The organism is Pseudomonas sp. O230 (assembly GCF_045447035.1).
In the GTDB taxonomy this organism is placed as follows: domain Bacteria; phylum Pseudomonadota; class Gammaproteobacteria; order Pseudomonadales; family Pseudomonadaceae; genus Aquipseudomonas.
This window is the reverse complement of sequence record NZ_JBJGXN010000013.1, coordinates 1-57,671: the sequence shown is the minus strand read 5'-3', so window position 1 is coordinate 57,671 and position 57,671 is coordinate 1. Positions and strand designations below refer to the sequence as shown.

Here is a 57,671-nt window from a genome sequence, read left to right as displayed (position 1 = left end):
GCGGCGCCAAACGACGTGCAACCAGCCTGTAACAACGTGCGTCACCGAAGTGCACACTGCTGGTGCGGTACTGCTACAACCCGCACCTTTTACAGGCTAGTCGCTGCGCCGAAAAGCGTCGCTTCCAGCAACATATTTCAACAATCAAATCACGATCCGCAGGCACTGGCCTGCGTGATACAGCGAAAACCCGGCCTCGTATAGACAACTGCGCAAGCCCACCCCCGCCAGTGGCTGCATGGGCGCAAAGGGAATCGGCAGCGCCTGAGGATTTCCGTTACACAAATAATCGGCAAACGCTTTGCCGACCACTGTACCGGTGGTCACGCCCCGCCCGTTGTAACCGGTGACCGCCACTAAACCGGGCGCCGGTTCGAACAGACGCATCAAATGATCGGGAGTAAAAGCGATGCAACCGGTCCAGGTGCACTCCCATTCCACCTGCTTGAGGTACGGAAAATAGTGCTGCTGAACCCGGTCGGCCCAAGCCTTGAGGAACCAGGTCGGTTTCTGATTGCCATTACCCAGGCTACCCAGCAACAGACGACCGTCCTTGTCGCGACGAATACTGCTCAGGACCTGCCGCGTGTCCCAGGAACCCTGGCCACCGGGGAGGATTTGCTGCGCGGCATCGTCAGTCAGCGGGACCGAGGCCACTTGATAGTAATAGCCAGGGAAGAAGTTGCGCCGCAGTTCCGTCCAGTCACCTTCGGTGTAAGCGTTGGAGGCAATCACGACTTGCTCGGCAAGCACCGAACCCTGCGCCGTTTGCACCGACCAGCGCGGCCCCTGGCGTTCGAGTCGAGTCACAGGAGAATGATCGAACAACCGACCGCCAAGGCCGATGGCCGCTTTGGCCAGCCCCGCGGTGTAAGCCATCGGATTGATCGTGCCGGCACGTCGATCGAGCAACGCGGCGGCGATTTTCTTGGTGCCTGTCGCTTGTTCGCAGGCTTGACCAGTCAGCAGTTCGACCGGTGCACCGCGACGCTTCCATTGTTCTTCGCGACTGCGCAGGTCCGCTTCACCACGGGCGTTATGCGCCATGTGCAACGTGCCTTCACGGCGTAACTGGCAATCGATGTTGTATTTGTCGACCAGGCTGAACACCAGGGATGGCGCGGCACCCAGCATGCGATTGAGCTGACTGCCCACCGCTTCACCGAACCCGGCTTCGATCTCGTCCGGTGGAATCCACATCCCGGCGTTGACCAGCCCGACGTTGCGCCCCGAACCGCCATGACCGGCGCGATGGGCTTCCAGCACACACACCGTTTTGCCTTGTTCCAGCAGATGCACCGCCGCCGACAGACCGGTGTACCCGGCGCCGATGACGCAGACATCGGCCGTTACTTCGCTCTTGAGCGCCGCATTGTCAGGTCGTTGCGGCGTCAGTTTTTCCCACAGACACTCTTCGCGTAACGGCATTGCCAGACTCCAATTAGAAACCTAACAAACAGAAAAAGCTTCGCTGGCCAGCCAGCTCCTACAGGTTATGCGCCACGACAGAGGCCGTGTAGGAGCTGGCTGGCCAGCGATGGGGCCCGATCAGTCGAACGTAATCCCCTGCGCCAACGGCAACTCCAGCGAATAGTTCACGGTGTTGGTCTGGCGGCGCATGTACCCGCGCCAGGCATCGGAGCCCGACTCACGACCACCACCGGTTTCTTTCTCGCCGCCAAACGCGCCGCCGATTTCTGCGCCGCTCGGGCCGATGTTGACGTTGGCGATGCCGCAGTCGCTGCCCACTGCCGACATGAACTGCTCGGCTTCACGCACGTCGGTGGTGAAGATGCACGACGACAGGCCTTGTGGCACGGCATTGTTCAGGCGCAGGGCTTCGTCGAAATCCTTGTAACCGACCACGTACAGAATCGGCGCGAAGGTTTCGTGGCAGACCACATCGCTCTGCTCCCGCATTTCAACAATGGCTGGCGCGACGTAGTAAGCATTAGGGAATTTGTCTTCCAGTTGACGCTTGCCGCCGAAGACCCGGCCGCCTTCGCTCAAGGCTTGTTCCAGTGCGTCCTGCATGTTGTCGAAGCTGTGTTTGTCGATCAGTGGACCAATCAGGTTGCCTTCCAGCGGGTTGCCGATACGCACTTTCGAGTAAGCGGCTTTCAGGCGGGTAACGATCTCTTCTTTCACCGATTCGTGAGCGATCAGGCGACGCAACGTGGTGCAACGCTGACCGGCGGTGCCGACGGCGCTGAACAGGATGGCGCGAACAGCCATGTCCAGATCGGCACTTGGGCCGAGGATCATCGCGTTGTTACCACCCAGTTCGAGAATACTGCGGGCGAAACGTTCAGCGATTTTCGGCGCCACTTCGCGGCCCATGCGGGTGCTGCCGGTGGCGCTGATCAACGCGACACGCGGGTCATCGACCAGTGCTTCGCCAGCATCGCGACCGCCAATGATCACCTGGCTCAGGTGCGGAGGTGCGTCGCTGAAGTTTTTCAGCACGCGATCGAACAGCGCCTGGCAGGCCAGTGCGGTCAACGGGGTTTTCTCTGAGGGTTTCCAGATCACCGGGTTGCCGCAGACCAGTGCCAGCGCAGTGTTCCAGGCCCAGACCGCGACCGGGAAGTTGAACGCACTGATCACGCCCACAACGCCCAGCGGGTGCCAGGTTTCGCGCATGTGGTGGCCAGGACGCTCGGAAGCGATGGTCAAACCGTACAACTGACGGGACAGACCGACGGCGAAATCGCAGATGTCGATCATTTCCTGAACTTCCCCCAGGCCTTCCTGAGTGATCTTGCCCGCTTCCCAGGACACCAGCTCGCCAAGGTCGGCCTTGTATTCGCGCAGGATGTCGCCCAGTTGACGCACCAGCTCGCCACGGCGCGGCGCCGGAACCTTGCGCCACAATTCGAACGCATGATCTGCGCGACTGATGTGCTGCTCGACTTCAGCGGCGCCTTCCCAGTTCACGGTGGCGATCTGGCTGCCATCGATCGGCGAATGCACGGGCACTTTGCCGTTCTGGTACAGGGCCGGGTTCACACCAAGACGATCAAGCAATGCGGCAACCATGGGTCACTCCTCAAGCAAAAAACAGAAAACGTGCAGCCGGAATATCACGACTGATCAGGCCTGTAGTTTTAGCTCGCCGGAGGTTACCCAACAAACGACCTTTAAGAGAGATATCATTCCGTTTATTCATGCTGCGAATTGCTGGTCAGTAAGAAACAAGAAAAAAGGACATCCCATGCTGAATAAACGCTACCTGCCGTCGATCACCGCGCTCCAGTGTTTCGAGGCCGTGACCCGGCATTTGAGCTTCACGCGGGCCGCCGAAGAGCTGAACCTGACCCAGAGCGCCGTCAGCAAACAGGTCGCGCAACTCGAAGAATTGTTGCAGCACCTGTTATTTCGTCGGGTGCGACGACGCCTGCAAATGACCCCGGCCGGTGATTTGTACCTGGTTGAAGTACGAAAAATTCTCACGCAAGTCGAGATGTCGACCCATTACCTGCGTTCCTACGGCGGGGAAACCGAAGTACTGCGCGTCTCGACGCCACCGACGTTCGGCGCCCGTTGGCTGGTGCCTCGCCTGAAAGGCTGGCGACTGCGTCATCCGTCGATTCATCTGGACCTGTGCAGCGAGCAGGAAGCCGATGACCTGCTGCAAGGTCGCAGCGATCTGGCGTTCTATTTCGGCCAGGGCTCACGGCCCCGTACCGAATGCCTGAAGCTGTTCGGCGAAGAGCTTGTTCCCGTGTGCGCACCGGGCAGCCTGCCGGCTACACCGTTCACCGATCCGACCCAGCTCACCGACCTGGTCCTGCTGCAAAACGCCTCCCGACCGCAGGCTTGGCACGACTGGTTCGACAGTCAGGGTTACCACACCGAACACAGCTACCACGGGCCGCGCTTCGAGACCTTCTACATGTGCATCCGCGCCGCGCAGGTCGGCTGCGGCGTGGCGCTGTTGCCGCGGTTTCTGGTGGAAGAGGAATTGGCCGACGGCAAGCTGGTCATACCCTGGCAACACGCGATGCCCAGTTCCGACGCCTATTACCTGGCGTACCCGGAGCATTCGGCGGAAGTGCCCAAGGTGCGGGATTTTGTGAAGTGGATGCTGGAGCAAATCGACAGTCCTGCAGTGCCTTGAGGACGCCATCGCCGGCAAGCCGGCTCCTACAGGTTTATGTCGCCGTTGCGTCGGGGGCTGACGCGAATCCTGTAGGAGCAAGGCTTGCCGGCGATGAGGCCATCAGCTCTAACAGAAATCTCCAGCGAATTCGTTCGCAAAAAACACTGGCAATACCCTGCGCTGATATGCGCCACTAGCCCCATTCATTGAAACAGCTGCAACGTCGCTGCCACAGGCGCGACCAGCCTGGAGAACCCCGTTATGAGCGAGAGTGTGTTTGCCGATCGCATCGTGCAGAACCTGCTCGACACCGACTTCTACAAACTGACGATGATGCAGGCGGTGCTGCACAACTACCCGAACGTAGAAGTCGAATGGGAGTTTCGTTGCCGTAACAGTGAGGACCTGCGCCCGTACCTGGCGGAAATCCGCTTTCAGATCGAGCGCCTCGCCGAGTTGAGCCTGACCGCCGACCAGCTGAGTTTCATGGAGCGCATCAGCTTCATGAAGCCGGATTTCCTGCGGTTCCTCGGGTTGTTCCGCTTCAACCTGCGCTACGTCCACACCGGCATCGAAAACGGCGAATTGTTCATCCGCCTGCGCGGTCCGTGGCTGCATGTGATCCTGTTCGAAGTGCCGCTGCTGTCCATCGTCAGCGAAGTGCGCAACCGCTATCGCTACCGGGAAATCGTACTGGAGCAGGCGCGTGAGCAGCTCTATCGCAAGTTCGACTGGCTGACCGCCAACGCCAGCAGCGATGAATTATCCGAATTGCAGGTAGCCGATTTCGGCACTCGCCGTCGCTTCTCTTACCGCGTGCAGGAAGAAGTGGTGAACGTGCTCAAGCACGATTTCCCCGGACGCTTCGTCGGCACCAGCAACGTGCATTTGTCCCGGGAACTGGACATGAAACCGCTGGGTACCATGGCCCACGAGTGGATCATGGCCCACCAGCAACTCGGCCCACGGTTGATCGACAGCCAGATCGCCGCCCTCGATTGCTGGGTCCGCGAATACCGAGGTTTGCTCGGGATCGCCTTGACTGACTGCATCACCATGGATGCCTTCCTCAACGACTTCGACCTGTACTTTGCCAAACTCTTTGACGGCCTGCGCCATGACTCCGGAGATCCGGTGATCTGGGCAGAAAAAGCCATCACCCACTATCAAAAGCTGGGCATCGACCCGATGAGCAAGACGCTGACGTTCTCCGACAGCCTGACGCTGCCCAAGGCGCTGGAAATATTTCGCGCATTGCGCGGTCGGATCAATGTCAGCTTCGGCATCGGCACCAACCTGACGTGTGATATTCCAGGTGTCGAACCGATGAGCATCGTGCTTAAAATGGCGGCCTGCAACGGCCAACCGGTGGCGAAGATCTCCGACGAGCCTGGCAAGACTCACTGCAAAGACCCGAATTTCGTCGCCTACTTGCGACACGTTTTCAAAGTTCCTGCCGCCCTTTCCAGCACATCAAGCAAGGAGTGAATTCATGCAAGCCGTACAGCGTGAGATTGCTGAGCAGCTCAAGGTTCAACCGCCATTCGCCGACCAGGCCGCCCTCGAGGCTGAAATCGTCCGGCGCATCCGCTTCATCCAGGATTGCCTGGTCAATTCCGGGCTCAAGACCCTGGTGCTCGGCATCAGCGGTGGCGTTGACTCCCTGACCGCCGGCCTGCTGGCCCAGCGCGCCATGTGTGAACTGCGCACCCGCACCGGTGATGACACCTACAAGTTCATCGCCGTGCGCCTGCCGTACGAAACCCAGTTCGATGAACATGACGCCCAGGCGTCGGTGGACTTCATCAAGCCTGATGAGCGTCACACCGTGAACATCGGCCCGGCGGTCAAATCCCTGGCCAATGAAGTCGCGGCTTTCGAAGGCAAACACGCGGTCTCGGTGGATTTCGTCCTCGGCAACACCAAGGCGCGGATGCGCATGGTCGCCCAGTACACCATCGCGGGTGCGGCCCAGGGCCTGGTGATCGGCACTGATCATGCGGCGGAAGCGGTGATGGGTTTCTTCACCAAATTCGGTGACGGCGCCTGCGACCTGGCCCCGTTGAGCGGCCTGGTGAAAAACCAGGTCCGAGCCATTGCCCGTAGTTTCGGCGCACCGGAATCGCTGGTGGAGAAAGTCCCGACCGCCGACCTGGAAGACCTGTCGCCGGGTAAACCGGACGAAGCGTCCCATGGCGTGACCTACGCCGAGATCGACGCGTTCCTGCACGGTGAGCCGGTGCGTGAGGAAGCGTTCAAGATCATTTGCGACACTTACAAAAAGACCCATCACAAGCGAGTGATGCCGTTTGCGCCATAAGTAAGGCGGCGTCTGAACGATGACGCGGTCAAACGTCAGGCACAAAAAAAGCGTCCCTCGCAGGACGCTTTTTTATGAGCCCGATTCGCTTATTTCAGCGTAACCGTGCCTTTCATCATCGAGATGTGGCCCGGGAACGAGCAGAAGAAGCCGTATTTTTCGGCGGCATCAAGCTTGGACACATCGAAAGTCACCGAGTCGGTTTCCTTGGCGCCGATGATTTTGGTGTGAGCGATGATGCGCGCATCACCTTCTTTCAGGTAGTTCTTCTCAATCCCGGCCGCCAGGCCATCGGTGGCGATCGGCTGCATGTCAGCCTCTTTGCTCAGCACCCAGTTATGACCCATGACGTTTTTCGGCAGGCTGCCGGAGTGGGTCAGTTCCACGGTGAAGGTCTTGCAGCTTTTGTCGATTTCAATGGCCTTGGTGTTGAAGGACATTTGATCAGTGGAGTCGATGGTCGTCTTGCACTCGGCAGCCATCAATTGACTGCTGGCCAGTGTCAGCAGGGATACCGCAACAAGTTTGGCAAACATGGTGAATCTCCAAGGCAGGGTTAACAAAAGTGCGAATGGACAGAAGACTGCCTGAAAACCTCGCAAGTTCCTATGACCTGAATCAAAAATTGTATACAACTTTAGAGCTATGACACCTATCGAAACAATCTACCAGCCAGACGTCTAGGGCGGCCCTATCATCAGGTCGTCATCACTTGTCCGGAGCGTCTGTCATGTCCATCAACAGTTTTTTGTGCAGTTTGCTCGCCGCTTACGCCTGTGGCGCCAGTGGCACCTGTGAAACGTACCCGCGCGAAGTTTAGCCCTTGGAGCGCCGCGCCCCTGCCTTTACTCTGTGGCCATCCTGACCATGGAGTAAGGCATGTCTTTAGCGTCCGTTTGTATATTTTGCGGTGCCAGTACCGGCACCAATCCGGCTTATCGTGAAGCGGCTGTAGCCCTCGGGCGCGCATTGGCCGAGCGCAAGCTGACTCTGGTCTATGGCGGCGGCGCCGTCGGGCTGATGGGGATCGTCGCCGACGCCGCACTGGCGGCCGGCGGTGAGGTGATCGGGATCATCCCGCAAAGCCTCAAGGACAAGGAAATCGGCCACAGCGGCCTCACGCGCCTGGAAGTGGTCGACGGCATGCATGCGCGCAAGGCGCGGATGGCCGAGCTCAGCGACGCCTTTATCGCGCTGCCCGGTGGCTTGGGCACCCTGGAAGAACTGTTCGAAGTCTGGACCTGGGGCCAGCTCGGCTACCACGGCAAACCGCTGGGACTGCTGGAAGTGAACGGTTTCTACAGCAAATTGACCGGTTTTCTTGATCATATCGTCGGCGAAGGCTTCGTTCGCGAAGCACACCGTGACATGCTGCAAGTGAGCGAATCGCCGCAAACCCTGCTCGATGCCCTCGACGCCTGGCAGCCGACAGTAGTGCCAAAGTGGACAGAGCAAAAACCCAGCTAACGGCTCGGCACCGATACAGGGCAGAATATGCGCCGCTCAACCTCACCTTCGACCCCAGAGGATCGCCCATGGCTAAACCTAATTATTCCTTCGCCAAACGTCAGAGAGACTTGGCCAAGGAGCAGAAGAAAGAGGAAAAGCTTCAGCGCAAGAAAGCTACAGCTGAAGAAGAAGCCGCCGCACTGAACCCGGAAGCAGACGGTGAAGTGGCCGCAGAAAGTGATGTTGAAGCACCGAAAGATCAGGCGCCCGACGCCTGAGACCCTCAGGGCCCGATGATCTGATCAGGCCCACCGGATCTGTGTCCAGGGTCAGCAGCGATGTTGCTGACCCTCACAGACCAGTCTGAAATACCTCCATCCCGAAAGAACTGCACATCCGCTTTTGCAGGAGCAAGCTTGCTCGCGATAGCAATCTCCCAGCGACATTAATGTTGGATCTACCGCCGTCATCGCGAGCAATCTGCGTTACTCCAGGGGCATCACGGTGACCCGGACTTCCGGATCGTGATTTCCGCCCCCCAGAATCACCCCACGCAACGGCGAAACATCCGAAAAATCCCGGCCCCAGGCCAAGGTGATGTGCTCCAGCGCCGGTTGTACATTGTTGGTCGGATCGAAATCCACCCAACCCAATACCGGGCAAAACACTGAAACCCAGGCGTGCGATGCATCGGCACCGATCAGCCGTGGCTGGCCCGGTGGTGGCTGAGTCAGCAGGTAGCCACTGATGTAACGGGCCGCCAACCCACGGGAACGTACGCAAGCGAGCATCAGGTGAGCGAAGTCCTGGCACACCCCACGCCGTCGCTCCAGCACTTCCACCAGTGGAGTTGCCACTTGAGTGGCTTCGGCATCGAAAGTGAATTCGCTAAAGATTTTTTCCATCAGCGCCTGGACGCCGAGCAACAACGGCCGGCCCGCCGGAAAACAACTCTCCGAGAACTCGACGAAGTTGCGCTTCAAATGCACATAGGGCGATTCGAACCGGTAACGGCACGCTTCGAGCAATTCGGGCGAAAGCGGCTGACTGCTATAGGTCAGTGCGTTGCGGGTTTCTTCCCAGGCCGGCGATTGATTGAAATCCAGCGTTGGCCGGGCCAACACTTCAACGGTAAGACTGGCGTTGACCAGCAACTCATCGTGGGGCCGCTCGAACGCCAGCCGGGTCAGCGGATTGCCGAAGACGTCCAGCTCATCGCGACGCGCCGTCGGGTCAGGACTGATCTGCAATTGTTGCTGGGTACAACGCTGCCAGGCGCAAGAGCGCGGCCACAGGTGCGCCAACTGCTGAGCGAGCGACACCGGGCTGTCGTAGTGATAATGGGTGTCGTGGAAAATCTGGTAATGGGCGCTCATCAGACGGACACCGTACGTTGGCTGACATCATCGACGTGGGCGAAATGGCGCAACGCCAAACGATCCGACACCTGCCCGCTCGCGTCGGCAATCTCTTGCAGCAGATCGGCCAGGCCATTGATGGCGGCGCGCACGCTGACTTCACCGAACAGCGAATTCTCCAGGCATCCCAGATCGAAACGCGCCAAGCGCTCCACCAGGTGCGGCAGACCCGCTTCGCGCGGCACGCCAAAATCATCGTTCAAACGTTTGAGGGTTCGGGTCACCAGCTTCAACTGAAACAGCACCGCGTGAGGGTTCTGTTCGTCGAGCAGCAACAGGTCCAGCACCGGGAGCAATTGCGCCACCGCCAGATACCGCGAGCGATAGGTGATGCTGCTGTTGCCCAGTTCCAGCAACCACTCCAGCCCGGCCTGATCAAAGGCACCGCTACCGCGCAGAAACGCCGCGAGGCTGCCGCTGAGAAAGTGCAGGCGTTCGATCCGCCGCCCGATCATCAGGAAGCGCCAGCCTTCGTCCCGCGTCATGTCGTCCAGCGCAAAACCCGACAGCGCCGCCAGCGACATCACCAGACGGTTGAGAAAATCCAGCAACTCGCCGAAATCCGGCTCTTCGGTTTCCAACTCGACGGCCTCGCGTTGCAACTCCACGAGTGCCTGCCAGTTTTCCCGCGAGAGCTTGCCGCGCACTTGCGACGCCGCCCACTGCAAGCGCTGCAGGTTGGAACGCAGGCTGAACGGCCAGTCGTCGCCGAGCAGCGCCGCCAACAACCGTTCAGGCAACTCGCCTTCATCGGGCAGCAACATCAGCCGCTCACCCAGATCAACCGCGGCCTCCAGCGCTTGCGGGTCATCGCCATCGACGTAGCGCGCCAGCATGATCCGCAGCAACCGCGCACTGTCATCGCAGCGCTCGCAGTAACGGCCGAACCAGAACAGGTTTTCCACCACCCGCGACGGCAAATACGGATCGCGTCGCACCAGATCGTGGACGCCGATGTTGCGCTGGGCTTTCCATTGTTCGCCGCTCGGTGGCCGATCCCCCAGCACCCAGGTGTCTTTGCTCGCGCCGCCGCGCTGCATCGACACCACTTCAGCATCGGCCTCGGCGGCCACCCGGGTCAAACCGCCAGGCAGCACCCGATACCCATCACGACTCGCCACCGCGTACACACGCATACCGATGGCCCGGGGTTGCAACTGACCGCCCTCGGCCTGCCAGATCGGCGCCTGGGACAATTGCGCAAGTTCTTGCGCCACATAGGCATAAGGTCGTGCCTGCATGCGCTCGGCGAGCGCCTGACGCTGTTTTTCACTCAAATCGCGACCAAACACCGGCGCGAAGCTCTGTGACGGAAACGCCGGTTTGATCAGTAATTCCGGCAGCTTCTCCAGCGCTTGGGCCAGGACCGGCGCTTCGCCACACCACCACGTGGCGATAGAGGGCAGGATCAGCTCTTCGCCGAACAGGAATTGATTGATCTTCGGCAGGAAGCCCAGCAACCCCGGCGATTCCAGAACGCCGCTGCCGAGTGCGTTGGCTACCAGCACTCTTCCCTGCCGAACGGCTTCGAGCAGGCCCGGCACACCGAGCGCCGAGTCGGTACGCAGTTCCAGCGGGTCGCAGAAGTCGTCGTCGAGCCGGCGCATGATCGCGTGGACCCGGCGCAGGCCGCTCAGAGTTTTGAGGTAGACCGTGGCATCGCGCACCGTAAGGTCGCCGCCCTCCACCAGCGGATAACCGAGTTGCCGTGCCAGATACAGGTGCTCGAAATAGCTTTCGTTGAAACGCCCCGGCGTCAGCAGCACCACCAGTGGCACTTCATCGTCGCTCGGCGCCTGACGGGCCAGGGTTTCCTGAAGCGTGCGGAAGAACCCGGCCAGGTGTTGCACCTTCAAATCACGGTACAACTCGGGAAACGCCCGGGACACGATCGTGCGGTTTTCCAGGGCGTAACCGGCGCCGGAGGGTGCCTGCGTCCGATCCGCCGTCACCCACCAGCGACCGTCGGGCGTGCGTGCCAGATCCACGGCATACAGATGCAGAAAGGCCCCGTCGGGCGGCGTGATGCCCTGACAGGGCCAGAGAAAGTTGTTGTGACCGAATACCAGCTCGGCAGGCAAAAGACCTTCGGCGATCAGCCGTTGCGGTCCGTACAGATCGGCCAGTACCGCGTTCAGCAGACGCGCCCGTTGAGCGATGCCCGCCGACAACTGCGCCCACTCATCAGCCGCGATCACGTGCGGCAGCAGGTCCAGCTCCCACGGCCGGTCAGCGCCCTTGGGGTCGGCGTAGACGTTGTAGGTCACGCCGTTTTCCTGGATCTGCCGGGTCAGCAGCGCCTGACGCTGCACCAACTGCGCTGGCGCGCTGCGTTGCAACTGGTCGAACAACCGACGCCAGTGCGGGCGAACGGCGCCACTGTCGTCGAGCAGTTCGTGATAAGTGCCCGCCGTCAGCGGGTAGCGGTCAAGCAGGTCAGGCATGGAAAGCTCGGCAGACAGCAAGGAACGGTCAGATTAACGCAGGCTCATGACGCCCGGATATACGAAAAATCCGAGCGTCGCGTACGGTTTAGAAACGTCGCAAATCGAGAGTCATCGGCAGCTCGTCGTTAATTTCCAGAATCGGTATAGGAAGTTTCCCTGGGCTGTGTCCGATGCGGAAGAAACGCGCCATCCTCCGACTCTCGGCTTCATTGGCGTTCACCGGCAAACTGTCATAGTTGCGCCCACCCGGATGGGCGACGTGATACTGACACCCCCCCAGCGAACGCTGCATCCAGGTGTCGAGCAAGTCGAACACCAGCGGCGCGTGGACGGGAATGGTCGGTTGCAGGCAATTGGCCGGCTGCCAGGCGCGGAAACGCACGCCAGCGACGAATTCGCCTACCCGTCCGGTGGGCTGCAAGGGCACCGGAACGCCGTTGCAGGTCAGCAAATAACGTTGCGGCGGCAGACCGCTGAGCTTGACCTGCAAGCGCTCCAGGGACGAATCCACATACCGAACCGTGCCGCCGACCGCGCCCTCTTCACCCAGCACATGCCACGGTTCGAGCGCCTGCCGCACTTCCAGCTCGATGCCGCTGACGGCGTAATCGCCAACCTTGGGAAAGCGGAACTCCAGATGTGCGGCAAACCACTCGGCCCGCACCGGGTAACCCGAGGCGTTGAGATCAACGATGACGTCGGCGAAATCCTGCTCGATAAAGTGCGGCAACAGGAACCGGTCGTGCAATTCAGTGCCCCAGCGCGCCAGTTTCGGCGGCGCATAAGGCTCACGCCAGAACCGCGCGACCAGCGCTCGCAACAACAACTGTTGCGCCAGGCTCATGCGCGCATGGGGCGGCATTTCAAAGGCGCGCAACTCGAGCAGTCCAAGGCGCCCCGTCGCGCCGTCGGGCGAATAGAGTTTGTCGATGCAGAACTCGGCGCGATGCGTGTTGCCGGTCACGTCGATCAGCAGGTTGCGCAGCAGCCGGTCGATCAGCCATGGCGCGCATTCCTCGCCGGGTTCAGGCATCTGCGCGAAGGCAATTTCCAGCTCGTACAACGCATCGTTGCGGGCTTCGTCGACGCGCGGCGCCTGGGACGTCGGGCCGATGAACAATCCGGAAAAAAGGTAGGACAAGGACGGGTGGTTATGCCAGTAACTGATCAGGCTGCGCAGCAAATCGGGACGGCGCAGAAACGGTGAGTCAGCCGGTGCCGCGCCGCCCAGTACGAAATGGTTACCGCCACCGGTGCCGGTGTGCCGGCCGTCGATCATGAATTTTTCCGTGGTCAGCCGAGTCTGGCGCGCTTCTTCGTAGAGAAATTCGGTGCGCTCGACCAACTCATCCCACGTTGCGGACGGCTGTACGTTGACCTCGATCACCCCCGGATCCGGGGTGATGCGGAAGTTGCTCAAGCGTGGATCGCTCGGCGGCTCATAGCCTTCCAGAAGCACCGGGCAATGCAATTCCTGAGCGGTGGCCTCGATTGCGGTGACCAGCTCCAGGTAATCCTCGACCCGCTCCAGCGGTGGCATGAACAAGTACAACCGTCCTTCCCGCGCCTCGGCGCAGAACGCGGTGCGCGTCAGCCAATCGGCGGACTCGTCGACTTCCAGATCGCGCTCGACCGCTTCGGCCGCGGCTGCGGGGCTGTTCAACTGCTGAGTGTCTGGAAGCGCCGGGAATTCCTGATTGGGGTCGTTGGGATAGATGAAGGGGTACTCGGCGGCTTTCACCCACGGCTGCGAACCCAGCGGCAAGCGATAACCCAGTGGCGAATCGCCCGGCACCAACCGACAGTGCTCGTCACGCAGATACCAGCGACCGCTTTGCCACTGATCGCCCTTGGCCGTGCGCGCCAGCGGCAGCACCTGGCCGATCACTTTATCCAGGCCCTGACTGAAGACTTTGCGCAATCGCGCACGCTCCAATGGTTCTTCCAGGCGCGAATCTTCGGCGCTGACGTTCTGCGGCAAAGTGCCTTCGCGCCAGAGGTAATAGAAATTGTCTTCGTAGGCAGGGAACACGAAGCGTGTCGGAATTTTCAGGCGTTCGGCGACACTCGCCAGAAAACGCCCGGCCAGTTCGCCATCGGCGCCGTAGTCCTCCTGCTCATCGGCAATCAGCGCGCTGTTGTGCCAGATCGGTACGCCATCGCGGCGCCAATAGCAGTTCAGCGACCAGCGCGGCAACTGCTCCCCGGGGTACCACTTGCCTTGACCGAAATGCACCAACCCTTTGGGCGCGTAACGTTTGCGCATGCGCTGGAACAGTTCGGCAGACAATCGCCGCTTGTCCGGCCCGAGCGCCGCAGTGTTCCACTCGGCGCCGTCCGGGTCGTCGATGGAGACGAAGGTCGGCTCGCCGCCCATGGTCAGGCGAACGTCGCCCTCCAGCAGGTCGGCATCGATCTGCCGGCCCAGGGCCTGGATCGCCAGCCATTGATCTTCGGTGTAGGGCTTGGTGACGCGGGGCGCCTCCCAAATCCGCTCCACGGACATTTCATGGGTGAATTCGCACTCGCACGGCTCCACCAAGCCACTGATCGGTGCCGCAGAGCCCGGATCGGGACTACACGCCAACGGAATGTGTCCTTCACCGGCGAACAGCCCTGACGTCGCGTCCAGGCCGATCCAGCCCGCACCGGGCAAATAAACCTCGCACCAGGCGTGCAGGTCGGTGAAGTCCACTTCAGTGCCCGAAGGGCCGTCGAGACTTTTGACATCGGCGGTGAGTTGAATCAGATAGCCGGAGACAAAACGCGCCGCCAGCCCCAGGTTGCGCAGCAGTTGCACCAGCAGCCATGCCGAGTCGCGGCAGGAACCAGAGGCGTGTTCGAGTGTGTGCTCGGGCGTCTGCACACCTGGTTCCATGCGAATCAGATAGCCGATGTCTTCGCTCAGGCGCTGATTTAGCGCGACGAGGAAGTCCACGCTGGGCAGCGGCGTGCGGTCGATGCCATCCAGATAGGCCTTGAATGTCGGCGTCAGGGGCAAGGTTTCCAGGTACGGCGCCAGTTCCTTGCGCTCGTCTGCGGCGTAGGTGAACGGGATTTTTTCCGCGTAGGGTTCGAGGAAGAAGTCGAACGGATTGAACACGGCCATTTCCGCCAGCAGATCGACCTCGATCCGCAGCTCATTGGTTTTCTCCGGGAACACCAACCGCGCCAGGTAATTGCCCTGAGGGTCCTGCTGCCAGTTAATAAAATGCTGCTCGGGCGAGACTTTCAGCGCATACGACAGTATCCGCGTGCGACTGTGGGCAGCCGGACGCAGACGAACAATCTGCGGACCGAGCTCGACGGCGCGGTCGTAGCGGTAATGCGTGACGTGGTGCAATGCGACATGAATCGACACGGCGTGCCTCCTGCGAGCCTTAAGCGTATTCGAAAGCGCGCAAGACTTATGCCATCCAGTGGTGCTGGCGCTTTCATACATTTGACAAGGGCAGTACAGCACCAAAATCGGGCGATGCGGGAAATTGGTTTGGGGGAGTTGCACGCATTTGTGGCGTTCAGTTGCAGAGTCGCCGCCAATTCCGGCCTCATCGCGGGCAAGCCCACTCCCAAAAGGGATCGGCTGTGAACGCCAGTTTGGGTGCACCGTGAAACACTGTGGGAGCTTGCCCGCGATGAGGCCAGCAGCCCAACACAGCTTCCGACCCAGCGCCCTTCATTTTCCGTGGCGCAGAAACGCAAAACGCCAACCCGAAGGTTGGCGTTTTGTTATCAGCGGTCAGCGTTTAGCGCGGCACAACCGGCTTGCGCGCAGGCTTGGGCCCTTTGCCTTTGGCCGCGTCCTTGCGCTCCTTGGCCGCCTGCTGGTTGCGGGCGAATGCCGCGGCCTTGGCCTGCTCACGCTTGTCCCACGGATTACCGCCGTCACTGGCGCGCGGCGGCAGGCCGGTGTGTTGGGTCAGGATTTTGGTGGTCTTCTCACCCGCGACTTTATGGCTACCGGCTGGCGTCGAGTTCTTGCGACGGGCGCTCTGGTAGCTGTCGGTTGCCGGCTGATGCAGCGGGATCAATTGGTCCTTGCCCGGCCCGATCAGGTCAGCGCGACCCATGCGGGTCAGTGCTTCACGCAGCATCGGCCAGCCTTTCGGGTCGTGATAACGCAAGAACGCCTTGTGCAGACGACGCTGCTCTTCGCTCTTGACGATGGTCACGCTGTCGCTCTTGTAAGTGACCTTGCGCAGCGGGTTCTTGCCCGAGTGGTACATCGCGGTGGCGGTGGCCATCGGCGACGGGTAAAACGCCTGCACCTGATCGGCACGGAAGCCATTGCCCTTGAGCCACAGGGCCAGGTTCATCATGTCTTCGTCGGTGGTGCCCGGGTGAGCGGCGATGAAGTACGGAATCAGGTACTGCTCTTTCCCGGCTTCCTTGGTGTACTTCTCGAACATGCGCTTGAACTTGTCATAGCTGCCGATGCCCGGTTTCATCATCTGGTTGAGCGGACCTTCCTCGGTGTGTTCCGGGGCGATCTTCAGGTAACCACCGACGTGGTGGGTCACCAGCTCCTTGACGTATTCCGGCGACTCGACCGCGAGGTCGTAACGCAGGCCGGAAGCGATCAAAATTTTCTTCACGCCAGGCAACGCACGGGCGCTGCGATACAACTGGATCAGCGACGAGTGATCGGTGTTCAGGTTCGGGCAGATGCCAGGGAACACGCACGATGGCTTGCGGCACGCGGATTCGATTTCCGGGGTTTTGCAGGCGATGCGGTACATGTTCGCGGTCGGGCCGCCGAGGTCGGAAATGACGCCGGTGAAGCCTGGGACCTTGTCGCGGATCTCTTCGATTTCGCGAATGATCGACTCTTCGGAACGGTTCTGGATGATCCGGCCTTCGTGCTCGGTGATCGAGCAGAAGGTGCAGCCGCCGAAGCAGCCACGCATGATGTTCACCGAGAAGCGGATCATGTCGTAGGCAGGGATTTTTTCCTTGCCGTACGCCGGATGCGGGACACGGGCGTAAGGCATGCCGAACACGTAGTCCATTTCATCGGTGGTCATCGGAATCGGCGGCGGGTTGAACCAGACGTCGACTTCGCCATGCTTCTGCACCAGCGCGCGGGCGTTGCCCGGGTTGGTTTCGAGGTGTAGCACGCGGTTGGCGTGTGCGTAGAGCACCGCATCGCCACGGACTTTCTCGACCGACGGCAGACGAATCACGGTTTTGTCGCGGGTCATTTTCGGGCTGGCCAAAATCTGCACGACTTTGGCTTCTTCCGGATCTTCAAGCGGCCCCTTTTCCTGCTCGATGGCGCAGGCCTGGGTGTCCTGGGTGTTGACGTACGGGTTGATAATCTTGTCGACCTTGCCCGGACGGTCGATGCGCGTGGAGTCGACTTCGTACCAGTCTTTCGGCGTATCGCGACGGATGAACGCGGTGCCGCGCACGTCAGTGATGTCTTCGATCTTGTGACCGTAGGACAGACGCTGGGCAACTTCGACGATCGCACGCTCGGCGTTGCCGTAGAGCAGGATATCGGCACAGGCGTCAATCAGGATCGAGTTGCGCACCCGGTCCTGCCAGTAGTCGTAGTGGGCGATGCGGCGCAGGGAAGCTTCGATGCCGCCAAGCACGATCGGCACATTCTTGTAGGCTTCCTTGCAGCGCTGGCTATACACCAGGCTCGCGCGATCCGGACGTTTGCCCGCCATGCCACCGGGGGTGTAGGCGTCGTCGGAACGGATTTTTTTGTCGGCGGTGTAGCGGTTGATCATCGAGTCCATGTTGCCGGCCGCGACACCGAAGAACAGGTTCGGCTCACCGAGCTTCATGAAGTCGTCTTTGGACTGCCAGTTCGGCTGGGCAATGATCCCGACGCGGAAGCCTTGTGACTCCAGCAGCCGGCCAATGATCGCCATGCCGAACGACGGATGGTCAACGTACGCATCACCGGTGACGATGATGATGTCGCAGGAATCCCAGCCAAGCTGATCCATCTCCTCCCTGCTCATCGGCAGGAATGGCGCTGGGCCGAAACATTCGGCCCAGTACTTGGGATAGTCAAATAACGGCTTGGCTGTTTGCATGACGATGACCGGTGTTGAGATGAAAAATCGCGGGCGCGGAATATAGCACAAAAAACAACCAATTCCGACGGCTATGGTCGGAAATTAGCGGCGCCCCCATCGCGAGCAAGCCCGCTCCCACAGGGACAGTGAAACCCTGTGGGAGCGGCGGTGCGACGATTCGACTTGCCCGCGATGGGGCCCGCTCAGACGACGAAAATTATTCGTCGTCGAAGTTGTAGCTACCCGGCGCCAGGTTTTCGAAGCGGGTGTACTTACCGATGAACGCCAGTCGCGACGTGCCGATCGGGCCGTTCCGCTGCTTGCCGATGATGATCTCGGCAATGCCTTTGTGCTCGGTTTCCGGGTGATACACCTCGTCCCGGTACACGAACATGATGACGTCGGCGTCCTGCTCGATCGCTCCGGATTCCCGGAGGTCGGAGTTGATCGGGCGTTTGTTCGGACGTTGCTCCAGGGAGCGGTTGAGCTGGGACAACGCCACCACCGGGCAATTGAATTCCTTGGCCAGGGCTTTCAAGGAACGGGAGATCTCGGAAATTTCGTTGGTCCGGTTGTCACCACCGGAACCCGGAATCTGCATCAATTGCAGGTAGTCGATCATGATCAGGGCGACATCGCCGTGCTCGCGCACCAGACGCCGGGTCCGTGCGCGCATCTCCGAAGGGCTGATACCCGCCGTATCGTCGATGAACAGTTTGCGATCGTTGAGCAGGTTGACCGCCGATGTCAGGCGCGGCCAATCGTCGTCGTCCAGGCGACCGGCACGGACCTTGGTCTGGTCGATGCGGCCGAGGGACGAGAGCATACGCATGATCAGCGATTCGCCTGGCATCTCCAGCGAGTAGACCAGTACGCACTTGTCGCTGCGCAACACGGCGTTTTCCACCAGGTTCATCGCAAAGGTGGTTTTACCCATGGATGGACGGCCGGCGACGATGATCAGGTCGGACGGTTGCAGGCCACTGGTCATTCCGTCGAGGTCGGTGTAACCGGTGGACAGGCCGGTAATGGCGTTGTCGGTGTTGAACAAGGTGTCGATGCGGTCGATGGCCTTGGTCAGCAGGTCATTCACGCTCACCGGGCCGCCTGTTTTAGGCCGTGCCTCGGCGATCTGGAAGATCTGCCGCTCGGCCTCATCGAGAATCTCTTCAGCGGTGCGGCCTTCCGGATTGAAGGCGCTGTCGGCAATCTCGGTGGCGATGCCGATCAACTGCCGCAATGTCGCCCGCGCGCGGACGATCTGCGCATACGCCTTGATGTTGGCGACGGACGGCGTGTTTTTCGCCAGCTCACCCAGGTAACCCAGGCCGCCGACTTGCGAAGTCTGACCTTCCTTGTCCAATTGCTCGGCAAGGGTCACGACGTCGATCGGGGAGTTCTGGTCGGCGAGCTTGGCGATCGCGCGGAAGATCAGGCGGTGGTCATGCCGATAGAAATCGCCGTCGGAGACTTGATCGAGCACGCGTTCCCAGGCGTTGTTGTCCAGCATCAGACCACCGAGCACGGCCTGTTCGGCCTCGATGGAATGCGGCGGCACCTTCAGGGCAGCGGTTTGCAGATCGTATTGCTCGGGAGCGGAAATATCGTTCATGGCCACTTGGAATCAGGTTGGAGAAAATCAGGAACTGCAGAAAGACAAAGGGCACGACCTGTAAACAGGATCGTGCCCGATGTTACCGACAAGCACCCGAGGGTGCCAGCCGACAAGTGCTGCTTAAGCTGCTACCACGACAACGCGTACGGTGGCTTCAACTTCGGCGTGCAGGTGCACGGCTACGTCGAATTCGCCTACGTTGCGGATGGTGCCGTTCGGCAGACGAACTTCGCTTTTTGCAACTTCAACGCCAGAGGCGGTCAGTGCATCAGCGATGTCGTGAGTACCGATCGAACCGAACAGCTTGCCTTCGTCACCAGCGGTGGCAGTGATAGTCACTTCCAGCTCAGCCAGTTGGGCGGCACGGCTTTCAGCCGAAATTTTACGGTCTGCTGCGGCTTTTTCCAGCTCAGCGCGACGCTCTTCGAACGCAGCCAGGTTGGCAGCGGTCGCAGCGGTAGCTTTGCCGTAAGGCAGCAGGTAGTTACGACCGTAACCAGCCTTAACGTTTACTTTGTCACCCAGGTTGCCCAGGTTGGTGACTTTTTCCAGAAGGATCAGTTGCATGTGAAAATCCTCTTAACTTTTAACCTTCACCGTTCGCGCTATCGACGTCTTTCGGCGCCGAACGACCGCGAAAATCAATCAGGCTGTCGACGATGGCCAGGACCACCAGCAACGGATAGATCAGCTGCATGAACAGCGACAACGTGACGTACAACCCCACCAGCCAGAACCTGGCCAGTCGCTTTTGCGCCACCAGCCCGTGAATCAGGGCCAGCCCGGCGAATACCAGCGGTACACTGCACAACGGCGTCAACATGGCCATCTGCGGACCGATGTTCGGCCCCAGAAGCATGAACGCCAGCAGTAACATCGCCAGCCCCAGCGGGAATCGGATGGCGCGAAACTCGCGACCAAAACCACCCGGGTTGTACAACAACGCCTGCCAGTAGCGCCCAACAATCAGGCTCAGCACACTGACGATTTGCAACAAAGCCGCAATCAGGCCGGTCAGGACCGGTGCAATCAGGGACGCAAAATGCGCTTGCTCATCTACCGACAACTTCTGGTAGACATCACCGAGTAGCGACGGCATGACTTTTATCAAAGCCTGCGCCAGCATCTCGATTTGGGGAGCAAAAACTGTCCCCAGCACCACTGCAAACACCACTCCCATCGCTATGCTGACCAGCAGCACACGGTTCCAGGACTCGCTTGCGCGCAAAACCAACGCAAGGCTCCAAGACCCCAGCAGCACCAGAAGTGCCCTTGGGTCATCGGAGTAAAGCCACCAGATCAACGCCGGCAGCAGTCCCAGAGCAAGTACGCCAAGGGCGTCCTTCAATCCGCGCCGCAGGAGCACAAGGCATCCGGCGGCAGCACCCAACCAATACAACAACGGCAATGTTGCGCATCCGGCCACTACGAGAGTGGCCTGCATACGGCCGCGCATGATGAACTCAGCTATGGCACGCATGCATTCAATCCTTTGCTACGTGTCGACTGCCCGGTCTCAGCGGCCGTGGCTGTCGGTGTAGGCCAGCAGGGCCAGGAAGCGGGCGCGCTTGATAGCGGTGGCCAGCTGACGCTGATAACGTGCTTTGGTACCGGTGATGCGGCTTGGAACGATTTTGCCGGTCTCGGATACGTAAGCTTTCAGAGTGTTGAGATCTTTGTAATCGATCTCTTTCACGTCTTCAGCGGTGAAGCGGCAGAATTTACGACGACGGAAGAAACGTGCCATGTAATAGGCTCCTCAAAAGGTCCGTGGATTACTCGTCAGCGTTATCGCTGTTGTCGCTGTCATCACTATCAGCGCTTTCGGCGCCTTCGTGCTCAGGACGGTCGCGACGCTCACGGCGCTCACTGCGGTTTTCTTCAGCCTTGAGCATCTCGGATTGGCCGGTAACGGCTTCTTCGCGACGGATGACCAGGTTACGGATCACTGCATCGTTGTAGCGGAAGTTGTCTTCCAGCTCGGCCAGGGCCTTGCCAGTGCATTCAACGTTCAGCATCACGTAGTGAGCCTTGTGAACATTGTTGATTGCGTAGGCCAGTTGACGACGGCCCCAATCTTCCAGACGGTGGATTTTGCCGCCGTCTTCTTCGATCAGCTTGGTGTAACGCTCAACCATGCCGCCGACTTGCTCGCTTTGATCCGGGTGGACCAAAAAGATGATTTCGTAATGACGCATGAATGCTCCTTACGGGTTGTAGCCTGCCGCTCAAAAGCGGTCAGACAAGGAGTGAATGACACTAATGGACTTGCTTGCGATAGACACATGCGTGCCTGCCGTCACAGCAAGGGGCGCAATTGTAGAGAAGGGACAAGAGAGGTGCAAGGCAATTGGTGATTATTTGAACAGTTCGTTTACACACCGATTTTTGCCTCGCCACAAACCACTGTGGGAGCCGGCTTGCTCGCGAATGCGGTGTGTCAGGTAACATTTCTGCCGACTGACACTCCCTTTTCGCGAGCAAGCCCGCTCCCACACTGGGTTTGCGTCTGGCTTAAGACTTTTTGCCGCTTCCGGCAGCCTTGACGCTGCGCTGACGCTGGGCCTCGAACAGGCAGACGCCAGTCGCCACCGAAACGTTGAGACTGCTGACGCTGCCGACCATCGGCAGATGCACCAGGTAGTCGCACAGATCACGAGTCAGGCGACGCATGCCGCTGCCTTCCGCACCCATGATCAGGATGGTCGGGCCGGTCATGTCTTGCTGGTACAGACTCTGCTCAGCTTCGCCCGCCGTGCCGACAACCCACAAACCGCGCTGCTTGAGTTTTTCCAGGGTGCGCGCCAGGTTGGTTACCGCGACCAACGGAATCACTTCCGCCGCACCGCAGGCAACTTTACGCACCGTCGGGGTCAGCGTGGCCGACTTGTCCTTCGGCACGATCACCGCCAGCGCACCGGCCGCATCGGCCGAACGCAGGCAAGCGCCGAGGTTGTGCGGATCGGTCACGCCATCGAGCACCAGCAGCAACGGCGCGCCTTCGGAGCGATCAAGCAGCTCGTCGAGCATCGCCTCACCCCAGACCTGGCTCGGACTTACGTCCGCGACCACGCCCTGGTGCACGCCATCAACCCATGCGTCGAGTTCACGACGCTCGGCGTTGCCGACGGGCACGCGATTTTCGCCCGCCAGCGCGATCAGCGCCTGTACACGCGGCTCGCTGCGGCCTTCAGCCAGCCAGATCTGCTTGACGCGTTTCGGGTGATGACGCAGCAACGCTTCTACCGCATGCACACCGTAGATTTTTTCCAACTGACTCATGACTTGGCCTTAGGTTTACGTGCACCGCCGCTTTTGGCTGGGGCCGAACCCGCTTTCGGCGGGCCTTTACGGTGTTTGCTCGGCTTGCTGCCGGGAGCCTTGTCAGGCGCCGACCGTCCGGTCTTTCCCCCAGACGCCGCTTTACCACCGCTTTTCGCTTCAGACAGCAACGCCTGCTTCAGTTCACGGCTTTTGCGCAGCTCAGCATTTTTCGCTGCCGCATCGCTTGGGCGATAGGCTTCGGGCGCTTTTTCCTTGGCCGGACGACGACCGGTTTTCGCCGGCGCCGGCTCTGCTGCAGTCTTGCCAGCAGGAGCAGCGGTTTCAGCGCCACGCTTCTTGCGGCCGATCGGCGCACTGATGGTCTTTTCAGCCATCTCGAAGTCGATCTTGCGCTCGTCGAGGTCAACGCGCATCACGCGGACTTCAACGGTGTCGCCAAGGCGGAAGCTGCGACCGGTACGCTCACCCGCGAGGCGGTGATGCACAGGGTCGAAGTGGTAGTAGTCGCCCGGCAGCGCGGTGACGTGCACCAGGCCTTCGACGTAGATATCGGTCAGCTCGACGAACAGGCCAAAACCGGTCACGGCGGTGATCACACCAGGGAACGACTCGCCTACGCGATCTTTCATGAACTCGCACTTGAGCCAGTTCACCACGTCGCGGGTCGCTTCGTCGGCGCGGCGCTCGCTCATCGAGCACTGCTCGCCGAGCTGCTCCAGGGTCGCTTCGTCGTACGGATAGATGCGCGCTTTCGGAATGGTCATCGCGCCGGCACGGCGAACGTGCGGAGTGTCCATTTTCGAATGGATGACGCTGCGGATCGCCCGGTGCGTGAGCAAGTCCGGGTAGCGGCGGATCGGCGAGGTGAAGTGGGTATAGGCTTCGTAATTCAGACCGAAGTGGCCCTGGTTATCGGCGCTGTACACCGCTTGGCTCAACGAACGCAGCATGACGGTCTGGATCAGGTGGAAATCCGGACGGTCCTTGATGCTCGCCAGCAATGCCTGGTAATCCTTCGGCGATGGGCCGTCCTTGCCTTTGTGCAGGGACAGACCGAGCTCGCCGAGGAACGCGCGCAGTTTTTCCAGACGCTCCGGTGGCGGGCCGTTGTGAACGCGATACAACGCAGGTATTTCGTGCTTCTTCAGGAATTCAGCGGTAGCCACGTTGGCCGCCAGCATGCATTCCTCGATCAGCTTGTGCGCATCGTTACGAACGGTTGGACGGATCTCGGCAATCTTGCGCTCGGTCCCGAAGATGATCCGGGTTTCCTGCGTTTCGAAATCGATGGCGCCACGTACGTGACGAGCGGCCAGCAAAACCTTGTACAGCGCATAAAGCTGCTTGAGGTGCGGCAGAACGTCGTTGTACTCGCCGCGCAGCTGACGCGCCTCGGTAAGTTTCGGCGTTTCCAGCATCGCACTGACCTTGTTGTAGGTCAGGCGAGCGTGGGAGTGAATCACCGCTTCGTAGAAGCAGTAGTCGGTCATCTCGCCGGATTTGGAGATGGTCATCTCGCAAACCATGGCCAGGCGATCGACGTGCGGGTTCAGCGAGCACAGGCCATTGGACAGTTGCTCAGGCAGCATCGGCACTACACGCTCGGGGAAGTACACCGAGTTGCCGCGAACCTGAGATTCATTGTCCAGCGCCGAACCGATCTTCACGTAGCTGGAGACGTCGGCAATGGCCACGTACAACTTCCAGCCCCCGGAGAACAGGCGCAACTTGCCAGGTTTGGCTTCGCAGTAGACCGCGTCATCGAAGTCGCGAGCATCTTCACCGTCGATGGTGACGAACGGCAGATGACGCAGGTCGACGCGCTTCTCTTTGTCTTTCTCTTCGACTTCAGGCTTGAGCTTGGCGGCTTCTTTCAAGACCGCTTCAGGCCAGACGTGCGGGATATCGTAAGCGCGCAGGGCGACATCGATTTCCATGCCTGGTGCCATGTAGTTGCCCACGACTTCAACCACATCGCCTTGCGGCTGGAAGCGTGGCGTCGGCCAGTGAGTGATCTTCACTTCGACAAACTGACCAATTTGGGCGTTGGCGTTACGGCCCGGCGTGACCAGCACTTCCTGCTGGATCTTCGGATTGTCCGCGACGACGAAACCAATACCGCCCTCTTCGAAGTAGCGGCCGACGATGGTTTCGTGAGCACGCGAGACCACTTCGACGATCATGCCTTCGCGGCGACCGCGACGATCGAGGCCGGAAACACGGGCCAGGGCACGGTCGCCATCGAACACCAGACGCATTTGCGCCGGGCTCATGAACAGGTCGTCACTGCCGTCGTCCGGAACCAGGAAGCCGAAGCCGTCACGGTGACCGCTGATGCGGCCCAGGATCAGGTCAAGCTTGTCCACCGGCGCATAGGTGCCACGACGCGTGTAGATAAGTTGAGCATCGCGCTCCATGGCGCGCAGGCGGCGACGCAGGGCTTCGATCTGGTCTTCTGTGGTCAGACCAAACTCTTCGACCAACTGCTCGCGGTTAGCAGGCGAACCCCGATCAGCAAGGTGCTGAAGGATCAGTTCGCGGCTAGGAATAGGGTTTTCATATTTTTCCGCTTCACGAGCGGCCTCGGGATCGAGGGACTGCCAATCGGCCATTAGAGAGTTTTCACCTTGTCTATATGCGGGTTAGTTTGGCATAGGCGTAATGAAACGGGAAATTTCAGGCTATGAGAGCCCATCTAAAGCCCTTTATCGACAGCGCAAAGCTGATTTAAATGCCGCTGGTGAAATTTTCCAGGTTTTTTTGATGCTGGGGGTTTACAGTTAAAAAGACGCTCCGTATAGTGCGCGCCATCGACGACGGAGACGTTGCCGATACTGCCCAGATGGTGAAATTGGTAGACACGCCAGCTTCAGGTGCTGGTGACCGCAAGGTCGTGGAAGTTCGAGTCTTCTTCTGGGCACCAATTCAGAGCTTGAGATTAGATCAATTTCAAGGCTCGCACAAAAACCCGCGAAAGCGGGTTTTTTGCATTCTAAGGTTCTGATTTATTAAAACCAAATCAGGGGTTTACAGATCAAAATGCTCTCCGTATAGTGCGCCACATCAACAGCGGCGACGCTGAAGATTATGCCCAGATGGTGAAATTGGTAGACACGCCAGCTTCAGGTGCTGGTGACCGCAAGGTCGTGGAAGTTCGAGTCTTCTTCTGGGCACCAATTCAAATTCAAGGTCTCGACCTTGAATTTAACAGAAACCCGCGAAAGCGGGTTTTTGCGTTTCTGGCATCTGAAAAACTACACAACGCCTGATAGGTGCGAGCGAGCTCGCGATGCATCTTCAGGCACCGCGCTTTTCCATTCTGTAAGCGTCATCGTTCACGTCCATCGTCGGAATACCGCCCGGAGCAAGCTCGCCCCCCTACAGGAGTTAGGCCACTCCCCGCAAGGCGCACTTGAGAAACAATATCGTTTATCATTGTTGCAAGTTTTTGCAATGCGACAGTGAGGAACCCTGCGAATGACGTTTCGAAATACCCTGCGCCGCGGCCTGACCATCACCCTGCTCGGCCTGGCACTCGCCACCCCCCTCACCCAGGCTGCCGACCCGGTTTCCCTGACACTCTACAACGGTCAACACAAGGAAGTCGGCGACGCCGTCGCCAAGGCTTTCGAAGCCAAGACCGGCATCCGCGTCAACGTGCGCAAAGGCAGCAGCAACCAGCTTGCCAGCCAGGTTGTCGAAGAAGGCGACCGGTCCCCTGCCGACGTGATCTACACCGAAGAATCACCGCCGCTGAACAAACTCGGCGAGCAAGGCCTGCTGGCACAAACCGATGCCGCCACCCTCGCCGTCTTGCCGAAAGACTACGTCGCCGGCAATGGCACCTGGATCGGCATCACCGCGCGAGTCCGCGTGGTTGCGTTCAACCCAAAACTGATCGATGAAAAAGACCTGCCGAAATCGGTGATGGAATTCTCCGAGCCAAAATGGCAAGGCAAGGTTGGCTTCGTGCCCACCAGCGGCGCTTTCCAGGAGCAAGCCGTGGCAATCATCAAAGTGCACGGCATGGACGCAGCCGAAGAATGGCTGACCGGTTTGCGCGCATTCGGCAAGACCTACAGCAACAACATGGTCGCCCTGAAAGCCGTGGAGAACGGCGAAGTCGCCACTGTGCTGGTAAACAACTACTACTGGTTCGCCCTACAGCGCGAAAAAGGCCAGCTCGATTCGAAACTGCACTACTTCACCGGCGGCGACGTCGGCGGGCTGATCACCGTTTCCAGTGCAGCCGTGCTGAAGTCCAGCAAACATCCAAAAGAAGCCCAGCAACTCCTCGCCTACATGGCCAGCGAAGAAGGCCAGCGCGTGATCACTCAGACCACCGCCGAATACCCGCTGCACAAAGGCATGGCATCGGATCGCGGCCTCAAACCCTTCAGCGAGCTTGAAGCGCCGAAGGTTACGCCCGCCGACCTCGGCAACGCCGAAGAAGCCCTGGACCTGGAACGCGACGTTGGCTTGAACTAATGAGCGCATCGTTATCAGCCCCTGCCTCTCGCGGGGCTTACGTGCCACGGCGCAAGAGACCTTCGATTTGGTTGTTGTTGCCGGTTTTGCTGCTGGTGGTGCTCAGTCTCTTGCCCCTGGCATACGTTGGGCTCAAGACCTGGCAGGCCGGCTGGGCCGAGGCGCTGCACCTGTTGTGGCGACCTTATGTGTTCGGCCTGCTGCGCAATACGCTGGCCTTGATGGTGGGCGTGACGGTTGCCTGTGGCGTGATCGGCTTGTCGCTGGCCTGGCTGCTGGAGCGCAGCAATCTGCCAGGCCGACGATTGTGGGGTGTGATCCTGTGTTTGCCGTTCGCGGTGCCGGCGTTTGTCAGCAGCTTTACCTGGGTCTCGTTGAGCGCGCACTTCGAAGGCTTGGGCGGTGCGATTCTGGTGATGACCCTGTCCAAGTATCCGCTGATTTTTTTGCCGGTTGCGGCGACCCTGCGCAACCTTGACCCTTCGCTTGAGGAGTCCGCCAGGACGCTCGGGCAGAGCCGCTGGGGCGTGTTTTTCAGGATTACCCTGCCGCTGCTGTGGCCGTCACTCCTCGCCGGTTCGCTGCTGATCGCACTGCATATGCTTGTGGAGTTCGGCGCGCTGTCGATCATCGGCTTGCAGACGTTCACCACGGCGATCTATCAGCAATTCGAACTGGAATTCAGCAACGCCAATGCGGCGATGCTTTCCGCGGTGTTGCTGGCGCTATGCCTGATGCTGCTGTGGCTTGAATTGCGCGTCCGCGGCAAGGGCCGCCACGTGCGTACCGGCCAGGGTGCGGCACGGCATGCGCAACAGGTGCAGTTGGGACCTTGGGCGGCCGTTGGGCAGATTTACTGTCTGGCACTGGCGATCATCGGCAGCGGCATTCCACTGGGGATGCTGGTGTACTGGTTGGCAGTAGGCTCGTCCGCCGCGTTTCCCGTGGCGGCGATCAGCGAAGCGCTGCTGTCGTCCCTTGCGCTTTCGCTGGGTGGCGCCGCGCTGTGCCTGGTGCTGGCGGTGCCGGTGGGCTTGCTGGTGGTGCGCTACAAAGGTCCATTGGCGATCTGGGCCGAACGCCTGCCGTACCTGTTGCATGCGCTGCCAGGGCTAGTGATTGCGCTGACGCTGGTGTATTTCGCGCTGCACTATGTGCCGGTGCTGTACCAGACGTCGGCATTGCTGCTGATCGCTTATGCATTGCTGTTTTTGCCATTGGCACAGGCGCCGATTCGCACGGCGCTGAACAAGGCCGCTCCGCAGCTGGAAGAGGCGGCTCGCACGCTGGGGGCTTCGTCTTTCAGTGCGTTTTGCCGGGTGACCCTGCCAATCATCTTTCCGGCACTCGGCGCCGCGTTTGCGCTGGTGTTTCTGGATGCGATGAAGGAGCTGACGGCGACGCTGCTGCTGAGCCCGACCGGGCTCAATACCTTGGCAACAGAGGTTTGGGCGCATACGGCGAATGTGGAGTTTGCGGCGGCGGCGCCTTACGCGGCGCTGTTGATATTGGTATCGGGGTTGCCGGTCTATTTGCTTACTACCCGAATGTATTTGAGCCGTTGAGATCGCTATCGCGAGCAGACTCGCGATAGCGTCAGCCCCGCCAATTCAAATTTAAGCCCTGAACTGCCCCAGGCTAGCCTTCAATTGCGCCGCCAAGCCATCCAGCACCTTGCCGCTGGCCGTGGTTTCCACCACCGCCTGAGCCGCCTTCTCAGCCTGCGCATGAATCGTCTCGACCCGACCCCGCACCGCTTGCGCGCCTTGGGCCTGATGGGCCGCCGCCTGCGTTGCCAGGCCAATCGCCGCATGTACCTGCTCGACCGATGCCTGCACCGACTGCTGCAACTTGGCGCTGTCACGCAACACCAGCAAACCTTCGCTGGCCTGACGTCCGGCCTGGCCGATCGCCGCCACCGCCTCACGCGCACCTTGCTGCAAGGCCACGATGTGCGCCTGAATATCGCCCGTAGAGCTCTGGGTCTTGCTCGCCAATGCCCGCACTTCGTCCGCCACCACGGCAAAGCCGCGACCGGTCTCGCCGGCGCGCGCCGCTTCAATGGCCGCGTTCAACGCCAGCAGATTGGTTTGCTCGGCGATGCCGTGAATCACGGTCAGCACCACTTCAATCTGTTCACTCTGTTGTGCCAGTCGCTCGATGACTTTCGCGCCGGTATCGACCTGTCCAGCCAACGCTTCGATCAGGCTGCCGACTTTCGCCGAGGTCCGAGTGTTTTCATCGGTGGCCGAACGAATATCCACCACTTGCTGCAAGGCTGCCTGCATGGCGTGGCTTTCGGACTGCGCTTCATCAGCCATCTGCGACAGCGCGCGCAGGCTTTCGGCCACTTCGTCACGCTGCATGCCCGCCGCAGCATCGGCACCGGCGTTGCGCAGGGTCATGGCGCCGATTTCAACACCTGTACGCTGGGCTACATCGCCAGCCTCGCGCACGATGGGCTGCAACTTATCGACAAAGCGATTGACTGCCGAGGCCATGTCGCCGATTTCGTCCTTGCTGTTGATCTGCACGCGCTTGGTCAGATCGCCCTCGCCTGCCGCCAGGTCGTCCATCGCGGCAATCAGCATTTTCAAGCGGTTGACCACTCGACGCCCAAGCACCACCGCCAGCAACAGCAACACGCCGCAACCCACCAGCGCCAGGCCCATGCCGATGCGCCAGCGCAAGGTCGCCGCAGCTTCCTGTACGGTGCTGGTGGTGTTGGCTTTCATTTCCGAGGCGGTGGCCTGAGCAGACGTCAAACGCGCCCGCATAGCCGTTGCGCTATCAGCCGCCGCGCCTTTGAGGCTGTCGCCGACCAGTTGATCACTGCTGGCGATCAGCGCCGAGAAACGCTTGTCCAACGCCGCCAGATCGGTTTCGACCGAAGCGGTGGAGACGCCCATCAAAACCTTGCCGATTTCCACGCCATTAGGGTTGATAGAAGCCTCCAGGTAATAGACCGACGAGTCGTTCTTCGCCGCATCCAGCACTTTATCCAGCGCGCGCTCGCCCTGGCCTTTTTCCAGAAGCGCTTTGTTGATCGGGTTTTCACGGTTGAGGTAGCGCGTCAGGTGCTGACCCGTTGCGTCGTCGTAAACCACGAACAGCACGTTGGGATTGCGCTGGGCCCGACGGGCGAATTCGGACAGGGTTGGCACGTCGCTGTCCCAAATGGCGCGGGGTGCAACTGAAGCCAGGAGCTGCGCCATATCATTAGCAGAATCCTTCAGGTCCTTTTCCAGCGTGGCACGCAACTGAGCCTGTTCTTCCTCCAGCCGCGAGGACAAACCGGCCGTGAGGCGCTGACGCGTGCTGGTGGAGAGGTTGTCAAGGCTCGACGTGACTTCACGCCCCGCTTGCTCCAGCTCGCCAGAGAGTTTTTGACTGTCCGCACCCAGGCGCACACCCAAATCGGCTTCCAGTGCAGTCACCGTGCTCCGCGTCAGGGCAACCGCCACAAGCACCTGCACCAAAAGGGCGATACCAAGGGTAACGAACACAGGCCGCAATAAACGGCTTTGTAACAATGAGAGAACCGCCGACACTTGATATCCCTCTGCTTTGACGCCATTAAATTGGTGGCACGCCAGAAGGCATGCTCTTAATGAAGATCACAGCAAAGGTCATGCCGTCCAACAGGCATAAACGACAAAGGGCCCGATTAAGGGCCCTTTGCGTTTTACATCAACGACTTATTAAGCGAACGGGTGACGCAGAACGATGGTCTCGTTGCGGTCCGGGCCCGTCGAAATAATGTCGATCGGCGCACCGACCAACTCTTCGACGCGTTTGATGTAGTTGCGAGCGGCTTGCGGCAGCTCTTCCAGGGTCTTGGCACCGACGGTGGATTCGGTCCAGCCTGGCATCTCTTCGTACACTGGCTCCAGGCCGATGTAGCTGTCGGCGTCAGTCGGTGCGTCGATCACTGCACCATCCTGGTTCTTGTAGCCAACGCAGATGTTGATGGTTTCCAGACCGTCCAGTACGTCCAGCTTGGTCAGGCACAGGCCCGAGATGCTGTTGACGTCGATAGCGCGACGCAGGATGACAGCGTCGAACCAGCCGCAACGACGGGCACGGCCGGTGGTCGCACCGAACTCGTGGCCACGTTTGGCCAAGAACGCGCCAACGTCGTCGAACAGCTCAGTCGGGAACGGACCCGAACCGACGCGAGTGGTGTAGGCCTTGGTGATGCCGAGGATGTAATCCAGGTACATCGGACCGAAACCCGAACCGGTGGCGATGCCGCCCGCGGTGGTGTTGGAGCTGGTGACGTACGGGTAGGTACCGTGGTCGATGTCCAGCAGGGAGCCTTGGGCGCCTTCGAACATGATGTCTTTGCCAGCGCGACGCAGCTCGTGCAGCTCGGCGGTGACGTCGAGCATCATCGGCTTCAGCAGCTCGGCGTATTCCATGCACTCATCAAGCGTTTTCTGGAAGTCGATCGCTGGTTCTTTGTAGTAATTGACCAGAACGAAGTTGTGGTAATCCAGCAACTCACCCAGCTTGGCGGCGAAACGCTCACGGTGGAACAGGTCACCGATACGCAGACCGCGACGGGCGACTTTGTCTTCGTAAGCCGGGCCGATGCCACGACCGGTGGTGCCGATCTTCAGCTCGCCACGGGCCTTTTCACGCGCCTGGTCCAGTGCGACGTGGTAGGACAGGATCAGCGGGCAGGAGGGGCTGATACGCAGGCGCTCGCGCACCGGTACGCCTTTCTCTTCCAGCTTGATGATTTCCCGCAGCAGAGCGTCGGGTGCAACCACCACGCCGTTGCCGATCAGGCACTGCACGCCTTCGCGCAGTACGCCCGAAGGGATCAGGTGCAAGACGGTTTTCTCGCCGTCGATCACCAGGGTGTGACCCGCGTTGTGGCCACCCTGGTAGCGCACTACGGCGGCAGCATGTTCGGTCAGCAGATCAACGATCTTGCCTTTGCCCTCATCACCCCATTGGGTGCCCAGGACTACGACATTCTTACCCATAACACTTGTCCTCATTCGCGCAAACTTGGTGCCGGCACGGGCCGGCAGGAAAACTCAAGAAGCCAGTGGCGATACTTGCCAAAGCCCGTTCTGCTGAATCAATTGCCGGTCGCAGTCCGCGTCACGGGCGGCGGCCAAAGGTTGTCCAGGCAATGCCTGAACGACACGCTGACCCTCACTGCGCAACTGGCAAACCTGCTGCCAGAGTGCCGCATCCGTACTGTCAGGCATCCAGATACCGCCAGACGGTAGCTCGATTTCAGCACGCCCCAGGGTCACCAGGGTTTTCAAATCGGTAGAAAAGCCGGTTGCCGGACGAGCGCGACCGAAGTCGGCACCGATGTCGTCGTAACGACCGCCCTGAGCAATGGACTGACCAACGCCCGGCACAAACACCGCGAACACCACACCGGTGTGGTAGTGGTAGCCGCGCAACTCGCCCAGGTCGAAGTACAGCGGTAATTCCGGGAAACGCGTGGACAAACGCTCGGCAATCGCCAGCAAATCCTCCAGCGCCGCCAAAACTGGCGCCGGTGCATTCGCCAGACGCTCGCGAGCAGCGCTCAATACTTCACGACCGCCACACAGATCAACCAATGCCCGCAGCATGCCCGACAGATCGGCAGGCAAACCTTCGGTCAAGGTAATGACCTCGTCGATAGCCTTGCGTTGCAACGCATCGAACAACTGTTGTTCAACTTCACCCGACAAACCGGCCGCGCGGGCCAGGCCACGGTAGATGCCAACATGGCCGAGGTCCATGTGCACTTCCGGCACGTCGGCCAGTTGCAGCATGGCCAGCATCAGGCTGATGACTTCCACGTCGCTGCTCGGACTGGCATCGCCGTACAACTCGGCGCCCAGTTGAATCGGGCTGCGCGAGGACGACAAGGCGCGTGGCTGAGCGTGCAGCACACTGCCGGCATAGCACAGACGGCTAGGACCTTCGCGACGCAGGGTGTGCGCATCGATGCGCGCCACTTGCGGCGTGATGTCGGCACGGAAACCCATCTGCCGGCCCGATTGCGGGTCGATGACCTTGAAGGTACGCAAATCGAGGTCCTGGCCCGCGCCGGTCAGCAGGGATTCCAGGTACTCGATATGGGGAGTCACGACAAACTCGTAACCCCAGCTCTGGAACAGATCCAACACCTGACGACGCGCGACTTCAATGCGCGCCGCTTCCGGTGGCAGTACTTCTTCGATGCCATCTGGCAGCAGCCAGCGGTCTACCGTTGCCATTACGCCATTCCCCTATGGTCCGGGCGGCAAGCCTATGGGCGAGCCTTGAGTGAAGCAGAAAATGATCGGCTTTGTTTACAAGCCACGCATAAACAACGCGGCGAAAAGCCTGAAAATAAGCTTCGCCAATCACTTTCCTCGAAAAACCTGTCGAGTCATTCAACTCGGGCGCCTGCCTAAACAACAGCAATCAAACGTGCAGACGCAAAAAAGCCGGGAATTTCCCGGCTGCCGCATCATACACACGTTTTCCCAAAGGATCACCCCGCCCGAGGCTTTAGCCGCCAGGCGGAGGATGATTCAGGTCAACGTCGTATCAAGGCTTGGCTTTTTCCAGGTAACGGAAGAAGTCGCTGCTTGGGTCCAGGACCATGACGTCGGATTTGTTCGCGAAGCTTTCACGGTAGGCACGCAGGCTACGGTAGAAACCGTAGAACTCCTGATCCTGGCCGTAGGCCTTGGAGTAGATCGCAGCGGCCTGGGCATCACCGTCACCGCGAACCTCTTCGGATTCACGATAGGCTTCCGCCAGCAGCACGCGGCGTTGACGATCGGCGTCGGCACGAATGCCTTCTGCCAATTCGTTACCCTTGGCGCGGTGCTCGCGAGCTTCACGCTCACGCTCAGAGCTCATGCGCTCGAACACACTGCGGTTTACTTCTTTCGGCAGATCGATGGCCTTGACCCTAACATCAACCACTTCAATGCCGAGCTCTTTTTCTGCCATCTTGTTCAGCGACGCAGTGATATCGGTCATCAGCGCATCGCGCTCACCCGACACCACTTCGTGCAGCGTGCGCTTACCAAACTGGTCGCGCAGGCCCGATTCCAGACGACGGGAAAGACGCTCGTCAGCGATCTGCTTGAGGCCGGAAGTCGCGGTGTAGAAGCGCTCGGCATCTTTCACCCGCCACTTGGCGTAGGCATCGACCATGACAGCTTTCTTTTCCAGCGTCAGGAAGCGTTGTGTCGGTGCATCCAGCGTCATCAGGCGTGCGTCAAATTTGCGCACCTGGTTAACGTAAGGCACTTTCACATGCAGGCCCGGCTGAACATCGGTCTGAACCACGCGACCGAACTGCAGCAACACCGCACGCTCGGTCTGAGCCACGATGTAGAAGCAGTTCCAGGCTGCGATCGCCACGACGACGCCGACAATAAGGGCGATCAGCGATTTATTGCTCATCAGCGACTCTCCCTGGTACGTGCTTGCTGTTGCTGCAGATCAGCTGCCGCACGCGCATTCGCTTCATTGCTGGTGGCTGCCGCGCCAGTCACCGGAGTGCTGGTGTTGCGACCACTTTCGACCATCTTGTCCAGCGGCAAGTACAGCAGATTGCTCTGGCCATTCTTGTTGCCGGTCACGAGAACCTTGCTGGTGCTGCTGAAGACTTCCTGCATGGTGTCCAGGTACAGACGCTGGCGGGTGACTTCAGGTGCCTTGCGGTACTCGGCGACCAGTTTGGTGAAGCGATCAGCCTCACCCTTGGCACGCGAGACGGTTTCGTCACGGTAACCGTTGGCATCTTCGATGATGCGCTGGGCCTGACCACGGGCTTCCGGCACGACGCCGTTGGCATAGGTTTCAGCCTGGTTGCGCGAACGCTGCTCGTCTTCACGGGCGCGGATCACGTCATCGAAGGCTTCCTGCACTTCACGCGGTGCGGCTGCGCTCTGTACGTTGACCTGAGTGACCGTGATACCGGTGCGATAGGTATCCATGAAGCGTTGCAGACGCTCCTTGATCTCGCTCGCCATCAACTCACGACCTTCGGTCAGCACCTGGTCCATCGCGGTGGAACCCACCACATGGCGCAAGGCACTTTCGGTCGCGTGCTGAAGGCTGATTTCCGGCTGGTCTACGCTCAGCACGAAGTCCTGCAGGTTGCTGATCTTGTACTGCACGGTCAGCGGCACTTCGACGATATTTTCGTCTTCAGTCAGCATTTGACCCTGCTTGGTGTACGCACGCTCTCGCGTGACGTTTTCCAGGTACTTGCGATCGATCGGTGGGAAATAGATGTTCAGACCTGGGCCGACGGTTTCGTAGTACTTGCCGAAGCGCAGCACCACGGCTTGCTCCTGCTCGTCGACCACGTAGACCGCGCTGTACAGCCACACGGCCGCCAACACGACCAGGCCGATGCCGAGCAGACCGCCGAAGCCGCCTCTCTTGCCCGAACCACCGCCGTCGTCACCACGTTTCTTACCACCACCGAACAACCCATTCAGGCTTTCCTGCAGCTTTCGGAAGGCCTCGTCGAGATCCGGTGGTCCCTTGCGGTCGCCGTTATTACGACGCTTGCCACCCCAAGGATCCTGATTATTCGAGTTGCCACCCGGCTCATTCCAAGCCATAGCGCTCTCCATCTGATAAAGCAAAGACGCACCCACGGCGCGCCGACCAATGCTACAGAATGCCTGTCACCGCGGCACAACCGCTTTCTCAGGCTTTTATTGCAAAGTGTGTTGCTCGATGAACTCTGTCGGCACAACGCCTTCACGGCTGACCAGCCGATTGAGCTCCGAACGCGGCAATCGAACGGCCAGCAAGCTGACACCTTCTTCGTCGTGTTCTTCTTTCTGTACCGCTCCGAGTTCGAAGAACTGCGCACGCAGTCGAGCGAATCGTTGCGGCAAGCGCAAGGTACCGATAAACAACTCACTGCCCAGCAACTCGGCAATGGCTTGCTCAAGCAATTCCAGACCACTGCCATCACGCGCCGACAGCCAGACCCGTTGAGGTTTGCCGTTTTCGTCGCGCTGGATTTGTGGCTCAACGCCTTCAAGCAAATCGAGTTTGTTATAGACCTCAAGGATCGGCAAGTCCTGGGCACCAATCTCGCCCAGCACCACCATCACCTGCTCGATCTGCAACATGCGATCCGGTTCGGCCGCATCGATCACATGCAACAGCAAGTCGGAGTTGCTCGACTCTTCGAGGGTAGACCGAAATGCCTCGACCAGCTTGTGGGGCAAGTGGCGAATGAAACCCACAGTATCAGCCAGGACAATCGGCCCCAGGTCGTCCAGTTCCAGACGGCGCAAGGTCGGGTCCAGCGTGGCAAACAACTGGTCAGCCGCGTACACGTCGGATTTCGTCACGTTATTGAAGAGCGTGGATTTACCGGCGTTGGTATACCCCACCAAAGACACGGTAGGGATATCCGCACGCATACGGCCACGTCGCGACTGTTCGCGCTGGCTGCGCACTTTTTCCAGCCGGCCTTTGATCTGTCGCAGGCGAACCCGCAGCAAGCGGCGGTCGGTCTCCAGCTGGGTTTCGCCCGGGCCACGCATGCCGATACCGCCACCTTGACGCTCAAGGTGAGTCCAGCCACGAACCAGCCGGGTGCTCATGTGGTCAAGCTGGGCCAGTTCGACCTGGAGCTTGCCTTCATGGGTACGGGCGCGCTGGGCGAAAATATCGAGAATCAGACCGGTGCGGTCGATCACGCGACACTCGAAAACACGTTCGAGGTTACGTTCCTGACTGGGCGTGAGGGTGTGATTGAAGATCACCAGATCGGCCTTTTCGGCATGGACCAGGTCGCGTAGTTCCTCGACCTTGCCGCTGCCGATCAGGAATTTGGCGGTTGGCCGATGACGCGGCACGTTAAAAAACGCAACGGTCTCGGCGCCGGCCGAATTAGCCAACTCCTGAAACTCCTGCGGATCTTCGCGCGCCTCAGGGTCCTGTCCATCCAAGTGAACGAGGATCACTCGCTCACCACCACCGTGGCGCTCAAAGAACAAAGGAGACTCCTATCAGGCGTTACCTGGCTCAGCGTCACCTGCTTCGGATTCGGTTGCGCTAGGCAGACGAATTGGACGAACCGGCACCACTGTAGAGATAGCGTGTTTGTAGACCATCTGGCTGACGGTGTTTTTCAGCAGGATAACGAACTGGTCGAAGGACTCGATCGTGCCTTGCAGTTTGATCCCGTTGACCAGGTAGATAGAAACCCCAACTTTCTCTTTACGTAAAGTATTCAAGTAAGGGTCTTGTAGCGAATGCCCTTTTGACATGTGCCGCACTCCTTTAAGGATTCAATATAAAAAATAGGTAAACAGATGGCTTGTGGCCGTCACACCCCCAAGGATAGACGGCAATTGCAAGGACTCAGCTCAATATGGAGATGGTCCCCAGGTATTTCAAGGCGCGCGGCAGATTGTCGCAATCCAGGCTGTCCAACCAGTGTAAATCAGCCCAACTGCGCAGCCAGGTGAACTGACGTTTTGCCAATTGGCGCGTGGCAATGATTCCACGCTCCTGCATCTCGGCTTGCGTCAGCTTGCCATCCAGGTAGTCCCAGACTTGTCGGTAGCCTACTGCGCGTATAGACGGCAACCCCGAATGCAGGTCACTTCGCTTACGCAGGGCTACGACCTCGTCGATGAATCCCTGTTCCAACATTAAAGTGAATCTTTGTTTAATTCGCTCGTGCAGTACCTGACGATTTGCCGGAGCAATGGCCAAGTTCGCGACAGTATAGGGCAATTGTTGCAGTCCCGAAGTGGCTGCTTCAGTACTTTGCGCAGATTGTCTCCGCCTGAGCTCGGTCATGCTCTGACCGCTGACACGATAAACTTCCAACGCTCGACTGAGTCGCTGCGGATCGTTCGGGTGAATACGCGCCGCCGATTCCGGGTCGATACTCGCCAATTGGTCGTGCAGGGCTTGCCAGCCAAGGCGTGCGGCCTCTTCTTCGATCCGCGCGCGGACGTCGGGATCGGCCGCCGGCATGTCCGCCAGACCTTCGACCAAAGCCTTGTAATAGAGCATTGTGCCGCCCACCAGCAGCGGAATTTTGCCCCGCGCGGTGATGTCGGCCATGGCTTCAAGGGCGTCACGACGGAAATCCGCAGCCGAATAACTCTCCGCCGGATCGAGAATATCGATCAGACGATGGGGAAATTCGGCCAGAATCTCTTTCGACGGCTTGGCGGTGCCGATGTCCATACCGCGATAGACCAGCGCCGAGTCGACGCTGATCAGCTCGCAAGGCAGGACCTTGGTCAGTTCGATGGCCAGGTCGGTCTTGCCCGCTGCGGTCGGGCCCATCAGGAAAATTGCAGGGGGGAGCTGGCTCATCAACGACCGCGCAGGAACAGTTTGTCCAGATCGTCCAGGCCCAATTGGGTCCAGGTCGGTCGGCCATGGTTGCATTGACCGCTGCGTTCGGTGTTTTCCATATCACGCAGCAGAGCGTTCATTTCCGGCAGGGCCAGCCGCCGATTCGCCCGAATCGCGCCGTGGCAGGCCATGGTGCCGAGCAATTCGTTCAGGTGCGCCTGAATCCGGTCGCTGGTGCCGTATTCCATCAGATCGGCCAGAACATCGCTGACCAACCGATTGGCCTCCGCCTGCTTGAGCAAGGCGGGAATCTGTCGAATGGCCAGTGTTTCCGGGCCGAGGCGCTGCAATTCGAAACCCAGACGCTGGAACCACGCGACGTTTTCTTCGGCGCAATCGCCTTCGCGCTCGCTCACGGCCAACGATTCCGGCACCAGCAGCGGCTGGCCACTCAGGCCTTCGCTGGCCATGGCGACTTTCAGGCGTTCGTACATGATCCGCTCGTGCGCGGCGTGCATGTCCACCAACACCAGGCCTTGGGCGTTTTCGGTAAGAATGTAGATGCCTTTGAGCTGCGCCAACGCGTAACCCAGCGGCGGTATATCGTCCTGCCCGGCCGGAAGCGCCACAGCGTTGGCTTCCGGCAGCGGCGCAAAAAACTCACGATACGCTGCCTGGGCTTCAGCCGCAGGCACGCCGGACTGCGGACGCGGCGAGTATTGGTACTGAAAACCGGCACCCGCGCCCGAGCCAGCGGTATTGAACGCCGGTTGTGCCTGAGGCTGCTCCAGCAGCGCATTGGCCGCCAGGCGCATTTCGCCCTGCGGACCGAACTCGCCGGCATCGATACCGGTCGGTCGAACGATGGCCGTCGCCACCGGCGCTGCCAAATGGTCATCCGGTCGCACATCGCCCAAGGCGCGGTGCAAGGTGCCGTAGAGGAAATCGTGGACCATGCGCCCGTCACGGAAACGTACTTCGTGCTTGGTCGGGTGCACGTTGACGTCGACACCGGCCGGATCAACTTCAAAAAACAACACGAAAGTCGGATGCCGACCATTGAACAGCACATCGCGATAGGCCTGGCGCACCGCGTGGGCCACCAATTTGTCGCGCACGGCACGGCCATTCACGAAGAAATACTGCAAGTCCGCCTGGCTGCGGTTGAACGTCGGCAAGCCCACCCAACCCCACAAATGCAGGCCATTGCGCTCGATTTCGATCGGCAGTGCCTGCTCCAGGAACCCCGCACCGCAGATGGCCGCCACACGCCGGGCACGGGCCGCGTCGTCATGGGCTTCATGCAGGCTGAGGATGGTTTTGCCGTTGTGGCGCAAGTGGAACGCCACGTCAAAGCGTGCCAAGGCCAGTCGCTTGATCACTTCTTGCAGGTGATCGAATTCGGTTTTTTCGGTTTTGAGAAACTTGCGCCGCGCCGGGGTGTTGAAAAACAGATCGCGCACTTCCACCGAAGTACCCACCGGATGAGCGGCTGGCTGCACACGCGGTGCCATATCCCGACCTTCGGTTTCGACCTGCCAGGCCTGATCGGCATCGCGGGTGCGGGACGTCAGGGTCAGGCGCGCCACGGAACTGATCGAGGCGAGTGCTTCGCCGCGAAACCCGAGGCTCATGACCTGCTCAAGGTCTTCCAGGTTGCGGATCTTGCTGGTGGCGTGACGGGCCAGGGCCAGCGGCAGGTCATCGGCAGAAATACCGCTGCCATCGTCGCGCACCCGCAGCAGCTTGACGCCGCCCTGCTCGACATCGACATCGATGCGCTTGGCGCCGGAGTCGAGACTGTTTTCCAACAATTCCTTGATCACCGAAGCCGGGCGCTCGACCACCTCGCCGGCGGCAATCTGGTTCGCCAGGCGCGGGCTGAGCAGCTCGATGCGAGCGCTGTTGATCACGGCCTGATTCATTCTTTGGACGCCAGTTCGGTGCCCGGAATGGTCAGGGTCTGACCGATTTTCAGCTCGTCACTTTTCAGGTTGTTGGCGCTGCGCAAGGTGGCCGGGGACACTTGATAACGCACGGCGATCATCGCCAGGGTTTCCCCCGGGTTTACCCGATGATCACGCGGCCCCTGGGCGATTTTGCCGGAATCGCGCAGCCAGGCGATGTAAGTGCCCGGTGGTGGATTCTGCTGGAAGAACTGACGCACGCCGCTGCTGATCGAGCGAGCCAGGGCTTGCTGGTGGTTGGCCGCGGCGAGTTTCGAGGCTTCGTTGGCGTTGGAGATGAACCCGGTTTCCACGAGAATCGACGGGATGTCCGGCGACTTCAACACCATGAACCCGGCTTGTTCCACGCGCTGTTTGTGTAGCGGCGTGACGCGGCCGATGTTGCTGAGAACCTTCTGGCCGACGTTCAGGCTGGACGTCAGGGAAGCGGTCATCGACAAGTCGAGCAGCACCCCCGCGAGCATGCGGTCCTTGTCGTCGAGGCTGACGTTGCCGGCACCACCGATCAAGTCCGAGCGGTTTTCACTGTCGGCCAGCCAACGGGCGGTTTCCGACGTGGCGCCGCGATCAGACAGGGCAAACACCGATGCACCGAACGCAGCGGCCGAGGGCGCGGCGTCGGCGTGGATTGACACGAACAGGTCGGCGCCCTTCTTGCGGGCAATTTCGGTACGGCCACGCAACGGAATGAAGTAGTCGCCGGTGCGGGTCAGCTCGGCGCGGAAGCCTTTCATGCCGTTGACCTGCCGCTGCAATTCGCGAGCGATGGCCAACACCACGTCTTTTTCACGCTGACCGCGAGAGCCCGAGGCGCCTGGGTCTTCGCCGCCGTGGCCAGCGTCGATCACGACAATAATGTCGCGCTTGCCAGCCGGCGCGGGCGGCAGTTTGACCGGGGGATCGACCGGAGTGACCGGCACCGGCGCGACGGTCGCGACATTGGTCGGCGCGGGAATTGGCGCGGCGTCGGCGGCGTTATCGAACAAGTCGACCACCAGGCGATTGCCGTACTGGGCATTCGGCGCCAGGGTGAAGCTTTTTGGCGTGACGGCTTTTTTCAGGTCGATGACCACTCGCAAGTCGGTCGGCGTGCGTTGGGCCGAGCGCATGGCAGTGATCGGGGTGTTGGCGGTGGAGACGTTCAGCGGCGCACCAAGGGTTGCGCCATTGATGTCAATCACCAGTCGGTCCGGGGCTGTCAGGGTGAAAACGCTGTGTTGCACCGGCCCGGTCAGGTCGAACACCAACCGTGTGTTGTCCGGCGCCCGCCACAGACGAACGCTGTTGACCTTCGTTTCGGCCTCAGCATTGACGGTCACCGCCAAAAACAACATCCCTACGGCAGCTACCATCGCGCGAAAGCGCATACCAGACCCCATCATTTAATTAGTTTCCAATGCCAAAGCGGCACACCACGACTCGCCACGCGCGCCCTGGGACAAAATTTTCAGCGAACGCCCGCTGTCTTGCGGGCTAATGGTAATGGTCAGGTCGGGCTTTGGCAAAAAGCCTGCACCTTTATCGGGCCACTCGATGAGGCACAAGGCATCGTCTTCGAAATAGTCGCGGATACCGAGGAATTCCAACTCCTCCGGATCGACCAGGCGATACAGGTCGAAATGGAAGGCACGGATCTCACCGATCTCGTAGGGCTCGACCAGGGTGAACGTCGGACTTTTTACCGCGCCCACATGCCCCAGGCCTCGGATGATGCCGCGGGACAACGTGGTTTTCCCCGCCCCCAGGTCCCCTACCAGAAAAATCAGACCGTGCCCTTCGGTGGTTTTCGCGATGCGGGCGCCAAACGCGGTCATCGCGTCTTCATCAGCCAGGTACAGGGTTACTTCAGACACGGTGCTTGCTCCTCCAACAACTGACGAATGGCTGGAATCAGATCACTGGCCGCCAGCCCACGGCCCGATTTACCTTGTTGCGCGCCGGCATTGGCGTGCAGCCAGACGGCGAGGCAGGCCGCATCGAACGCGTCCATGCCCTGAGCCAGCAACGCGCCGACCAGGCCGGCCAGCACATCGCCCAGGCCGGCGGTGGCCATGGCCGGATGGCCCTGATGGCACACCGCCAGGCGCCCATCGGGGCTGGCGATCAAGCTGCCGGCGCCTTTTAAAATCACTACAGCTGTGTATTTTTTGCTCAACGCGTGTGCCGCAGCCGGGCGATCAGCCTGCACTTGCGCCGTGTCTATTCCCAACAAGCGCGCCGCTTCGCCCGGATGCGGCGTGATCACGCAGTCCTTGGGCAGGCTCACGCGTTCGTCAGCCAGCATATTCAACGCATCGGCGTCCCAGACTTGGGCCAGCGGCGCATTGGCCGCCGCCGACAGCAGACTGCGTCCCCACGAAGCCTGACCCAAGCCCGGGCCGACCACCAGCACGGAAACCTTTTGCAGCAATCCCATCAGTTGATTCGCCGACGAAGTGCCCAGCACCATCGCTTCGGGAATTCTCGCCAGTGCCGCCGGCACATGCTCGCTGCGAGTGGCCACCGACACCATGCCAGCGCCACTGCGCAGCGCACTTTGCGCACTCAGCAGAATCGCACCGCCGAAGCCGCGATCACCGCCGATCAGCAAGACGTGGCCGAATTTGCCTTTATGGGCAGTCGGCGTTCGACCCGCCAGGCGCGGCAAATTGCCAGCCGCCAGGCGTCGGGCACTGATGGCGACCCCGCTGAACGCCTCAGGGAGCGCTTGCAGATCATTGAAAACCAATTCGCCCACTACATCCGCCGCATCACCCGTGAACAGACCGAGTTTCAGACCAATGAAGGTCACGGTCAGATTCGCCCGAACAGCCACGCCGAGCACACGCCCCGAATCGGCACACAGCCCCGAAGGAATATCTACCGCAGCCACCGGCCGGCCGCTGGCGTTGATCGCCGCGATGACGCTGGCGCAGGGTTCTCGTACCTCGCCCGTCAGACCGGTGCCGAGCAAGGCATCCAGCACGACGCCACGCAACTCTGACTGCACAGTCCAGGCTTGAACGGCGACGCCTTCGGCCAGGGCCTCGGCGTGGGCCAAGGCAGCATCGCCCTGCAACCGCTGAGGATCACCGACCGCCAACACGCGCACATGCCAGCCTGCACGCTTGGCCAACACCGCGACCAGATAACCATCACCGGCATTGTTGCCGTGGCCGGCGGCTACCGTCAGTTCGTTGGCCGTCGGCCAATGTCGGACCAGCGCACGCCAGGTCGCCCGCGCCGCACGTTGCATCAATTCAAAGCCCGGCGTACCGGCCGCAATCAGGCTCGCATCGAGGGCCCGCACTTGCGCGGCGCTGTACAGCGCGTCGGGTAAATCATCTTTAGTGTGCGGCATGCGTCTTCGGGCTCCGATGTCTGGCAGAATTATACGCACCTCAGCTCCGGTTTCTCTCGCCTCATGCCCGCTATTACCACAGACCTGCCTGCCCTCGCCCAATCCATCAAGGACTGGGGCCGCGAGCTGGGCTTTCAGCAAGTCGGCATCAGCGGCCTGGACCTCGCCGAGCATGAACAGCACCTGGCGCGTTGGCTCGAAGCCGGTTACCACGGCGAAATGGACTACATGGGTGCCCACGGTACTAAACGCTCACACCCGGAGGAGCTGGTGCCCGGTACGCTTCGAGTGGTCTCCCTGCGCATGGATTACCTGCCGGGCGATACCCAAATGGCGCAATTACTGGCTCAACCGGAAAAAGCCTACGTGTCGCGTTATGCCTTGGGCCGCGATTACCACAAATTGATCCGTAAACGCGTGCAACAACTGGCAGAAAAGATTCAGGCGGTCATCGGCCCGTTCGGCTACCGCGCGTTTGTCGACAGTGCGCCAGTGCTGGAAAAAGCTATTGCGGAAAAGGCCGGCCTTGGATGGATCGGCAAAAATACCCTGGTCTTGAATCGCAAGGCCGGCAGTTACTTCTTCCTCAGCGAACTCTTTGTCGATCTGCCACTGCCGGAAGACTCACCGCACGCCACCGAGCATTGCGGCCGCTGCACCGCATGCCTCGACATCTGCCCGACCAACGCGTTTGTCGGCCCCTACGTGCTGGACGCCCGGCGCTGCATTTCCTACCTGACCATCGAACTGAAAAGCGCGATCCCGGAGGACTTGCGGCCATTGATCGGCAATCGGGTGTTTGGCTGCGATGACTGCCAGATCGTCTGCCCATGGAACCGTTTTGCCCGTCCGTCCGGCGAAAGCGACTTCAAGCCACGGCACAACCTGGACAACGCTGAACTGGCTGAATTGTTCATGTGGGATGAGGAACGGTTTCTGAGCAGCACCGAAGGCTCGCCGTTGCGTAGGGCCGGTTATGAGCGCTGGTTGCGCAATCTGGCGGTGGGGCTGGGGAATGCGCCATCAAGCATTCCAGTGCTGGAAGCGTTGAAGGCGCGCCGCGAGTATCCGTCGGAACTGGTCCGCGAGCATGTGGAATGGGCGTTGAAGCAACACGCCGAACGTCAGGCTTCGTCGTTATAAACGAACTTCGGCATTTCCCAGTGGAAACGAATCGCCAACAAACGCAGCAGGAATCCGCCAAACAGCGTGATCAGAATCGCTTGTTCTCCGGGCACGTTCAAATAAAGGCACAGCATGTAACACCACGCCGCCGCAAAAGACACGCTGGCGTAGAGCTCACGGCGGAAGATCAGCGGGATGTCGTTGCAGAAGATGTCGCGCAGGATGCCGCCGAATACCCCGGTGATCACGCCGCTGACCGAGGCCACCAACATGCCGTGGCCCATTTCCAGCGCAGTCATGCAGCCGATCAGCGTGAACGCCACCAGGCCCACGGCGTCGAGCACCAAAAACAGTGAACGCAGGTGGCGCATCCAGCGTGCAGTGAAGACAGTGACCATCGCCGCGACCGAGGTCAGCACCAGGTATTCCGGGTGTTTGACCCACGTCAGCGGGTAATGGCCGAGCAACACGTCGCGCACCGAACCGCCGCCCAACGCCGTGATGCAGGCGATCAGCACCACGCCAAACCAGTCCATGCCGCGACGGCCGGCAGACAGTGCGCCGGTCATGGCTTCGGCGGTGATGGCGATCAGGTAAAGCATCAGCAACATGGTGGCGGTCCTTGCAGGAAGGCGCGCAGTCTAGCCATTTAGGGACGGCACCAAAAGAGGGCGATCAAGGCACTGGACCGCGTCGCCTGTATTGCGGGCAATCTTTGCTGCCACAACGCTACCTCTGTAGGAGCCGGCTTGCCGGCGATGGCGTCCTTGAGGACCTCATCGCTGGCAAGCCAGCGCCTACAGGTGAGTATTCCAATTTAGAACTTGATGAAATGCTTGCGGTAATGCTGCAACTCGGCGATGGATTCGCGGATGTCGTCCAGCGCCAGGTGGGTGCTACCCTTTTTGAAGCTGTCGCGCACGTCCGGCGCCCAGCGTGCGGCCAGTTCTTTCAGAGTCGAGACGTCGAGGTTGCGGTAGTGGAAATAGCTTTCCAGGGATTTCATGTGGGTATAAAGGAAGCGACGGTCCTGGCAGATGCTGTTGCCGCAGATCGGCGACTTGCCCTTTGGCACCCATTTATCCAGGAAAGCGATGGTCTCGGCTTCCGCTTCGGCCATGCTGATGCGGCTGTCGCGAACGCGCTGGGTCAAGCCCGAGCCGCCGTGTTGACGGGTGTTCCACTCGTCCATGCCGGCGAGAATTTCATCGCTGTGGTGGATCGCGATCACCGGCCCTTCGGCCAAGGTGTTCAGATCACTGTCGGTGACGATGGTGGCCATCTCGATGATGACGTCGGTATCAGGGTTCAGACCGGTCATTTCCAGGTCGATCCAGATCAGATTCTGCGGGTTTTGCATGTGTCGGCTCCTAGGCAATGCTGCGCAGTTTAGCCTAGGGCGGCGCCCGGGCGTGCTAAACTCGCGGCCGTTTTACCTAATCGCTGCATTCTTGATACGGAACACCCATGGCCAAACGCCAACTCAATCGTCGTCAAAACTGGCGCATCGAAAAGATTCAGGGCGAGCGCGCTGCCCGCGCCGCCAAACGCGAGTCCTCGGCTGTCGAGGCTCTTGAGGGTGGCGACCTGGGTCCGGAACAGACTGGCCTGGTGATCGCGCACTTCGGTGTGCAGGTCGAAGTCGAGGCCCTCGATGGCGATTTGGCCGGCCAGGTGTTCCGCTGCCACTTGCGCGCCAACCTGCCTGCGCTGGTAACCGGCGATCAGGTGGTCTGGCGTGCCGGCAACCAGGGCATCGGGGTGATCGTGGCGCAACTGCCGCGCAAAACCGAACTCTGCCGTCCGGACAGCCGTGGCCAGCTCAAACCTGTTGCAGCCAACGTCGACATGATCGTCATCGTCTTCGCGCCGCTGCCCGAGCCCCACGCCAACCTGATCGACCGCTATCTGGTCGCAGCGGAGCACGCCGGGATTCGGCCGCTGCTGCTGCTCAACAAATTCGACCTGATCGACGAGCAGAACGCCCCGGCGCTGAATGCCCTGCTCGCGGTTTACCGCACGCTGGGTTATCCGGTATTGGAAGTGTCGGCGCACCACGGCAATGGCATGGAGCAACTTCAGGAACAGCTGGACGGACGCATCAGCGTGTTCGTCGGCCAGTCCGGCGTCGGCAAGTCGTCGCTGGTCAACAGCCTGCTGCCGGAAGTCGAAACCCGCGTCGGCCCGTTGTCCGAGCTGTCCGGCCAGGGCACTCACACCACCACCACCGCGCGATTGTTCCACTTCCCCGGTGGCGGTGAGTTGATCGACTCCCCGGGCATCCGCGAATTCGGCCTGGGCCACGTCAGCCGCGCCGATGTCGAAGCCGGTTTCATCGAGTTCAACGACCTGATCGGCACGTGCCGCTTCCGCGACTGCAAGCACGACCGCGAACCGGGTTGCGCATTGCTCAAGGCGCTGGAAGAAGGCCGCGTGCAGCAGCAACGGATGAACAGCTATCGCTCGATCATCGCGAGTTTGCCGGAGAGCAGTTACTAAACAGACGCGCCCATCGCCCCGACACTGACGGGGCGGCGGGATGCTCGTCGCGCCCTACAAATCCCCTCACCGAATAAACATCAGAAAATTCTGTAAGGCCTCTACACACCTGCTTGTAGGGCATTTCTCTTTATCGGCAACAGCCTTGTTCCGCTCATTCAAGTGCATACATTCGATTCCTCTTCGCACTCCGGCGACACGAGGGATATCCATGCAGACCTATCATTTGTTCATCAGCCATTCGTGGAACTACTCCGACAAACACGACAGGCTGGTCGAATTGCTGAGCGCGCACCCGACGTTCACCTTCAAGAATTTTTCGGTGCCACCGCAAAATCCGATCGTCGGCGCTCTGAATGACATGCAATTGGAGCTGGCCATCGAAAACAAGATCCGCCCCTGTTCGGCGGTATTGATCATGGCCGGCGTGTACTCGACGTACAGCAAGTGGATCAACAAGGAAATCGAAATAGCCAAACGCCTCGGCAAGGTAATCATTGCGATCAGACCCTTGGGCGCAGAACGCACTTCAACGGTCGTGCGTGACGCGGCGCATGCAGAATGTGCGTGGAACACCAACAGCATTGTCAGTGCGATTCGCCAGCACACGGCGGTGTAACCATGCGCAAGGGACTGTTCATCGGGATCAACAATTACACCTACATCTCCCCACTATCAGGCTGTAACAACGATGCAATGGCGATGGCCTCGTTACTGGAGCGGCATGCCAACGGTCGCCCTAACTTCAGTATCAAGGTGCTCACATCGGCCGAGGAGAACCTCACGCGCTATGCCGTCAAACAACATATCCAGAGCCTGTTTTCAGGAGATTGCGAAGTAGCTCTGCTGTATTTCGCCGGGCATGGTCAGTTCGACACCAGCATTGATGAAGGCCTGCTGATCCCTCAGGACTATGAGCCAGGAGGTGAGGGCATTCGTATCAGCGACGTTCTGGGCTGGGCGGACGAGGCGACTCACATCAAGAACAAGATCATCATCCTCGATTGCTGCCAGGCGGGCGCAGCTGGCGCCGTGAGCGGTTGGCGAGGCGGCAGAAGCGCGATTGGCGAGGGCATGACCATTCTGACCGCGTGCAAAAAAGAACAGGTCGCGCTGGAAAGCGGAGGGCATGGTGTGTTCACCGGTTTGCTCCTGCAAGCCCTGCACGGCGGTGCCGCCAATGTGCTGGGCAAGGTCACGCCCGGTAGCGTGTACTCCTTCGTCGACAATGCACTGGGGGCATGGGAGCAACGTCCGGTGTTCAAAACCAACGTGTCGCAATTCGTCCCGTTGCGCGAAGTCGCGCCACTGATTGCAGAGGAAACCCTGCGCAAGCTCAAAGACTGGTTCCCGGAGCCCAGTTTCGTCTACCCGCTCACCCCCAGCTACGAACCGACTGCAGCCGCGTTTGATCCCGACAACGTCGAGGTTTTCAGCCAGCTGCAAAAGTGCAACCGCCATAGCCTGATAGAACCGGTCGACGCCGAGCACATGTACTTCGCCGCCATGCACTCCACCGGTTGCCGCCTGACAGCGCTCGGCGCCTATTACCGCGAACTCGCGATCAAGGGACATTTCTGATGCCAGTGTTTATCAGCTATCGCCACATGGACCGCGCCTACGCGATTCAAATCAACACCCGCCTGATGCAAGCGAGCATCAAGACCTACCTCGACGTGCTCGATTCCGAATCCCAGACCACCGATGACATCACCGGCGTCATCACGCGCAACATCAGCGAATGCACGCACCTGCTGGCGGTGGTATCGGAAAAAACCGCGCAGTCCTGGTGGGTACCGTTCGAAATCGGTGAAGCGACCATCACCAACCGGCGCATCTGCTCGTTCAAGGCCGGCCCGACAGAACTGCCGCTGTACCTGGAGAAATGGCCGAAGCTGACCAACGACAGGGAAATCGAGTTTTTCATTGATGCCTATCGAAATGAAGCCACGCTCAAGCGCTCGATGTCACTGGAGTCAGTGACCGGCAGCGAATCTGTGCGGGGATTGAACAAAACCAACGCCGATCGATTCCACACCGATTTGAAGTCCAGAATCATCCGCGGTTTCTGACGTCACGCCGCTGCCCGATCAGTCCTCTCGTCCGGTCTGGGGTTTCTCTCGCCCTACATCTGTAGGCTCAGCTTGCCGGCGATGGGCGCAAGTGCGCTGCGTTGAACCCGTTCTCACGCGTTATCGTTAACGACCATCGCCAGCAAGCTGGCTCCTACGGGGGAGCGCGCTTGAGTCCAAAACGAAGCGGCCTCCACATCAGTGGGACAATAGATATAAAAAAGCCGCGATCATCTCGCGGCTTTTTTGTGGGTCACTGCTTCGGCGGCTCAGCCGGTTTCGGCGCTGGATTATCAAACAGATTCAAACGTTCTCTAAGCTCATGCGCTGGCAGCGGTTCTTTATCCGCTGGCAACGCGTTCGGGTCGGCCGGCACTTCACCCGGGCCGCCCTGCCCTTGGGTCGGCTCTGGCGTCGGCTCCACGCCTTGCGAACCTTCGATGGCACGCTGGGCTTTCTTGGTCAGCACGATAATGTCGATACGACGGTTGACCGGGTTGAGCGGTTGCTCCCGGTCGAACAAGGCCGACGAAGCATAACCGACCACTCGTGCGATCTGCGGCTCTGGATAACTGCCCGCCACCAATGCACGACGTGCAGCGTTGGCACGGTTGGCCGAGAGTTCCCAGTTACCGAAGTCGCCAGTGCCCGAGTACGGCTTGGCATCGGTGTGGCCGCTGATGCTGATCTTGTTCGGCACCGCTTTGATGGTGTCGGCCATGGCCAGCAGGATGTCTTCGAAATACGGTTTCAGACGTGCCGAGCCCGAGTCGAACATCGGCCGGTTTTCGGCGTCCACGATCTGGATGCGCAAACCGTCCGGCGTGATCTCGAACAGAATCTGGTCCTTGAATTTCTTCAGCTGCGGGTTCTCTTCGACCTTGTTCTGCAATTCTTGCAGCAACAGTTCGAGGCGTTCCTTCTCCACCATCTCGGCCATGCCTTCGACCTGTTCGGCGTCGACCGTCACCTTGTCCGGCTGCGGCTGGGATTTCACTTCGGGGTTGAGGGTGTTCTCCGGCGCCAGGGTCGGCGTACCGCCCAGGTCGATGATGTAAGGCGTGCCGCTTTCGGAAAAGCCGACCGGGTCCTTGAAGTAACCGGCGATGGCGATCTTCTGTTCCGGTGTCGCGGTGGACAGCAGCCACAACACCAGGAAGAACGCCATCATCGCCGTCGCAAAGTCGGCGAAGGCGATTTTCCAGGCGCCCCCGTGATGCCCGCCGGCGATGCGCTTGACGCGCTTGATGATTATCGGCTGGTTATTTTCCATGACTCAGCGACCACGAACCGCTTGTTCCAGCTCAGCGAAGCTAGGACGGTGCGCCGGGTACAGAACCTTGCGCCCGAACTCTACCGCCAGCGATGGCGGCATGCCGGAAGCCGAAGCCACCAGCGAGGCCTTGATGGCTTCGTAGACGTTCAGCTCTTCCTTGGCATCGTGGGCCAGGGAGTGTGCCAGCGGACCGAAGAAACCGTACGCTGCGAGAATACCGAAGAAGGTACCGACCAGTGCCGCACCCACGTGCAGGCCGATGGATTTCTGGTCACCTTCACCCAGAGAGGCCATGGTCACCACAATACCCAGTACCGCCGCGACGATACCGAAGCCGGGCATGGCGTCGGCAATGCCGTTCACCGCGTGGGATGGGTGCTCCAGGTCTTCCTTGAGGTTGTAGAGTTCCATATCGAACAGGCCTTCCAGCTCATGGGGAGCCATGTTGCCGGAGGACATGATGCGCAGGTAATCGCAGATGAACGCGGTCATGCGCTCGTCCTTGAGCACCGACGGGTACTTGGCGAAGATGGGGCTCGCGGCGGCATCTTCGATGTCGCCTTCGATGGCCATCATGCCTTCGCGGCGACTCTTGTTGAGGATCTCGTAGATCAGCCCCAACACTTCAAGATAGTAGCCGTGATTGAAGCGCGAACTGAACATGCTCAAGGACTTCTTGAGCACGTGCATGGTCATATAGCCGGGGTTGGCCTGGAGGAATGCGCCAAGGGCCGCGCCACCGATGATCAACACCTCGAAGGGTTGAATCAGGGCGGCAATCTTGCCGTGGGAGAGCACGTATCCGCCGAGCACGCTCGCGAATACGACGATGATGCCGATTATTTTAGCCATAGGTAGGAGAGCACTTACTGAGTCGGGTTCAAGGTCATATTCGGAAGTTAAAAAATCTCTTCTTCTACTTATCGGCAAAACTGCGCCAGACTATAGCCAGTTCAGGCGAAAAGCCAATTTGGCCCACTTCGGGCGTAGGTAATGCAGACGATGATCGCGTCCAACCATGGCTAACGAAACGAACGTACCCACTCCAAAACCGAACACTCTCCAAGGCTGGGTAAAGCTTCTGGATGGTGTGCACCTGCCCGTTCCGCAAGCCAGTCATGACCGAGTCTGCAAGGCCATCGGCGACAATCGCAGCTCGTTGCGCGATATCGCCGAGCTGATGCAGGACAGCCCCGCCCTGGCCTTGAGCGTGATTCGCGAAGCCAACCGGCACACCCACGGCAGCATGACCGAGCCTGCGGAGAACCTTGAGGTGGCGATCAATCGCCTCGGTTTGAAGCGCACCGAAGAACTGCTCGCCCGGTTGCCCGCCGAACCGCAATCGGACATTCCTGTGGCCCTGCGTCAGTTGCAGATGATCAGTCAACACGCGACGCAACAGGCCAACGGTTTTTTCGCCGCTCGCCTGGCGCGGCTGTGGCAGGACATTCACTGGGGCAGCCTGCTGTTTTTATCGCCGTTCTGGCCATTGGCGTTGACCCATCCGCATCTGCTTGAAGAATGGGAGCTGCGGGTCATCCATAAAGGCGAATCCGCTCGTAAGGTCGAGAAACAATTATTCGGCGTACGCCTGCTGGAAATCGGTCAGGCACTGGTAGAGATCTGGCACCTGCCGATCTGGGTGCAGCAGGGCTACAAGCTGTTACTTAATGAGCAACGGGAGCTGGTGAAAGTCCTGCGTATCGCACGCGACAGCGATCACCCATTGCGTCAGCAGAACCGTCTCGATGACGATCCGACCCTGCGCCGCTGGCTCAATCAACCGGCCAACACGGTGTTGCTGGCCAACGGCCTGGCGCTGTCGGCGCAGCAGGCCTGGGACTGTCCGCACAGTGAACGCTGGCAGTACCTGACCAGCCTTTATCTGCAAATGCCGATGGACGAGGTGCAACAGCAATTGCACCAACAGGCCGCCAACAGTGCGCGCCAACACGCCATGCCGGACCTCTGGCACCCGGCCGTCGCGCTGCTCTGGCCATGGGGCGTGAACCGTGTTCACGCCGGTCTGTTGCCAGCCCCGGCGCCGACCACCGAGGACTTGGCCCAGTGGCGCAAACAATGCGCCGAGCTGCTGGTGGAGCCGAGTCGTTTCACCAATGCCATGCATTTGACCAACTCGGCCCGTGATGCACTGGTCGCGTGCGGCATGCGTCGGGTGATGATCCTGATGGCCGACCGCACGCATGCCAATCTGCGCGTGCACCAGATTGCCGGGTTGCCGAAAGAAACCGCTGGCCAGAATTTCGTCGTCAGCCAAAGCACCGTGCTGCAACGGCTGCTCTCGCAACAAGCGCAAGTACGCCTGACTCCGGCCAACAACGCGCAATTTTCGGCGCTGCTGCCGGCCAGCCTGCGTTCGCAGTTCGGTGGCGAACACCTGTTGTTGCGCTCGTTGGTCAACAACGGCCGCGTGATCATGATCGTGGTGGCGGACCAGGGCGGCGGGCCATTCTCGGAAATCACCGCGCAAGCTTTTGGCAAAACCGCGCAGTGCATCGAGAAAGCCCTGCACAGCTTTAGCCATCGCGGCCAATGACCCGCTACAATCCTCCCCTTTGTGCTCTGGAGACCTCACATGTCTGACTTCTCTGGCTTGCCGCTGGTGATCGAACCGAGCGACTTGCTCCCTCGCCTCGACGCCCGCGATCTGATTCTGGTGGACCTGACCAGCAGCGCCCGCTATGCCGAAGGGCATATCCCCGGTGCGCGTTTTGTTGATCCGAAACGCACGCAACTCGGCCAACCGCCGGCGCCAGGCCTGATGCCGCCGCAAGCGGCACTCGAAGCGTTGTTCGGTGAGCTGGGCCACAACCCCGATGCGGTCTACGTCGTGTATGACGACGAGGGTGGCGGTTGGGCCGGGCGCTTTATCTGGCTGCTGGACGTCATCGGCCACAGCAAGTACCACTATCTCGACGGCGGCCTGACGGCCTGGCTGGCGGAAGGCTCGCCCATGTCGATCCAGATCCCGCCCGCAGTCGGCGGCCCGGTTGCGTTGACCCTGCACGACGAACCCACCGCCACCCGCGAATACCTGCAAAGCCGTCTCGGCGCCGCCGACCTGGCGATCTGGGACGCACGCGGGCCGCTGGAATACTCCGGCGAAAAAGTCCTCGCGGCCAAGGGCGGACACATTCCTGGTGCGGTCAATTTCGAGTGGACCGCGGGCATGGACCGGGAGCGCAACCTGCGCATCCGCACGGACATGCCGCAGATCCTCGAACAACTCGGGATCAGCAAAGACAAAGAAGTGATTACCCACTGCCAGACTCACCATCGTTCTGGCTTCACCTATCTGGTGGCCAAGTCCCTCGGTTATCCGCGGGTCAAAGGCTACGCCGGCTCCTGGGGCGAATGGGGTAACCATCCCGATACGCCTGTAGAGATTTAAGGTTTTTAAGGACAGTTAATGAATAAGCGTTTGTTTATCCTCAGCCAATACCTGCTGCCCCACCACTTGCTCTCGCGACTGGCCGGCTGCATCGCCGAATGCCGTGTGCGCTGGTTCAAGAATGCCTTCACTGCGTGGTTCGCCAAGCGTTATCAGGTGGACATGTCCCAGGCCCTGGTCGAAGACCTGACCGCCTACGAGCATTTCAACGCGTTTTTCACCCGCGCACTGAAAGACGGTGCCCGTCCGCTGGACGCAACCCCGGGCGCGATCCTCAGCCCGGCCGACGGTGCGGTCAGCCAGCTCGGGCCGATCGAGCACGGTCGCGTGTTCCAGGCCAAAGGCCACAGCTTCAGCGTGCTGGAATTGCTGGGCGGTGACGCAGCCAACGCAGCGCCGTTCATGGGCGGTGATTTCGCGACGATTTACCTGTCGCCGAAGGACTACCACCGCGTACACATGCCGCTGGCCGGCACCTTGCGCGAGATGGTCTACATTCCGGGGCGGATTTTCTCGGTCAACCAGACCACCGCGGAAAACGTTCCGGAGCTGTTCGCCCGCAACGAGCGTGTGGCGTGCATTTTCGACACCGAGCGCGGGCCGATGGCCGTGGTGCTGGTGGGCGCGATGATCGTGGCATCGATCGAAACCGTGTGGGCCGGTCTGGTGACCCCACCGAAACGCGAGCTGAAGACCTTCCGCTACGACGAAGCTGCCCGTGCGCCGATCCACCTGGAAAAAGGTGCGGAACTGGGTCGTTTCAAGCTGGGTTCGACCGCTGTTGTGCTGTTCGGCCCTGATCAAGTGCAGTGGGCTGAAGAGCTGGCGGCCGGTTCGCCGGTGCAGATGGGCCAGGGCATGGGCCTGCCAAAAGCCTGATCCCCTGATCCGAACCCCACGAACGTCTTCGTGGGGTCGGACATTTCGGTGGTGCCGCTACTCTATCTGACCACGAAAGCCGATCGGCCCTTCGTTGGCGTAGGTATTGGTGCCACTGAGGTTTTTCCCTCCGTCACTGGAGGTCACGCTCAACGCGACAACGTTCTGATTATCCCGACCGCCAATGACCCATTTGCCACCGGGATGCCATGGAGCATCGTTGCCGCCCCACTGATTTTCAACGCTGTACTGGTTCTGGCCCGTGCGCTGAGCCTTGAAGCCAATGGGACCTTCACCCGCGTACGTCATGGTGCCGGTAAGGCTCTTGCCGCCATCGCTCGACCTGATGTCGATCGCGACAACCTTCTGGTTATCCCGTGCGCCCAGCGTCCAGTCTCCGCCCGGATGCCAGGGTGCAGAACTCCCGCCCCATTGATTTGCCACTACGTATCTAGACATAAACTTCTTCTCCTTGAAGTTACGAGAGACCTGCCCGGCACAGGCAGCAGGCCGTACGACCGTGCGTATCCAGTCGCACGTCTGTCAGATTAGTAGTACGCCCGAACCTCACTCGACTGACAGACAAACGGTCGCCGCGCCAACTCGGGTAAGCGCGCACGCCTACAGGCTATTGCTGCTACAGTCAGGTCATTCACTGCCCATTTCCCCGGCTGGAGTTTGTCCACGGCATGAATGAGACCCGCCCTCACCTGCTGCTCCGCGCGCCTGTCCCCGCACAGTTGCGTCTGTCGTTCTGTGAAGCCACCCCGCGCGACCTCAAGCGCTGGATCGCCAACCTGCCCAAAGCCAACATCGGCGAAACCGCTCGGCAGCTCTATCAAGGCTTGAGCGAACTGAATCAGTTGCTGACGCCCAGCGACAATCGCCTGCAATTGCTCGAACTGCTAAGGCCCGAGGTGTATTACGTCTGCAAACACCTGGAGCGGCATTTCCTGCACCAATCGATTGTCCTCGACGAGCGTTCACGCAAGATCGCCAACCTGTGCCAGGCCCTGCAAAGTCACCTGGCGATTGGCTATAAACAGATCGTTGTGCGCATCACACCGCGCTTCAGCAAGGACCGTGCGCCACTGCTGGCCCAGGCGTTGCAGCGAGCGATGCATTGCCTCAACGGGCCGCTGATCCGCGCCACTGCACTCTATTGCCCGGTGCCGGAAGGCGTGTGGCTGGAGTTGCATCAGCTGTATCGAATTGCCTGTACCCATCGGCTGCAGCATCTGAGCCTGCGCGATGAATTGGCGAGCCAGACGCAAAACCTGAGCATCGAACAGACCTACGTAGTCGCCCTGCTACTGGGCGCCGCACGTTGCAATCAACTGCGCCAGAACCAGATCGCACGGCTCACCGAAGTGCTGGAGCCGTGGAGCAAACTGATCAAGCTGCAACCGGACAGACCGGCCGAAGGCTTGTTCGCCGTCGCTCCGGAACTCGACATCGGGCCGCGCTACCGCTCGAAATTCCGTCCCGAACAACAGGAGAGTTTGCTGGGGCTCGATCCGCAGCCACTGGTCGCGGCCATCGAGGCCCATTTGCAAAAAACCGACAGCCCGTCGCCACTCCCGGTGCCGGCGGGACTGAGCCTGGATACGCTGCAACACCTGAGTGCCGCGTGGGGCCAGGCGGTCGAGCGCAGTTTCCAGCGCACCGCCAGCCAAGGCACCTTGACCTTGTGTGTGGGCATGAGCGCATTGCACTTCTATCTGGGCGGGCAGCGCCCATTCAGCGAGATCCTGAAAAATCCCGGCGCCCGCCGCGCGCAGTTCACGGCGACCTCGCCCGCGCTCGGGGAAAAAGACCAATGGAGCCATGCCTTCGACGCGGCGCCCCATGGCACCGCGGACGCGCTGCTGCCCTACGAAGAAATCGAATACCCGCAACTTCAGAATGACGACAGCCACGAAGCCTCCGACCGCAACCGTCACTTTCCGACGTACGTCCTGCCCGTGATCAATCACAGCCCGGGGGGTTATTGCCTGGCCTGGCCTGGCGCAGTACCGGCTGAGTTACAGGCTGGCGAGATGGTCGGCATCGAGGACACGGCGGGCGCTGGCTGGAGCATCGCGGTGGTGCGCTGGATCCGCCAGGTTCGCGGTGGCGGTACGCAAATGGGCATCGAGCAAGTCGCGCCTTACGCCGAACCTTGTGGCCTGCAACTGGTGCGCACTCGGGACGACCACAGCCACTACCTGCGCGGCCTGTTGCTGCCAGCCATTAGCGCGATCGACCTGCCGGCCACCCTGCTCGCTCCGCGACTGCCGTTCCAGGAAGGTCAAAAGGTGCTGATCAACACCAATGGCGAGGAGCGTCGGGCCGGACTGGATCGGCGGGTGTCGAGCACCAACAGTTTCAATCAGTTCGCTTATCGTTCGCTGGAAACCGCCAGAAACGACAACGCCGCGGGGAGCGGCGTGGGCGGTGTTGAGGAAGAATTTGATTCGTTGTGGCAGACGCTTTGAGGGTGAAACCTTAAGACCGCGGTGCCGCCATCGCGGGCAAGCTGAACTGGTCAACTAATTCTGGACACCCGTTAAGGTTTTTACGCCGCCAGTTTCTCCATAGCTACCGGTGATCGGTAATCGTTGTAGCTATGGAGTCTGACGTTGTTGTATCA

Annotated in this window: 47 protein-coding genes and 2 tRNA genes; 18 read left to right on the top strand and 31 right to left on the bottom strand. The window is 60.2% G+C overall.

Features of this window, described 5'->3' with window-relative positions; all coding sequences use genetic code 11:
* Positions 1–144: 144 nt before the first annotated feature.
* Complete coding sequence (locus ACI77H_RS26380) at positions 145–1,428, bottom strand: NAD(P)/FAD-dependent oxidoreductase (protein ID WP_407014597.1); 1,284 nt, start codon at positions 1,426–1,428, stop codon at positions 145–147.
* A 120-nt stretch (positions 1,429–1,548) separates the two neighbouring features.
* Positions 1,549–3,039, bottom strand: coding sequence for an aldehyde dehydrogenase family protein (locus tag ACI77H_RS26375; protein ID WP_407014595.1), 1,491 nt, complete (start codon positions 3,037–3,039; stop codon positions 1,549–1,551).
* Between the two features lie 175 nt (positions 3,040–3,214).
* On the opposite strand from ACI77H_RS26375, the gene ACI77H_RS26370 reads away from it, so the two are divergent.
* From ACI77H_RS26370 to nadE, 3 genes are all read left to right on the top strand, one after another.
* On the top strand, positions 3,215–4,120 hold the full coding sequence (locus tag ACI77H_RS26370; protein WP_407014594.1) for a LysR family transcriptional regulator: 906 nt from the start codon (positions 3,215–3,217) through the stop codon (positions 4,118–4,120).
* Between the two features lie 243 nt (positions 4,121–4,363).
* Positions 4,364–5,590, top strand: a complete 1,227-nt coding sequence (gene pncB / locus ACI77H_RS26365) for a nicotinate phosphoribosyltransferase (RefSeq protein ID WP_407014593.1) — start codon at positions 4,364–4,366, stop codon at positions 5,588–5,590.
* 4 nt (positions 5,591–5,594) lie between these two features.
* Entirely contained in the window at positions 5,595–6,422 is an 828-nt protein-coding gene (gene nadE, locus ACI77H_RS26360; protein WP_407014592.1) for an ammonia-dependent NAD(+) synthetase, read from the top strand.
* A gap of 89 nt (positions 6,423–6,511) precedes the next feature.
* On the opposite strand, the gene azu is transcribed toward nadE, so the two are convergent.
* On the bottom strand, positions 6,512–6,958 hold the full coding sequence (gene azu / locus ACI77H_RS26355; protein ID WP_407014590.1) for an azurin: 447 nt from the start codon (positions 6,956–6,958) through the stop codon (positions 6,512–6,514).
* Positions 6,959–7,301: 343 nt separating this feature from the next.
* On the opposite strand from azu, the gene ACI77H_RS26350 reads away from it, so the two are divergent.
* Positions 7,302–7,889, top strand: a complete 588-nt coding sequence (locus ACI77H_RS26350) for a TIGR00730 family Rossman fold protein (RefSeq protein ID WP_407014588.1) — start codon at positions 7,302–7,304, stop codon at positions 7,887–7,889.
* A 68-nt stretch (positions 7,890–7,957) separates the two neighbouring features.
* Positions 7,958–8,149, top strand: a complete 192-nt coding sequence (locus ACI77H_RS26345) for a hypothetical protein (protein ID WP_407014587.1) — start codon at positions 7,958–7,960, stop codon at positions 8,147–8,149.
* 207 nt (positions 8,150–8,356) lie between these two features.
* Here ACI77H_RS26345 and ACI77H_RS26340 read toward each other — a convergent pair whose 3' ends face one another.
* The 11 genes from ACI77H_RS26340 to rnr all read right to left on the bottom strand — a co-directional run bounded on the left by ACI77H_RS26340 (position 8,357) and on the right by rnr (position 25,280).
* Positions 8,357–9,247 (bottom strand): transglutaminase N-terminal domain-containing protein, encoded by an 891-nt coding sequence (locus tag ACI77H_RS26340; protein ID WP_407014585.1) that lies wholly within the window; start codon positions 9,245–9,247, stop codon positions 8,357–8,359.
* Entirely contained in the window at positions 9,247–11,733 is a 2,487-nt protein-coding gene (locus ACI77H_RS26335) for a circularly permuted type 2 ATP-grasp protein (RefSeq protein ID WP_407014583.1), read from the bottom strand. Before ACI77H_RS26335 ends, ACI77H_RS26340 begins: the two co-directional genes overlap by 1 nt.
* An 88-nt stretch (positions 11,734–11,821) precedes the next feature.
* Positions 11,822–15,097: a DUF2126 domain-containing protein gene (locus tag ACI77H_RS26330; protein WP_407014582.1), complete on the bottom strand. Its 3,276-nt coding sequence runs from the start codon at positions 15,095–15,097 to the stop codon at positions 11,822–11,824.
* A 385-nt stretch (positions 15,098–15,482) separates the two neighbouring features.
* A complete protein-coding gene (locus ACI77H_RS26325) occupies positions 15,483–17,786 on the bottom strand; it encodes a YgiQ family radical SAM protein (RefSeq protein WP_407014580.1) in 2,304 nt (767 codons plus the stop codon).
* Positions 17,787–17,985: 199 nt separating this feature from the next.
* Positions 17,986–19,380, bottom strand: coding sequence for a replicative DNA helicase (gene dnaB / locus ACI77H_RS26320; protein WP_407014579.1), 1,395 nt, complete (start codon positions 19,378–19,380; stop codon positions 17,986–17,988).
* Positions 19,381–19,503: 123 nt separating this feature from the next.
* Positions 19,504–19,950 (bottom strand): 50S ribosomal protein L9, encoded by a 447-nt coding sequence (gene rplI / locus ACI77H_RS26315; protein WP_033055552.1) that lies wholly within the window; start codon positions 19,948–19,950, stop codon positions 19,504–19,506.
* A gap of 19 nt (positions 19,951–19,969) precedes the next feature.
* Positions 19,970–20,863, bottom strand: coding sequence for a hypothetical protein (locus tag ACI77H_RS26310; protein WP_407014577.1), 894 nt, complete (start codon positions 20,861–20,863; stop codon positions 19,970–19,972).
* Between the two features lie 36 nt (positions 20,864–20,899).
* Entirely contained in the window at positions 20,900–21,130 is a 231-nt protein-coding gene (rpsR, locus tag ACI77H_RS26305) for a 30S ribosomal protein S18 (RefSeq protein WP_002551829.1), read from the bottom strand.
* Positions 21,131–21,158: 28 nt separating this feature from the next.
* Positions 21,159–21,581 (bottom strand): 30S ribosomal protein S6, encoded by a 423-nt coding sequence (rpsF, locus tag ACI77H_RS26300; RefSeq protein ID WP_003217491.1) that lies wholly within the window; start codon positions 21,579–21,581, stop codon positions 21,159–21,161.
* Between the two features lie 316 nt (positions 21,582–21,897).
* A complete protein-coding gene (rlmB, locus tag ACI77H_RS26295; protein ID WP_407014576.1) occupies positions 21,898–22,665 on the bottom strand; it encodes a 23S rRNA (guanosine(2251)-2'-O)-methyltransferase RlmB in 768 nt (255 codons plus the stop codon).
* Entirely contained in the window at positions 22,662–25,280 is a 2,619-nt protein-coding gene (rnr, locus tag ACI77H_RS26290; RefSeq protein WP_407014575.1) for a ribonuclease R, read from the bottom strand. Before rnr ends, rlmB begins: the two co-directional genes overlap by 4 nt.
* A 224-nt stretch (positions 25,281–25,504) precedes the next feature.
* Here rnr and ACI77H_RS26285 point away from each other — a divergent pair.
* From ACI77H_RS26285 to ACI77H_RS26270, 4 genes are all read left to right on the top strand, one after another.
* Positions 25,505–25,591 (top strand) — tRNA-Leu (locus tag ACI77H_RS26285).
* A gap of 166 nt (positions 25,592–25,757) precedes the next feature.
* Positions 25,758–25,844: transfer RNA gene (locus tag ACI77H_RS26280), tRNA-Leu, on the top strand.
* Positions 25,845–26,145: 301 nt separating this feature from the next.
* Positions 26,146–27,156 carry an extracellular solute-binding protein gene (locus ACI77H_RS26275; protein ID WP_407014573.1) on the top strand — a complete coding sequence of 337 codons (1,011 nt, stop codon included), beginning with the start codon at positions 26,146–26,148 and terminating at the stop codon, positions 27,154–27,156.
* Positions 27,156–28,721, top strand: a complete 1,566-nt coding sequence (locus ACI77H_RS26270) for an ABC transporter permease (protein ID WP_407014571.1) — start codon at positions 27,156–27,158, stop codon at positions 28,719–28,721. Before ACI77H_RS26275 ends, ACI77H_RS26270 begins: the two co-directional genes overlap by 1 nt.
* 51 nt (positions 28,722–28,772) lie before the next feature.
* Here the strand turns inward: ACI77H_RS26270 and ACI77H_RS26265 are convergent, their stop codons facing one another.
* The 12 genes from ACI77H_RS26265 to ACI77H_RS26210 form a co-directional block, all read right to left on the bottom strand.
* Positions 28,773–30,707: a methyl-accepting chemotaxis protein gene (locus ACI77H_RS26265; protein ID WP_407014569.1), complete on the bottom strand. Its 1,935-nt coding sequence runs from the start codon at positions 30,705–30,707 to the stop codon at positions 28,773–28,775.
* Positions 30,708–30,857: 150 nt separating this feature from the next.
* Positions 30,858–32,150, bottom strand: a complete 1,293-nt coding sequence (locus ACI77H_RS26260; RefSeq protein WP_010464193.1) for an adenylosuccinate synthase — start codon at positions 32,148–32,150, stop codon at positions 30,858–30,860.
* 54 nt (positions 32,151–32,204) lie between these two features.
* Positions 32,205–33,392 (bottom strand): ATP phosphoribosyltransferase regulatory subunit, encoded by a 1,188-nt coding sequence (locus ACI77H_RS26255; protein ID WP_407014567.1) that lies wholly within the window; start codon positions 33,390–33,392, stop codon positions 32,205–32,207.
* A 316-nt stretch (positions 33,393–33,708) separates the two neighbouring features.
* On the bottom strand, positions 33,709–34,578 hold the full coding sequence (hflC, locus tag ACI77H_RS26250; RefSeq protein WP_157713931.1) for a protease modulator HflC: 870 nt from the start codon (positions 34,576–34,578) through the stop codon (positions 33,709–33,711).
* Positions 34,578–35,750: an FtsH protease activity modulator HflK gene (hflK, locus tag ACI77H_RS26245; protein WP_407014565.1), complete on the bottom strand. Its 1,173-nt coding sequence runs from the start codon at positions 35,748–35,750 to the stop codon at positions 34,578–34,580. The genes hflC and hflK overlap by 1 nt, the downstream gene beginning before the upstream one ends.
* Before the next feature lie 96 nt (positions 35,751–35,846).
* Positions 35,847–37,148: a ribosome rescue GTPase HflX gene (gene hflX, locus ACI77H_RS26240; protein ID WP_407014564.1), complete on the bottom strand. Its 1,302-nt coding sequence runs from the start codon at positions 37,146–37,148 to the stop codon at positions 35,847–35,849.
* A 12-nt stretch (positions 37,149–37,160) separates the two neighbouring features.
* On the bottom strand, positions 37,161–37,421 hold the full coding sequence (hfq, locus tag ACI77H_RS26235) for an RNA chaperone Hfq (protein ID WP_007902656.1): 261 nt from the start codon (positions 37,419–37,421) through the stop codon (positions 37,161–37,163).
* Positions 37,422–37,515: 94 nt separating this feature from the next.
* Positions 37,516–38,487, bottom strand: a complete 972-nt coding sequence (gene miaA, locus ACI77H_RS26230) for a tRNA (adenosine(37)-N6)-dimethylallyltransferase MiaA (RefSeq protein ID WP_407014562.1) — start codon at positions 38,485–38,487, stop codon at positions 37,516–37,518.
* Positions 38,487–40,394 (bottom strand): DNA mismatch repair endonuclease MutL, encoded by a 1,908-nt coding sequence (mutL, locus tag ACI77H_RS26225; protein WP_407014561.1) that lies wholly within the window; start codon positions 40,392–40,394, stop codon positions 38,487–38,489. The genes miaA and mutL overlap by 1 nt, the downstream gene beginning before the upstream one ends.
* Complete coding sequence (locus ACI77H_RS26220) at positions 40,391–41,770, bottom strand: N-acetylmuramoyl-L-alanine amidase (protein ID WP_407014777.1); 1,380 nt, start codon at positions 41,768–41,770, stop codon at positions 40,391–40,393. Before ACI77H_RS26220 ends, mutL begins: the two co-directional genes overlap by 4 nt.
* Before the next feature lie 48 nt (positions 41,771–41,818).
* Entirely contained in the window at positions 41,819–42,289 is a 471-nt protein-coding gene (gene tsaE / locus ACI77H_RS26215) for a tRNA (adenosine(37)-N6)-threonylcarbamoyltransferase complex ATPase subunit type 1 TsaE (protein ID WP_407014559.1), read from the bottom strand.
* Positions 42,277–43,776, bottom strand: a complete 1,500-nt coding sequence (locus tag ACI77H_RS26210; RefSeq protein WP_407014557.1) for an NAD(P)H-hydrate dehydratase — start codon at positions 43,774–43,776, stop codon at positions 42,277–42,279. The genes tsaE and ACI77H_RS26210 overlap by 13 nt, the downstream gene beginning before the upstream one ends.
* Before the next feature lie 63 nt (positions 43,777–43,839).
* On the opposite strand from ACI77H_RS26210, the gene queG reads away from it, so the two are divergent.
* Positions 43,840–44,919: a tRNA epoxyqueuosine(34) reductase QueG gene (gene queG / locus ACI77H_RS26205; protein WP_407014555.1), complete on the top strand. Its 1,080-nt coding sequence runs from the start codon at positions 43,840–43,842 to the stop codon at positions 44,917–44,919.
* Here the strand turns inward: queG and ACI77H_RS26200 are convergent.
* Both ACI77H_RS26200 and orn read right to left on the bottom strand, forming a co-directional pair.
* Positions 44,901–45,512: a trimeric intracellular cation channel family protein gene (locus ACI77H_RS26200; protein WP_150712269.1), complete on the bottom strand. Its 612-nt coding sequence runs from the start codon at positions 45,510–45,512 to the stop codon at positions 44,901–44,903. The two genes, queG and ACI77H_RS26200, sit on opposite strands and share 19 nt — an antisense overlap.
* 206 nt (positions 45,513–45,718) lie before the next feature.
* Positions 45,719–46,261, bottom strand: a complete 543-nt coding sequence (gene orn, locus ACI77H_RS26195) for an oligoribonuclease (protein ID WP_407014552.1) — start codon at positions 46,259–46,261, stop codon at positions 45,719–45,721.
* 107 nt (positions 46,262–46,368) lie between these two features.
* Between orn and rsgA the strand changes: the two genes are divergently transcribed.
* The 4 genes from rsgA to ACI77H_RS26175 all read left to right on the top strand — a co-directional run bounded on the left by rsgA (position 46,369) and on the right by ACI77H_RS26175 (position 49,472).
* Positions 46,369–47,400, top strand: coding sequence for a small ribosomal subunit biogenesis GTPase RsgA (gene rsgA / locus ACI77H_RS26190; RefSeq protein WP_150632404.1), 1,032 nt, complete (start codon positions 46,369–46,371; stop codon positions 47,398–47,400).
* 211 nt (positions 47,401–47,611) lie between these two features.
* A complete protein-coding gene (locus tag ACI77H_RS26185; RefSeq protein ID WP_407014550.1) occupies positions 47,612–48,019 on the top strand; it encodes a TIR domain-containing protein in 408 nt (135 codons plus the stop codon).
* Between the two features lie 2 nt (positions 48,020–48,021).
* The gene (locus tag ACI77H_RS26180) at positions 48,022–48,981 is read left to right on the top strand and encodes a caspase domain-containing protein (RefSeq protein WP_407014549.1); all 960 of its coding nucleotides are present in this window, start codon (positions 48,022–48,024) and stop codon (positions 48,979–48,981) included.
* A complete protein-coding gene (locus tag ACI77H_RS26175; protein ID WP_407014548.1) occupies positions 48,981–49,472 on the top strand; it encodes a toll/interleukin-1 receptor domain-containing protein in 492 nt (163 codons plus the stop codon). The genes ACI77H_RS26180 and ACI77H_RS26175 overlap by 1 nt, the downstream gene beginning before the upstream one ends.
* 253 nt (positions 49,473–49,725) lie before the next feature.
* Here ACI77H_RS26175 and motB read toward each other — a convergent pair whose 3' ends face one another.
* Positions 49,726–50,745: a flagellar motor protein MotB gene (motB, locus tag ACI77H_RS26170; protein WP_407014547.1), complete on the bottom strand. Its 1,020-nt coding sequence runs from the start codon at positions 50,743–50,745 to the stop codon at positions 49,726–49,728.
* Between the two features lie 3 nt (positions 50,746–50,748).
* Positions 50,749–51,600 (bottom strand): flagellar motor stator protein MotA, encoded by an 852-nt coding sequence (gene motA / locus ACI77H_RS26165; protein ID WP_407014546.1) that lies wholly within the window; start codon positions 51,598–51,600, stop codon positions 50,749–50,751.
* Between the two features lie 166 nt (positions 51,601–51,766).
* On the opposite strand from motA, the gene ACI77H_RS26160 reads away from it, so the two are divergent.
* The 3 genes from ACI77H_RS26160 to asd are packed head-to-tail and all read left to right on the top strand — an operon-like array spanning position 51,767 to position 55,039.
* Positions 51,767–53,305: an HDOD domain-containing protein gene (locus ACI77H_RS26160; RefSeq protein ID WP_407014544.1), complete on the top strand. Its 1,539-nt coding sequence runs from the start codon at positions 51,767–51,769 to the stop codon at positions 53,303–53,305.
* Positions 53,306–53,344: 39 nt separating this feature from the next.
* Positions 53,345–54,160, top strand: coding sequence for a rhodanese-like domain-containing protein (locus ACI77H_RS26155; RefSeq protein ID WP_407014543.1), 816 nt, complete (start codon positions 53,345–53,347; stop codon positions 54,158–54,160).
* An 18-nt stretch (positions 54,161–54,178) separates the two neighbouring features.
* Complete coding sequence (asd, locus tag ACI77H_RS26150; protein WP_407014542.1) at positions 54,179–55,039, top strand: archaetidylserine decarboxylase; 861 nt, start codon at positions 54,179–54,181, stop codon at positions 55,037–55,039.
* A 57-nt stretch (positions 55,040–55,096) separates the two neighbouring features.
* Here asd and ACI77H_RS26145 read toward each other — a convergent pair whose 3' ends face one another.
* Complete coding sequence (locus ACI77H_RS26145) at positions 55,097–55,498, bottom strand: lectin OAA (protein WP_407014541.1); 402 nt, start codon at positions 55,496–55,498, stop codon at positions 55,097–55,099.
* A 230-nt stretch (positions 55,499–55,728) separates the two neighbouring features.
* Here ACI77H_RS26145 and ACI77H_RS26140 point away from each other — a divergent pair, with 230 nt between their 5' ends.
* Entirely contained in the window at positions 55,729–57,516 is a 1,788-nt protein-coding gene (locus ACI77H_RS26140) for a molecular chaperone (RefSeq protein WP_407014539.1), read from the top strand.
* The last annotated feature ends 155 nt before the right edge of the window (positions 57,517–57,671 follow it).

Coding starts and splice junctions, on each gene's coding strand:
- hflC (WP_157713931.1), bottom strand. CDS start 34,578: ATGAGCAATAAATCGCTGATCGCCCTTATTGTCGGCGTCGTCGTGGCG.
- ACI77H_RS26160 (WP_407014544.1), top strand. CDS start 51,767: ATGGCTAACGAAACGAACGTACCCACTCCAAAACCGAACACTCTCCAA.
- ACI77H_RS26335 (WP_407014583.1), bottom strand. CDS start 11,733: ATGCCTGACCTGCTTGACCGCTACCCGCTGACGGCGGGCACTTATCAC.
- rpsF (WP_003217491.1), bottom strand. CDS start 21,581: ATGCGTCATTACGAAATCATCTTTTTGGTCCACCCGGATCAAAGCGAG.
- ACI77H_RS26175 (WP_407014548.1), top strand. CDS start 48,981: ATGCCAGTGTTTATCAGCTATCGCCACATGGACCGCGCCTACGCGATT.
- ACI77H_RS26145 (WP_407014541.1), bottom strand. CDS start 55,498: ATGTCTAGATACGTAGTGGCAAATCAATGGGGCGGGAGTTCTGCACCC.
- hfq (WP_007902656.1), bottom strand. CDS start 37,421: ATGTCAAAAGGGCATTCGCTACAAGACCCTTACTTGAATACTTTACGT.
- orn (WP_407014552.1), bottom strand. CDS start 46,261: ATGCAAAACCCGCAGAATCTGATCTGGATCGACCTGGAAATGACCGGT.
- ACI77H_RS26275 (WP_407014573.1), top strand. CDS start 26,146: ATGACGTTTCGAAATACCCTGCGCCGCGGCCTGACCATCACCCTGCTC.
- ACI77H_RS26345 (WP_407014587.1), top strand. CDS start 7,958: ATGGCTAAACCTAATTATTCCTTCGCCAAACGTCAGAGAGACTTGGCC.
- ACI77H_RS26310 (WP_407014577.1), bottom strand. CDS start 20,863: ATGCGTGCCATAGCTGAGTTCATCATGCGCGGCCGTATGCAGGCCACT.
- ACI77H_RS26200 (WP_150712269.1), bottom strand. CDS start 45,512: ATGTTGCTGATGCTTTACCTGATCGCCATCACCGCCGAAGCCATGACC.
- pncB (WP_407014593.1), top strand. CDS start 4,364: ATGAGCGAGAGTGTGTTTGCCGATCGCATCGTGCAGAACCTGCTCGAC.
- ACI77H_RS26185 (WP_407014550.1), top strand. CDS start 47,612: ATGCAGACCTATCATTTGTTCATCAGCCATTCGTGGAACTACTCCGAC.
- ACI77H_RS26370 (WP_407014594.1), top strand. CDS start 3,215: ATGCTGAATAAACGCTACCTGCCGTCGATCACCGCGCTCCAGTGTTTC.
- azu (WP_407014590.1), bottom strand. CDS start 6,958: ATGTTTGCCAAACTTGTTGCGGTATCCCTGCTGACACTGGCCAGCAGT.
- nadE (WP_407014592.1), top strand. CDS start 5,595: ATGCAAGCCGTACAGCGTGAGATTGCTGAGCAGCTCAAGGTTCAACCG.
- ACI77H_RS26375 (WP_407014595.1), bottom strand. CDS start 3,039: ATGGTTGCCGCATTGCTTGATCGTCTTGGTGTGAACCCGGCCCTGTAC.
- ACI77H_RS26380 (WP_407014597.1), bottom strand. CDS start 1,428: ATGCCGTTACGCGAAGAGTGTCTGTGGGAAAAACTGACGCCGCAACGA.
- ACI77H_RS26220 (WP_407014777.1), bottom strand. CDS start 41,770: ATGTTGTTTTTGGCGGTGACCGTCAATGCTGAGGCCGAAACGAAGGTC.
- rsgA (WP_150632404.1), top strand. CDS start 46,369: ATGGCCAAACGCCAACTCAATCGTCGTCAAAACTGGCGCATCGAAAAG.
- ACI77H_RS26155 (WP_407014543.1), top strand. CDS start 53,345: ATGTCTGACTTCTCTGGCTTGCCGCTGGTGATCGAACCGAGCGACTTG.
- ACI77H_RS26260 (WP_010464193.1), bottom strand. CDS start 32,150: ATGGGTAAGAATGTCGTAGTCCTGGGCACCCAATGGGGTGATGAGGGC.
- rlmB (WP_407014576.1), bottom strand. CDS start 22,665: ATGAGTCAGTTGGAAAAAATCTACGGTGTGCATGCGGTAGAAGCGTTG.
- ACI77H_RS26255 (WP_407014567.1), bottom strand. CDS start 33,392: ATGGCAACGGTAGACCGCTGGCTGCTGCCAGATGGCATCGAAGAAGTA.
- ACI77H_RS26210 (WP_407014557.1), bottom strand. CDS start 43,776: ATGCCGCACACTAAAGATGATTTACCCGACGCGCTGTACAGCGCCGCG.
- ACI77H_RS26340 (WP_407014585.1), bottom strand. CDS start 9,247: ATGAGCGCCCATTACCAGATTTTCCACGACACCCATTATCACTACGAC.
- mutL (WP_407014561.1), bottom strand. CDS start 40,394: ATGAATCAGGCCGTGATCAACAGCGCTCGCATCGAGCTGCTCAGCCCG.
- hflK (WP_407014565.1), bottom strand. CDS start 35,750: ATGGCTTGGAATGAGCCGGGTGGCAACTCGAATAATCAGGATCCTTGG.
- ACI77H_RS26270 (WP_407014571.1), top strand. CDS start 27,156: ATGAGCGCATCGTTATCAGCCCCTGCCTCTCGCGGGGCTTACGTGCCA.
- ACI77H_RS26180 (WP_407014549.1), top strand. CDS start 48,022: ATGCGCAAGGGACTGTTCATCGGGATCAACAATTACACCTACATCTCC.
- queG (WP_407014555.1), top strand. CDS start 43,840: ATGCCCGCTATTACCACAGACCTGCCTGCCCTCGCCCAATCCATCAAG.
- dnaB (WP_407014579.1), bottom strand. CDS start 19,380: ATGAACGATATTTCCGCTCCCGAGCAATACGATCTGCAAACCGCTGCC.
- ACI77H_RS26140 (WP_407014539.1), top strand. CDS start 55,729: ATGAATGAGACCCGCCCTCACCTGCTGCTCCGCGCGCCTGTCCCCGCA.
- rplI (WP_033055552.1), bottom strand. CDS start 19,950: ATGCAACTGATCCTTCTGGAAAAAGTCACCAACCTGGGCAACCTGGGT.
- rpsR (WP_002551829.1), bottom strand. CDS start 21,130: ATGGCACGTTTCTTCCGTCGTCGTAAATTCTGCCGCTTCACCGCTGAA.
- ACI77H_RS26325 (WP_407014580.1), bottom strand. CDS start 17,786: ATGCAAACAGCCAAGCCGTTATTTGACTATCCCAAGTACTGGGCCGAA.
- miaA (WP_407014562.1), bottom strand. CDS start 38,487: ATGAGCCAGCTCCCCCCTGCAATTTTCCTGATGGGCCCGACCGCAGCG.
- rnr (WP_407014575.1), bottom strand. CDS start 25,280: ATGGCCGATTGGCAGTCCCTCGATCCCGAGGCCGCTCGTGAAGCGGAA.
- motB (WP_407014547.1), bottom strand. CDS start 50,745: ATGGAAAATAACCAGCCGATAATCATCAAGCGCGTCAAGCGCATCGCC.
- ACI77H_RS26350 (WP_407014588.1), top strand. CDS start 7,302: ATGTCTTTAGCGTCCGTTTGTATATTTTGCGGTGCCAGTACCGGCACC.
- motA (WP_407014546.1), bottom strand. CDS start 51,600: ATGGCTAAAATAATCGGCATCATCGTCGTATTCGCGAGCGTGCTCGGC.
- asd (WP_407014542.1), top strand. CDS start 54,179: ATGAATAAGCGTTTGTTTATCCTCAGCCAATACCTGCTGCCCCACCAC.